This window comes from Paenibacillus sp. RC84 (assembly GCF_041260495.1).
Classification (GTDB): domain Bacteria; phylum Bacillota; class Bacilli; order Paenibacillales; family NBRC-103111; genus Paenibacillus_F.
In genome coordinates this window covers 167,543-224,810 of sequence record NZ_JBGBYL010000011.1, presented here as the reverse complement: position 1 = coordinate 224,810, position 57,268 = coordinate 167,543, and the positions used below count along the sequence as shown (strand labels likewise).

General features: G+C 58.1%; 52 protein-coding genes and 1 riboswitch (2 of these 53 cut by a window edge). Of the genes, 12 read left to right on the top strand and 40 right to left on the bottom strand.

All coding sequences use genetic code 11. The features are described from left to right. Positions 1–79, top strand: the final stretch of a protein-coding gene (locus ABH899_RS24220; RefSeq protein WP_218228160.1) for a hypothetical protein. Its footprint begins 386 nt before the window's first position; only the last 79 of its 465 coding nucleotides appear in the window; its start codon lies off the left edge, out of view; it ends in the stop codon at positions 77–79. A gap of 185 nt (positions 80–264) precedes the next feature. Here ABH899_RS24220 and ABH899_RS24215 read toward each other — a convergent pair whose 3' ends face one another. Next, entirely contained in the window at positions 265–1,497 is a 1,233-nt protein-coding gene (locus ABH899_RS24215) for a glycosyltransferase family 4 protein (protein WP_218228159.1), read from the bottom strand. Between the two features lie 255 nt (positions 1,498–1,752). Between ABH899_RS24215 and ABH899_RS24210 the strand changes: the two genes are divergently transcribed. Continuing rightward, positions 1,753–2,664: an NAD-dependent epimerase/dehydratase family protein gene (locus tag ABH899_RS24210; RefSeq protein WP_370001181.1), complete on the top strand. Its 912-nt coding sequence runs from the start codon at positions 1,753–1,755 to the stop codon at positions 2,662–2,664. A gap of 216 nt (positions 2,665–2,880) precedes the next feature. Here ABH899_RS24210 and ABH899_RS24205 read toward each other — a convergent pair whose 3' ends face one another. Genes ABH899_RS24205 through ABH899_RS24195 form a run of 3 tightly spaced genes read right to left on the bottom strand, consistent with a single transcriptional unit; the run spans position 2,881 to position 5,417 of the window. Further along, positions 2,881–3,921, bottom strand: coding sequence for a glycosyltransferase family 4 protein (locus ABH899_RS24205; RefSeq protein ID WP_218228157.1), 1,041 nt, complete (start codon positions 3,919–3,921; stop codon positions 2,881–2,883). Between the two features lie 55 nt (positions 3,922–3,976). Continuing rightward, positions 3,977–4,159, bottom strand: coding sequence for a hypothetical protein (locus tag ABH899_RS24200; protein WP_009676939.1), 183 nt, complete (start codon positions 4,157–4,159; stop codon positions 3,977–3,979). Between the two features lie 31 nt (positions 4,160–4,190). After that, positions 4,191–5,417, bottom strand: coding sequence for a glycosyltransferase family 4 protein (locus ABH899_RS24195; protein WP_218228156.1), 1,227 nt, complete (start codon positions 5,415–5,417; stop codon positions 4,191–4,193). A 199-nt stretch (positions 5,418–5,616) separates the two neighbouring features. Here ABH899_RS24195 and ABH899_RS24190 point away from each other — a divergent pair, with 199 nt between their 5' ends. Further along, complete coding sequence (locus ABH899_RS24190; RefSeq protein WP_218228155.1) at positions 5,617–5,970, top strand: hypothetical protein; 354 nt, start codon at positions 5,617–5,619, stop codon at positions 5,968–5,970. Positions 5,971–6,102: 132 nt separating this feature from the next. Here ABH899_RS24190 and ABH899_RS24185 read toward each other — a convergent pair whose 3' ends face one another. The 3 genes from ABH899_RS24185 to ABH899_RS24175 form a co-directional block, all read right to left on the bottom strand. Beyond that, on the bottom strand, positions 6,103–6,474 hold the full coding sequence (locus ABH899_RS24185; RefSeq protein WP_218228154.1) for a hypothetical protein: 372 nt from the start codon (positions 6,472–6,474) through the stop codon (positions 6,103–6,105). A gap of 146 nt (positions 6,475–6,620) precedes the next feature. Beyond that, on the bottom strand, positions 6,621–7,841 hold the full coding sequence (locus ABH899_RS24180) for a sialidase family protein (RefSeq protein ID WP_370001177.1): 1,221 nt from the start codon (positions 7,839–7,841) through the stop codon (positions 6,621–6,623). Between the two features lie 25 nt (positions 7,842–7,866). Beyond that, positions 7,867–9,093 (bottom strand): exo-alpha-sialidase, encoded by a 1,227-nt coding sequence (locus tag ABH899_RS24175; protein ID WP_370001175.1) that lies wholly within the window; start codon positions 9,091–9,093, stop codon positions 7,867–7,869. Between the two features lie 206 nt (positions 9,094–9,299). On the opposite strand from ABH899_RS24175, the gene ABH899_RS24170 reads away from it, so the two are divergent. After that, a complete protein-coding gene (locus ABH899_RS24170) occupies positions 9,300–10,496 on the top strand; it encodes a glycosyltransferase family 2 protein (RefSeq protein WP_218228151.1) in 1,197 nt (398 codons plus the stop codon). Between the two features lie 79 nt (positions 10,497–10,575). Here ABH899_RS24170 and ABH899_RS24165 read toward each other — a convergent pair whose 3' ends face one another. The 17 genes from ABH899_RS24165 to ABH899_RS24085 form a co-directional block, all read right to left on the bottom strand. Beyond that, positions 10,576–11,658 (bottom strand): glycosyltransferase family 4 protein, encoded by a 1,083-nt coding sequence (locus ABH899_RS24165; protein ID WP_370001173.1) that lies wholly within the window; start codon positions 11,656–11,658, stop codon positions 10,576–10,578. A 43-nt stretch (positions 11,659–11,701) separates the two neighbouring features. Further along, a complete protein-coding gene (locus ABH899_RS24160; protein WP_370001171.1) occupies positions 11,702–12,445 on the bottom strand; it encodes a glycosyltransferase in 744 nt (247 codons plus the stop codon). A 31-nt stretch (positions 12,446–12,476) separates the two neighbouring features. Then, positions 12,477–13,322 (bottom strand): glycosyltransferase, encoded by an 846-nt coding sequence (locus tag ABH899_RS24155; protein ID WP_370001169.1) that lies wholly within the window; start codon positions 13,320–13,322, stop codon positions 12,477–12,479. 37 nt (positions 13,323–13,359) lie between these two features. Beyond that, on the bottom strand, positions 13,360–14,367 hold the full coding sequence (locus ABH899_RS24150) for an NAD-dependent epimerase/dehydratase family protein (RefSeq protein WP_370001167.1): 1,008 nt from the start codon (positions 14,365–14,367) through the stop codon (positions 13,360–13,362). Then, positions 14,352–15,194, bottom strand: coding sequence for an SDR family oxidoreductase (locus ABH899_RS24145; RefSeq protein WP_370001165.1), 843 nt, complete (start codon positions 15,192–15,194; stop codon positions 14,352–14,354). Before ABH899_RS24145 ends, ABH899_RS24150 begins: the two co-directional genes overlap by 16 nt. Beyond that, positions 15,191–16,177, bottom strand: a complete 987-nt coding sequence (locus ABH899_RS24140; protein WP_370001163.1) for a polysaccharide biosynthesis protein — start codon at positions 16,175–16,177, stop codon at positions 15,191–15,193. The genes ABH899_RS24145 and ABH899_RS24140 overlap by 4 nt, the downstream gene beginning before the upstream one ends. Then, positions 16,167–17,261, bottom strand: coding sequence for a non-hydrolyzing UDP-N-acetylglucosamine 2-epimerase (wecB, locus tag ABH899_RS24135; RefSeq protein WP_370001161.1), 1,095 nt, complete (start codon positions 17,259–17,261; stop codon positions 16,167–16,169). Before wecB ends, ABH899_RS24140 begins: the two co-directional genes overlap by 11 nt. A gap of 73 nt (positions 17,262–17,334) precedes the next feature. Continuing rightward, positions 17,335–19,083 carry a glycosyltransferase gene (locus ABH899_RS24130; protein ID WP_370001159.1) on the bottom strand — a complete coding sequence of 583 codons (1,749 nt, stop codon included), beginning with the start codon at positions 19,081–19,083 and terminating at the stop codon, positions 17,335–17,337. A gap of 281 nt (positions 19,084–19,364) precedes the next feature. Next, positions 19,365–19,736: a hypothetical protein gene (locus ABH899_RS24125; RefSeq protein ID WP_370001157.1), complete on the bottom strand. Its 372-nt coding sequence runs from the start codon at positions 19,734–19,736 to the stop codon at positions 19,365–19,367. A 136-nt stretch (positions 19,737–19,872) separates the two neighbouring features. Next, positions 19,873–20,991 (bottom strand): CgeB family protein, encoded by a 1,119-nt coding sequence (locus ABH899_RS24120; protein ID WP_370001155.1) that lies wholly within the window; start codon positions 20,989–20,991, stop codon positions 19,873–19,875. A gap of 28 nt (positions 20,992–21,019) precedes the next feature. Next, positions 21,020–22,132 carry a CgeB family protein gene (locus ABH899_RS24115; protein WP_370001153.1) on the bottom strand — a complete coding sequence of 371 codons (1,113 nt, stop codon included), beginning with the start codon at positions 22,130–22,132 and terminating at the stop codon, positions 21,020–21,022. Continuing rightward, positions 22,125–22,994 (bottom strand): dTDP-4-dehydrorhamnose reductase, encoded by an 870-nt coding sequence (rfbD, locus tag ABH899_RS24110; RefSeq protein WP_370001151.1) that lies wholly within the window; start codon positions 22,992–22,994, stop codon positions 22,125–22,127. Before rfbD ends, ABH899_RS24115 begins: the two co-directional genes overlap by 8 nt. Further along, positions 22,991–24,007, bottom strand: coding sequence for a dTDP-glucose 4,6-dehydratase (gene rfbB / locus ABH899_RS24105; protein ID WP_370001149.1), 1,017 nt, complete (start codon positions 24,005–24,007; stop codon positions 22,991–22,993). Before rfbB ends, rfbD begins: the two co-directional genes overlap by 4 nt. After that, positions 24,007–24,729: a sugar phosphate nucleotidyltransferase gene (locus ABH899_RS24100; protein ID WP_370001147.1), complete on the bottom strand. Its 723-nt coding sequence runs from the start codon at positions 24,727–24,729 to the stop codon at positions 24,007–24,009. The genes rfbB and ABH899_RS24100 overlap by 1 nt, the downstream gene beginning before the upstream one ends. Positions 24,730–24,985: 256 nt before the next feature. After that, entirely contained in the window at positions 24,986–30,991 is a 6,006-nt protein-coding gene (locus ABH899_RS24095) for a WIAG-tail domain (RefSeq protein WP_370001145.1), read from the bottom strand. Between the two features lie 122 nt (positions 30,992–31,113). After that, complete coding sequence (locus tag ABH899_RS24090; RefSeq protein WP_370001143.1) at positions 31,114–32,265, bottom strand: glycosyltransferase family 4 protein; 1,152 nt, start codon at positions 32,263–32,265, stop codon at positions 31,114–31,116. A 13-nt stretch (positions 32,266–32,278) separates the two neighbouring features. Further along, the gene (locus ABH899_RS24085; protein ID WP_009676389.1) at positions 32,279–32,614 is read right to left on the bottom strand and encodes a L,D-transpeptidase; all 336 of its coding nucleotides are present in this window, start codon (positions 32,612–32,614) and stop codon (positions 32,279–32,281) included. Positions 32,615–32,780: 166 nt separating this feature from the next. On the opposite strand from ABH899_RS24085, the gene ABH899_RS24080 reads away from it, so the two are divergent. Then, a complete protein-coding gene (locus ABH899_RS24080; protein WP_370001140.1) occupies positions 32,781–32,942 on the top strand; it encodes a hypothetical protein in 162 nt (53 codons plus the stop codon). A gap of 108 nt (positions 32,943–33,050) precedes the next feature. Here ABH899_RS24080 and ABH899_RS24075 read toward each other — a convergent pair whose 3' ends face one another. The 5 genes from ABH899_RS24075 to ABH899_RS24055 all read right to left on the bottom strand — a co-directional run bounded on the left by ABH899_RS24075 (position 33,051) and on the right by ABH899_RS24055 (position 38,128). Next, complete coding sequence (locus ABH899_RS24075; RefSeq protein WP_170318717.1) at positions 33,051–33,827, bottom strand: carbohydrate ABC transporter permease; 777 nt, start codon at positions 33,825–33,827, stop codon at positions 33,051–33,053. 161 nt (positions 33,828–33,988) lie between these two features. Then, positions 33,989–34,879 (bottom strand): carbohydrate ABC transporter permease, encoded by an 891-nt coding sequence (locus tag ABH899_RS24070; RefSeq protein WP_016423545.1) that lies wholly within the window; start codon positions 34,877–34,879, stop codon positions 33,989–33,991. A 91-nt stretch (positions 34,880–34,970) separates the two neighbouring features. Continuing rightward, positions 34,971–36,293 carry an ABC transporter substrate-binding protein gene (locus ABH899_RS24065; protein ID WP_370001138.1) on the bottom strand — a complete coding sequence of 441 codons (1,323 nt, stop codon included), beginning with the start codon at positions 36,291–36,293 and terminating at the stop codon, positions 34,971–34,973. 93 nt (positions 36,294–36,386) lie between these two features. Continuing rightward, positions 36,387–37,214, bottom strand: coding sequence for an HAD-IIA family hydrolase (locus ABH899_RS24060; RefSeq protein WP_370001136.1), 828 nt, complete (start codon positions 37,212–37,214; stop codon positions 36,387–36,389). Positions 37,215–37,525: 311 nt separating this feature from the next. Beyond that, the gene (locus ABH899_RS24055; protein WP_009676393.1) at positions 37,526–38,128 is read right to left on the bottom strand and encodes a glycerol-3-phosphate responsive antiterminator; all 603 of its coding nucleotides are present in this window, start codon (positions 38,126–38,128) and stop codon (positions 37,526–37,528) included. Positions 38,129–38,331: 203 nt separating this feature from the next. After that, a riboswitch (Lysine riboswitch) is annotated at positions 38,332–38,521 on the top strand. A 123-nt stretch (positions 38,522–38,644) separates the two neighbouring features. On the opposite strand from ABH899_RS24055, the gene ABH899_RS24050 reads away from it, so the two are divergent. Next, positions 38,645–40,099, top strand: coding sequence for an amino acid permease (locus tag ABH899_RS24050; RefSeq protein ID WP_218228137.1), 1,455 nt, complete (start codon positions 38,645–38,647; stop codon positions 40,097–40,099). An 85-nt stretch (positions 40,100–40,184) separates the two neighbouring features. Here the strand turns inward: ABH899_RS24050 and ABH899_RS24045 are convergent, their stop codons facing one another. The 3 genes from ABH899_RS24045 to ABH899_RS24035 all read right to left on the bottom strand — a co-directional run bounded on the left by ABH899_RS24045 (position 40,185) and on the right by ABH899_RS24035 (position 42,484). Continuing rightward, positions 40,185–41,720, bottom strand: coding sequence for a solute symporter family protein (locus ABH899_RS24045; RefSeq protein WP_218228136.1), 1,536 nt, complete (start codon positions 41,718–41,720; stop codon positions 40,185–40,187). Positions 41,721–41,751: 31 nt separating this feature from the next. Beyond that, positions 41,752–42,063 (bottom strand): DUF485 domain-containing protein, encoded by a 312-nt coding sequence (locus tag ABH899_RS24040; protein WP_370001133.1) that lies wholly within the window; start codon positions 42,061–42,063, stop codon positions 41,752–41,754. Positions 42,064–42,181: 118 nt separating this feature from the next. Beyond that, positions 42,182–42,484, bottom strand: coding sequence for a hypothetical protein (locus ABH899_RS24035; RefSeq protein WP_370001131.1), 303 nt, complete (start codon positions 42,482–42,484; stop codon positions 42,182–42,184). Positions 42,485–42,696: 212 nt separating this feature from the next. Between ABH899_RS24035 and asd the strand changes: the two genes are divergently transcribed. Together asd and ABH899_RS24025 are read left to right on the top strand one after the other, a co-directional pair. Next, entirely contained in the window at positions 42,697–43,488 is a 792-nt protein-coding gene (gene asd / locus ABH899_RS24030; RefSeq protein WP_009676406.1) for an archaetidylserine decarboxylase, read from the top strand. Positions 43,489–43,512: 24 nt separating this feature from the next. Then, positions 43,513–44,766, top strand: a complete 1,254-nt coding sequence (locus ABH899_RS24025) for an MFS transporter (protein WP_009676412.1) — start codon at positions 43,513–43,515, stop codon at positions 44,764–44,766. A 101-nt stretch (positions 44,767–44,867) separates the two neighbouring features. On the opposite strand, the gene ABH899_RS24020 is transcribed toward ABH899_RS24025, so the two are convergent. The 3 genes from ABH899_RS24020 to ABH899_RS24010 are packed head-to-tail and all read right to left on the bottom strand — an operon-like array spanning position 44,868 to position 47,055. Further along, the gene (locus ABH899_RS24020; RefSeq protein WP_009676411.1) at positions 44,868–44,993 is read right to left on the bottom strand and encodes a hypothetical protein; all 126 of its coding nucleotides are present in this window, start codon (positions 44,991–44,993) and stop codon (positions 44,868–44,870) included. A gap of 38 nt (positions 44,994–45,031) precedes the next feature. After that, entirely contained in the window at positions 45,032–46,489 is a 1,458-nt protein-coding gene (locus ABH899_RS24015; protein WP_370001128.1) for a Tat pathway signal protein, read from the bottom strand. Continuing rightward, positions 46,486–47,055: a sigma-70 family RNA polymerase sigma factor gene (locus tag ABH899_RS24010; protein ID WP_009676414.1), complete on the bottom strand. Its 570-nt coding sequence runs from the start codon at positions 47,053–47,055 to the stop codon at positions 46,486–46,488. Before ABH899_RS24010 ends, ABH899_RS24015 begins: the two co-directional genes overlap by 4 nt. A gap of 241 nt (positions 47,056–47,296) precedes the next feature. Between ABH899_RS24010 and ABH899_RS24005 the strand changes: the two genes are divergently transcribed. Then, on the top strand, positions 47,297–48,112 hold the full coding sequence (locus ABH899_RS24005) for an alpha/beta fold hydrolase (protein ID WP_370001125.1): 816 nt from the start codon (positions 47,297–47,299) through the stop codon (positions 48,110–48,112). Between the two features lie 144 nt (positions 48,113–48,256). After that, the gene (locus ABH899_RS24000; protein ID WP_009676398.1) at positions 48,257–48,928 is read left to right on the top strand and encodes a hypothetical protein; all 672 of its coding nucleotides are present in this window, start codon (positions 48,257–48,259) and stop codon (positions 48,926–48,928) included. Between the two features lie 26 nt (positions 48,929–48,954). On the opposite strand, the gene ABH899_RS23995 is transcribed toward ABH899_RS24000, so the two are convergent. Then, positions 48,955–50,220 (bottom strand): enolase C-terminal domain-like protein, encoded by a 1,266-nt coding sequence (locus ABH899_RS23995; RefSeq protein ID WP_370001123.1) that lies wholly within the window; start codon positions 50,218–50,220, stop codon positions 48,955–48,957. Positions 50,221–50,407: 187 nt separating this feature from the next. Here ABH899_RS23995 and ABH899_RS23990 point away from each other — a divergent pair, with 187 nt between their 5' ends. After that, a complete protein-coding gene (locus tag ABH899_RS23990) occupies positions 50,408–50,674 on the top strand; it encodes a hypothetical protein (protein ID WP_370001121.1) in 267 nt (88 codons plus the stop codon). A 99-nt stretch (positions 50,675–50,773) separates the two neighbouring features. Here the strand turns inward: ABH899_RS23990 and ABH899_RS23985 are convergent, their stop codons facing one another. The 4 genes from ABH899_RS23985 to ABH899_RS23970 form a co-directional block, all read right to left on the bottom strand. After that, the gene (locus ABH899_RS23985) at positions 50,774–51,175 is read right to left on the bottom strand and encodes a hypothetical protein (protein WP_370001119.1); all 402 of its coding nucleotides are present in this window, start codon (positions 51,173–51,175) and stop codon (positions 50,774–50,776) included. 263 nt (positions 51,176–51,438) lie between these two features. Then, entirely contained in the window at positions 51,439–51,918 is a 480-nt protein-coding gene (locus tag ABH899_RS23980) for a GAF domain-containing protein (protein ID WP_370001117.1), read from the bottom strand. Positions 51,919–51,960: 42 nt separating this feature from the next. Further along, on the bottom strand, positions 51,961–53,421 hold the full coding sequence (locus ABH899_RS23975) for an NAD-dependent malic enzyme (RefSeq protein ID WP_370001115.1): 1,461 nt from the start codon (positions 53,419–53,421) through the stop codon (positions 51,961–51,963). 108 nt (positions 53,422–53,529) lie between these two features. After that, positions 53,530–55,635, bottom strand: a complete 2,106-nt coding sequence (locus ABH899_RS23970; RefSeq protein ID WP_370001113.1) for an aminotransferase class I/II-fold pyridoxal phosphate-dependent enzyme — start codon at positions 55,633–55,635, stop codon at positions 53,530–53,532. A 393-nt stretch (positions 55,636–56,028) separates the two neighbouring features. Here ABH899_RS23970 and ABH899_RS23965 point away from each other — a divergent pair, with 393 nt between their 5' ends. Further along, on the top strand, positions 56,029–57,268 hold the 5' portion of the coding sequence (locus ABH899_RS23965; RefSeq protein WP_370001111.1) for a PrsW family glutamic-type intramembrane protease. It continues 1,013 nt past the right edge of the window; the window shows 1,240 of its 2,253 coding nt (coding positions 1–1,240); the start codon lies at positions 56,029–56,031; its stop codon lies off the right edge, out of view.

The following is a 57,268-nucleotide window of genomic DNA, read 5'->3' as shown; positions in this document are numbered from 1 at the left end:
GACCGTTGCCGTTCGCGGACTGGGCAGCATATCGATTCGCGGACCCGTTCACTTCGGGGCATTCGTTATCGCTCCGTAACGGGATCTTTTGCGGCAAAGGCAGACGGGATGCTATCCTGTCTGCCTTTTTTTGTATCTAGCGCTGCGGCTCAAACAAAAAAACCTCACATCTAATGCGAGGTTTTTTTGGCGTTTACTGGAATTTTTCTTCGTTATCGGCGTTTATCGGCGTTGTCGGAGACAATGGGTGATTACCCGCTTCCGCTAAAATCGTCCCCGGCTGTGTCCGGCCGCCAGATAGGCCTTTACGAAATGCTCCGTCATCCGGTCCAGGGACCAGCGCTCACAGCCCGATAAACGGGCGGCTTCGCCCATCTTCAACCGGAGTTCGTCGTCCGCAAGCAGCAGCTCCAGGTGGTAGGCCAGCGTATCGGTGTCCCCTACCATAGAGACAAACCCCGTCTCGCCGTGCGCGACCATTTCCGGCAGCCCGCCCGCATTGGAGACGACGGCCGGCTTGCCTGCCGTCTGCGCTTCCATGACGGCAAAGGGCTGGTTATCCTGGACGCTCGGGTGCACAAAGATATCCGAGAGCGCCAGGATGGCCGGCACATCTTCCCGGTGCCCGAGGAACTGGACAACGCCCTCAAGCCCGGCAGTCCTCACCTGAGCGATCAGCTCATCGCGTTTGTCGCCGTCGCCGACCAGCCAGCAGTGCCAGTCGGAGCGTCTTTGTTTCAATTTGTCCAGGGCAGCGATCAGAAAGTGAATGCCCTTGATCGTTTCCAGACGCGCCGGGCACACAATCAGTTTTTTCCCTTCCGGACGGACCATAGGCGTACCGGCGGCGAGCTTGCGCGCGAACGGCTCCATATCGAATCCGTAGGGCGATACTTCGATATGCCCGGCGGGTACGCCGTATTCCCGGGAGAGGACGTTTTTCAGCCAGTTGGAGGCCGTTACCGCCTTATCCGCCGCCATAGCGCCGTGATATTCGAGCGTGCGGTAATAAAGGTGCGCAAGCGGCCGCAGCGTCTCGGAATCCAATCTGCCGTCCTCGTCCAGCAAGATTTTGATCTCCCTTGCCAGAGATCCGTGAAGGCTGGCCACCAGACCGGTGCTTGGGGGCCTTACCCGGTTTAATGCGAGCGAGGCAATCACGTCCTGGGCATGGATGACGTCGTACTGCTGAAGTCCGAACGAAGCTGCGGCCAATTCCATGCAGTAGCGGTCCATTTCCACCCGGCGCACGAGCGGATCCTGATGAAGGACCGGCAGCGTGTTCCGGTTTAATTTTGCCTGAAGCATGTGCATCAGATCGTCTTTCATCACCTTTTGGCCGGTTCCGTAGATGTAATATTTGGGTTCGTCGGGTCCGTTTCCCATCAGATCGACCTGATGCCCCCAGTTTTCCAGCCGGTTCTTGAGCTGAAGCATGAACGGCCATACCCCGCCGATATGGGGAATCGGCCAATAGGTCGCGAGCAATATTTTCAAGAGCCTTCCCCCCGTTTCGCCTCTGTTTCCTTCTTTACCGGCGTCCCTGCAGCCCGCACCGTTTGCGCGGAGAACAAGCATCTTCTTTTATCATATGGACGGGATAACGGGATTGACATGGAGAGCGGCCTCTATCCTATAAAAAAGGCGGCGAAAACGTGGCGGACCGGCCGATTCGTCCGCTTGCGCCCGGACCTTCGCCCCCCTGCTTTCATACCATATGGAGGATACAAGCATAGAGAAAAGAGGTGCGTTATGAAAGCCTTAGTCACCGGAGGGGCGGGCTTTATCGGCTCCCACTTGGCGCAAGCGCTCGCGGACGGGGGCCATGAAGTCCATGTGCTCGACAACTTGTCGAGCGGAAGGGCCGAATGGGTGCCCGGCCAAGCCGTTCTTCATGTCCTGGAACTAAACAGCCCGGAGCTTCACGAGCTTGTCGAACGTATCCGCCCCGAAGTCGTGTTCCATCTGGCCGCTCAAGCCGACGTTCAGAGATCCATAGCCGATCCGGCTTTTGATGCGCAGGTCAACATTACCGGAACGGTGTCGCTCCTTGATGCTTGCCGGAAGTCGGCTGTGCGGCGGTTCGTCTTCGCTTCGACGTCCGGGGTGTACGGCGACAGCGTGTACGAAAAATTAACGGAGGATATCCCGGCCGCGCCCATTTCGTACTACGGTCAGTCGAAGCTTGCGGCGGAAGGGTATATCCGGATTTTTCACAAGCTGTACGGACTGCCTTATACGATTCTCCGGTACGGAAACGTGTACGGCCCGAGGCAGACGCCCAAAGGGGAGGGCGGCGTAGTCGCCGTGTTCCTGCAGCAGCTGCGCCTGGGGCAGCCCATCACGATTCACGGAGACGGCGGGCAGACCCGGGACTTCGTCTATGTCCGGGACGTGGTGGAGGCCAATCTGGCGGTCGCCGCATCTACGGGCTGCGGGCTCTACCATGTCAGCACGGGCCGGAGTACGACCATCCGGCAGCTGGCCGAGCTCATCCGCGAGACCCGGTCAGCGCCTGTTCCGGTCCTGTTCGGCGAAGCCCGGCCCGGCGATATCCGGCACAGCTGTCTGGACAACCGCCGGGTACGGGAAGAGCTGGGCTGGAGCCCCCGGTACCGCATCGCCGACGGGCTGCGGGAAACCTGCGCCGCGTTCCTGCCTTAAGCCGGCTGCGGTTTGCAGGCACCGGACGGAAGCCGACGCCGTGCCTGCGCCATGCCGCGTCGTTCCCGTACCGGTTCCTGCCGTGTCTCGCGGGTCTACGTACCGGTGCCATGCCATGCCGTCTCGGTCCGGTGCCGATACCGCGTCGTTGCCCGAAAAAAAGCCCCTGTATTCCGGATAATCCGGAATACAGGGGCTTGCTTTTTTGCGAAACAGTCAGCGGCTGTTCCAGATATCGTGGATAGCTTGGGCGAACGCATCCACACTTCTGGCCCACGGCCATTGATAAGAATCATACTGGCCCTGGAGAGCCAGACGGGCCCGCAGCTCCTTATCGTGGATCAGCCGGACGATGTCTGCCGCCAGCCGGTTCTGGTACCGGTAGGAAAGGAGGCAGTTGCGCTCGTGCCGCGCATAATCCGCATTCCCGCCCGAATACGTCGTGACGAGCGCCGCCCCGCATCTCATGGACTCCAGACCGGGCAGCGAACCGGAATCGTAGAGCGAAGAACTGACGTAGATATCGGTTTTGTTGTAGAGGTAGCGCAGCTCCTCGTCGTTATTGGGCAGGCAGAATTGAAAACTGCCCGTATCGCGAAGGCGCTGCAGACTCGGTGCGGTATGAAATTCGTCGGGGGGGCAGATCAGATTGATTTCCGTATCGGGATAATGGTGTTTGACGAACGCGAGCTGGCTGACCAGATAATCCTGGTCGCGGTGCCAGGCAATTCCTCCTTCCGAATTGCGAACGACAGCGGAAATTTTGACAGCGGGCGGGGTGGATTCCCGGAGGTTCAGATTTTGCATGAACGGTCCGAGTCCGATCGGAACGATATGTCCGCGGATGCCGTGATTGAGCTCGATCAGCTTCTGCTGCCACTCGGACAGTACGATAAGATGCGGCGTCGTATGATAGGTGGGGAACGTAATATGATCGTCCGGCAGAAAAGTCGGTTCGTAGCAAAGACTGAACCGGGCATGAACGCTCCGGTCTCGCGCGCTCGCTTCCACGCATGCGGGCACGGTCGTGTAGAAGTTGGAGATCACCACGTCTCCGGGCGGGATATCATCCGCGTCCAGCGTAATACTGTGACGGCCTCGGACAATCCGGGCCCGGATATCGAACTTGACTTCGGCATGAGCGGGCATCACGATGGTGACGTCATAACCGCGGTCCGCCAATCCGTTCGTAATTTCCGCCAGCATCCGCTGGGCCCCGCCGAAATTCAAGGTGAGGATAGGAAACACCAGCCTCATGCTTTTCCTCCTTTCATGGACACGCCAGCTGCACCGGTTCTCTACGAACCGGCGCCTACCCGTTCGGGTGGCTGTTCAAAATATGCTGGATAACCGGGTCCGGCATCCGGTAGTTGTCCGGGAGCCCGGCTCTGATCTGGTTCCACAGCTTGTAATCGACGAGATACTCGGGGTTAGACACTTGCACGGAAAAAAGCGAATTGTACAGGTCGCCCATCACATACACTTTCTCGCTCATGTTCCTTCTCCTTTCTGCCCCGCAGGGAAAATCAGGCTTGAGCGGCTTTGGCGATCGCCCTGCCGTATACATCGAGAAGCCGCTGAACCATCAGATCCATGGACCAGTGGACGGCCCCCCACTGCCCGGCTTCCCTGCCCATCGCTTCCCGCATAGCCGTGTTCTCCAGCAGCGTGTACAAGTGGGTGAACAGCTGCTGGCTGTTGCCCGACGGGAAGATAAGCCCCGTACGGCCGTGCTCGACCATCTCGGGTACGCCCGTGGCGTCGCTGACGACCGACGGCTTCCCTGCGAGCTGCGCTTCTATCAGCGACAGCGGCTGATTGTCTACATAGCTCGGCTGCACGAAGATGTCGGACTGGGCAAGCAGATAAGGCACGTCACTCCGCCTGCCCAGAAACTGGACCGTGTCCAGCAGCCCCAGCTCCGTACACTGCCGGTTCAGCTCCGCCTCCAGGTCGCCTTCTCCCACGATCCAGCAGACGAAATCGTCCCGCACCGTCCGGAGCAGGCCGACCGCTTCGATAAGCAGCGACACGCCCTTGATCGGGATGAGGCGGCCGGTGAAAATAATGGCTTTTTTCCCCGGCGGCTTATAGATCGGGGTAGCGGAGCTTTCCATCTGCGCATAGAAATCGCCCGTAGCGTACCCGTACTGGAACACCTCGACCTGATGCTCGGGAACGGAGTATTCCGTGGTCAGCAGGCGTTTCAGCCACTGGGAGGAGGCGATCGTAATATCGCTGCTCGTGGCGCCGAGATGCTCGATAGCCGACTGGAACCGCCAGATGAGCGACTCCCCCAGGTTGACGTTATTTTCCATCAGATGCAGCTTGATCTCGTGGGCCACCGAGCCGTGCAGGCTGGCGACGAGTCCCGTCCGGGGTGATTTGACCCGCCGGAAAGAACGCGTGGCCAGGACGTCCTGCGTATGAATCACGTCATATTGCTCCAGCCCGAAATAGGCGGCGGCCAGCTCCATGCACAAGGTGTTCATTTCAAAATGCGAAAGCCAGGAGCTGGAGTGAAGGACCGGATACAGCTCGGGGCTTATTTTCTTTTCCAGAAAAGGCCTTACCGCCTCTTTATGAAAAACACGGCCGCTGAACGGCATATGAAACACACTCTCATCTTCACTGTTGCCGAATACATCGACCTCGTGGCCGAGCGCCTCCAGCTTTTCTTTCATTTTGACCATAAGCGGCCATACTCCGCCCAAATGCGGTAACCGCCAGTAGGTAGCAAGCAGTATCTTCAAGAATGTCCCCTCTTTTCTGCGCGAGACTCACAAAGCTGCGTTCAGCACCGGCATGCCTTTATCCCTACACTATATGCGGCTATTCTCCTCCTTCACGGGTCGTTTGCCTCACCGGGCTCAAAATGTGTACGTGTCCATACGTCTGCGCGGCAATTTCATATACTGAACTATGCCGGATTGAACGGAAGGGAAGGTGACCATGTCCATTTACCTTTTTGACGCCTATGAGTTCGGACCTTACGACTCGCGTTATATCCAGTGTTTCGATCTTGTCTTTCAAAACATCGCCCAGCGGCATTTCGACGTTCTTATACAGGGCTATCAAGGCCAGAACCGTTTTCTCCTGGGGCTCTATCATCTCGATCCCGCTCCGCTGCCCGGTTCGATTGCCCATCTGCCGACGGTATATAATCACAACCAGCCCTTTACGCTTCACATTCACACGAATCTGACCAATCCTTATCCCCTGGCGATGACTATGTACGCTAAAAACGAAGGGGTTCTTGTCGCGACCTTCACGACGAATGAATTGACGGTCATCGATCCGCTCTGACTGGGAGTGCCGGGATTTGCCCGTAAAAAAAGGCCCTTCTTTCGGAAGCGGCCTTTTAGGGTTGTTTTCTTTAGCGGCTTGCAGTTGCCGATACGTCTGTTTCAAGCGTTCGAGTCACTTCCCGAACCGACTTCATCCCAACGCCGGAATAGGGGTCAGCTCCGATTGAAGAACACGATGCGCAGGCACGATATTGTTGAAAGTGTCCAAACCGAATACGGAAGCTACGACGAGACCCGGCTGAGGCGCGACGACGGCTATCTGGACTTCATAAGCCAGAACACCGGAGATAAAAAACGTGCGGATATCCACAAATTTCGGCGGTACCGTGTACGTCTGTAAAAAGAGCGGCGTCTTGGCAACCCCCGTGCTCAGCGTATAAAAGATTTCAACGACAATTTGAGCTGCGTTGACCGCGTCTTCATTGCTGATTGTAACGGCCGCATTAGCGGAGGCTGTCCCGAAATCTCTCGTATTAATAAGCATTCCTGTTGTAAAAGGCATTCTCTTCACCCCCTCTCTGTCAATCTCTCAAGCAGTATATTCTTCTTTGATATAAAAAGATTGGACGACCACGAGGCCGTCCGAATTTTTGCATATACGCCTGCTTCCGGATTCTGCATGTATCTCCCTCCCGGTTTGCATACCGGTTAATTGCCCGAAAAAATCGCCTGCGTCCCCGTTCTCGTATCCGTCCAGACGCCGATAAACCCGAAAGGAGGGATGGTGCTGATGTCCGTGTAATTCCCGATGGACGGCACCGGTGTGGCGCTGCCCGCATTCGGGTTGCTGGAGGCGGTGGATTCCCTCCGGTTAAAAAACGAGGCTCCCCCGTCCGCCGATATGGCCACATACATATCCAAATCGAACCCGTCAATCTGATTGGAATAGTACAGAATGGTGACCAGTCCGCTTTTTGGGGAGACATCTATAGAAGGAAAAAAGTTCTGAGTCCCGGCCGGAGCCGACGTAACAGAGACGGGAGCCGTCCAGGTCAGTCCCTGATCGAAGGACCGGGAAAGGAATACGTCCGCGTAACCCTGCCGGTTATCCTGCCACACCGCGTAAAGAGTCCCGCTTGTGGACAGCGCCGAATTATCGACGGCGATATTGGCGCCGGTCGGCACTTCGAAGCCGTACCCCGTAACCGGCAAGACGCTGGGCACCAGCGTGACGGGCGAAACGATTACCGGTGTCTGGAAAGTGGCCCCGCCATCCAGCGAACGGCTTACCTCGAAGCGTGTAAACGGAGTTAACGAGATGTAAGCCACATAGACAATTCCCGTCAGTCCCGCAACCACGTCCCCACGCGTCACAAAATCGGCGTCCGGAGACACAAGCGCGGGCCGGAGCCAGGTCTGCCCGTTGTCCAACGAACGTTGAAAGAAGATCACGGACCCGCCCACAAAGTCCGTATTGAATTGGTGGACATAGACCAGGTAAACGCTGCCCTGATACGTGCTGACCTGGGAATTGTCAAAGACCGCGTTCACCTGCACATTGTTGATGAACGTCGTAAACCCTTGAGCCGCAATGACCGGCGCTCCGAAAGTGATTCCGTTGTCCGTCGACGTGTAGACGGCAATCGAGCCGTTGCCCGCCGCATCGAAAACATGGGACGCCACGATGAATACGTTCGGAAACCCGTAAGCCACGACGTTGGACTCGCCGCCGATATATCCTGCCGGAAGCGGCAGAATAAGAGGTCCCCATGAGATGCCCTGATCAACCGAGCGATAGACGGCAATCCGGGCCGCCCCTGTCGTAAAATCCGTCGCAGACGCCACGATATTGAGCGCAGTCAGGTAATTGGCCGCCACGCTGGGTGTCTGGGCAAGCGTTCCGGCGGGGGATACCTGTGAATTTGCCATTTGTGTCCGCCTCCTTTTGTGAATGTCAAAATCCGCCCCACGTTACTTGCGAGCCGGTCCTTGTATCGGTCCAGACGCCATAGAAATTATCCGGCGGAACCGTACCGACATCGATATAATCTCCGATCAGCGGTACCGGAACCGGACTGTCTCCGTTCGGATTAAAGGAAGTCGTCGTCACGCGAATATTCGTGAAGGTGCTGCCTCCATCCCTGGACTGGGCCGCATAAACGTCGAGGTCAAAGCCGTTCAGCCGGTTCGTGTAGTAAATCACGGTAATGGTGCCTGTTTTGGGCGATACCGTTATAGCCGGGAAAAAATTTTGCGCCCCTGCCGGGCTGTCCGTAATGGGTATGGGCGTATTCCAGGTCAGCCCCTGATCGGCGGATCGGGACAAATACACATCCGCATACCCCTGCCGGTTATCCTGCCAGACCGCATAAATGTTGCCCCTCCCGGGGGACACAAGCGCGGTATCCGCCATGACGTTGGAGAAGTTCAGGACCCGGAACCCGTAACCGGGAACAGGGAGGACGTCCGGCACAAGCGTCACATCCGAAACCAGGATCGGGGAACCGAAGGTCGCCCCGCCATCCAGGGAACGCCTCACAAAAAACGCGGGCGGGTCAGACGAAGTATCGATCCAGCCGAAATGAAGGCCGCCTTGTAAATCGATGCCGATATCTGCGCGTTCCGTGTCTCTCCGGACATTCGAGAGAACCAGCGGAGCCTCCCACGTGACTCCTCCGTCAAGGGAGCGCTGGAAAGCGGCCACCGAGAATCCGCCCGCGTCGACATTGTACTGGCGGTTATAAGTGACATAAGCATTACCGAGAAACGGACTGGATTGGGAATTGTCGAAGAACACTTTGGTCCAATCGTTGTTAATGAACGTGCCGTATCCCGGATTCACGATAATCGGCGCCGAGAAGCTGAGCCCGTTGTCCGTGGACCTGTAAGCCGCAATCGTACCGCTGGAGTTGCCGGGGAAAACATGGGCCACGATCAGGAACAGATTCGGAAACCCGTAAGCCGCAAAAGCGGCCTCCGCTCCCGTAAAACCCGGCGGCAGGGGAAGAAAGGAATTCGTCCAGTTCACTCCCGCATCCTGCGACCGGTATACGCCGGTAAGCGGCGGCCCCAGCGTAAAATCGGTCGCCGTTGCGATCATGATATTGGCATCCAGCAAATTGACGGCGATAGACGGTTCCTGCTTCGGATTGCCCGAAGCATTGATTTGAAAATTAGGCATAGGGGCCTCCTGACGAATACCAATAATCTTGTACTCCAATGTATGCCGGAGATTGGTCTCGGCAATGGACAATTCGGAAATTATCCGTCTCCCCTGCCAATGTCCACACCCGTCAAATGCGGCGGAATAAACTGAAGTAAACATCCGGCGCGACGGCGGTGAGTTTGTCTGTCCGAGCAATCAGCCAGGAAAGAAGGGAGCTTTACATGAGTGATGTCGGCATTGTTATGCCGGTGTATTTGCAGAGGCCGTCTTATTTGCAAGAAGCGATCGAAACCATCCTTAACCAGACGTATGCGGATTTCCGCTTTATCATCGTCATCGACGGAGTATCCGAACAAATGGGACTGCAAATCAGGCAATTGACCGCTCACGACACGCGTGTGGAGATTGTGGAGAACGAACGGAATCTGGGCGTATCCGCTTCATTGAACCGGGGATTCCGGCGGCTTTTTGAAGATCCCGACATCCGCTATGTGACCTGGGTGTCGAGCGACAACCGCACCCACCCCTACTTTATCGAGCTTCTGCGGCATGAGCTTGCGCATGCGCCCGAGGAAGTCGGGCTCGTCTACAGCTGTTTCCGTGAGATAGACGCGGACGGACTGCCGCTTCGCGACGAGGCCTTTCAGGAGGAATTCCGCCGGTATCAGAATAAGCCGAAAGAGGAACTTCTCGACGTATGCATTGTCGGCGTATCTTTTATGTACAAATCGTGCTACGCCCGGAAAATCGGCGGGTACCACATGGAACCCGTCGAAGACTACGAATATTGGCTGAGATTATCTCATCTGTGCGAGCTGCGCTATATTCCCGTAGAACTCGTGGAATACCGGGTCGACTCGGATTTCAGCATTTCCGCCAAGCTCAAAGGGTCTGTCGAGCAGCACCGCCGCTGGCGTCACGCATTCCGTTTGACCAAAAAGCAAGCCAGGGAAAGACAAAGCATTCCTCTGGAAACGACCGTTTACTTACCGGTGACCGATGCGTCCGGGAGTCTCCCCGACCGGCTCGACCACCTTTTGGACCAATACTACAGCAACTTTCAGGTGGTCGTGGTCGACGTCACGCCGGAGCGAGCGTCAACCGGCCTTCTTCACGGGATCCGGGACCCTCTGCTTAGCACCCGCTTCTTTCCCGGCATGCCGCCTATCGAAGCCGTTCATACCTGCCTGAAAAAGCTTGCGACCCCGTTCGCCACGATCGCATACCGGGAGCGGGATTTTGAATACATGGATCTGCAAGTCCTAACGGCCGCCCTGCGCAGCGCTCCCGAAGGCGCTTATTCCGTTTGCTACAACGGCGACCGGAGCGATCTCGCGTACCGCTTCGATCCTCGTGCGGGCATGCCCTCAACCGAGCTGTTTCGTTCAGCGAAGCTGAAGGAGCTTTTGCTCCGGTAGACGGCCGCAGTCTCCATCCGCCTCTGTCTCTATCGTGCGCGTACGCGAAAAAACGCTTGGCGGAGTCCGCCAAGCGTTTTTAACCATGCTGCTTCACGAGCCCGATTCCAAGCGCGCCCAGCATGCAGGAAAACTGCCGGGCGTACAGGCCCGGAGAAAACTGTTCCGCCGCATGCCGGCTCGCTCTGAAGCGGATTTCCTCCCGCAGCGGGACGTTATCCATGAGCTCCGAAATTTGGCGGAACGCCTCTTCATGGTCGTCGTGGGGATAGAACCTTCCCGTTACGCGGTCCGCGATAAAGCTCCTGACTCCGTCCGAATCCGTCGAGACGACGGGACACCGGCAGCACATGGCTTCCAGCACCGCATAGCCGAATCCTTCCACGCGCGAGGTCGAGAGCAGTACGCCGCCGGAATCGCCGATGACGGAATACTGCCGCGCCATTTCTTTGTGCCGAAGGTTCGCCAGCACCGTCAAGCGGGAACCCAGTTCGTAATCCGCAGCCAGCTTACGGAACTCCCCCTCTTCCGATCCGAGCGTATTATCCACATACATGCGGATTTCGACCGGACGGCCCCGCGTTTTGAACAAGCGTCCGACCTCCAGAAGACTCCGCCAGTTCTTGTTCGGCTCGATCCTTCCTACCCACCCGATGATGGGAGCCGGAGCGACGGGATGCCTTTCAAAGTGGAAGCTTTCCATATCGATACAATTATGAAAGCTGAACCTTTTCATCCGGGCGTAGTACGTCTCGAAAATCCGGATCAGGTGCGGGGTGCGGGGATACAGCACGGCATCGGCGTGCAGGGTGAGCAGCGGGATAATCCGTTTCAGAATAAACTCCGCCTCCTCCACGCTCCCCAGTCCCTGCGCCTCGTAAATGATTTTGCCCGTGTAGCCGCTTGACCGCAGGGGTAGAATCAGTTCGGCCACCGTAGAGATGATAACCGCCTCGAATCGTTCCCGGTTGACAAGCTCCGTAATCTCTTTCTCGTCTTTCGTCACGTAAACGGGCACCCCGTCCAGGTTCTGCATCCCCGTTCCTTCATGCAAATACAGCAGGCTGCACGAGATGCCGATCTTCTTCAGCGCGATAACCCGCTGGCGGTTCAGAGTCTCCATCCCTCCGCTCGGGATATAGAACACGAATAAAAGCTTCATGGCACACCTTCTTTCAAGCTGATGCAAGAGACGGGACGGGCCCCTATCCCCCCGCTCCCAAGGAAGCGATGCGGGCGACCAGCAGCGGGTTGTAACGGGCACGCAGCATATCCACCTCCTGCTGGATTGCCGGCTGGTGATTCCGGCTGCCCATCTTCCGGTGGAGCCGGTACTGGGTCAGTTTCTCGTTCACGAACTCGATCCGGACCCCGGCTGCGGCAAGGCGGAGCCACATCTCCAGGTCCTGCGTATACTTGCACGTCTCGTCGAAAAACCCGTAGCGACGAAACAGATTTTTGTGCATTAGGACGGTGCAGCCGTTGATCGGGTTGTACTGGAGCATGTAGGTGTACAGCTTCGTGGACGTATTGAAATACTGCGTATTTCCCGGATCGGTAGGAAAATTAGGCGCGTACAGGACGCGCCCGTGCTCGTCGACAATCTCGTAGTTCGTAAAGCTGATGTCCGCATTCGCCGAAGCCAGCCCGTTAAGCTGAACCGCCAGTTTATGCGGGTGAAAACGGTCGTCCGAACTGAGCCAGGCGATATAATCGCCCGAAGCGTGGCGGATTCCGTGGTTGAGCGCCGAGGCCGTTCCTCCGTTTGCTTTCCCCAAATAGTGGATCCACGGCAAGTACGGCGTTATTTTATCCTGATGCAGGGTGGAACCGTCGTCCACCACGATGATTTCTCGGTCGGGATACGTCTGGCTTAGCGCGCTGACGATCGCCTGATCCACATAGGCGCAATTGTAAAAAGGGATTATAATGCTCACCCGGGGCGGCATTTCCCACCTCCTTCCCGCAGTCGCCTGCCCGTTATCTGCGCTTTTTAACCCCTTTGCCGGCCCTCCCCTTGCGGGATTTGAGCGTGTTAGCCGGACGCTTGCGAGGCCGTGCAGCCGGGCGTTTGCGAGGCCGCAATGCCGGATGCCTTCTTCCGGACAGAAGCCGCCTCTGGCTTCGCGAATACCGCAGCAAATACGGCCGGTAACGGCTGCGGACGCTTAATACTTCCTCCCAGATGGCAGGCTGGTAGAGCATGGTTCCCATGCCGCCGTGAAGGCGGTACAGCGTAAGCGGGGCATCCAGGAAATCCAGCGGGAAACCGGTCAGCAGCACGCGGATCCAGAACTCGTAATCCTGGGTATACCGGAGTGTCTCGTCAAAATATCCGACCGTCCCGAACAGATCCCGGCGCATCATGACCGTGCAGCCGTTGACGGGGCAGATCGACAGGAAGGCGCGCGTAAATTCATGGGGATACCGGTATCTGGATGCCACATTCGCCTGCGTGACGGCTCCCGCCTCGTCGATCTGGTCGAAGGCCGTATGGCTGAAGATCGAGTTCCGTTCCAGCATGAACTGCACCTGACGCCCGATTTTATCCGGGTAAAAAAGATCGTCGGAGCTCAGCCAGGCTACATAGTCCCCCGTGGCGAGAGCGAAACCCATATTCAGAGCGGATGCGGCTCCCCCGTTTTCTTTTCCGATATAAATCAGCCGGTCCATATAGGGCTCCAGTTTTTCTTTGTGCAGCGTGGAGCCGTCATCCACTACAATCAGCTCGATGTTGGTATAGGTCTGGTTCAGCACGCTGGAAACCGCCTGATCCACGTACGGACAGTTGTAGAAGGGAATCACGACCGTTACTTTCGGCAGCATGCATTCACCTCTTTTCCTTCAAAGGTGGGAGCGGTCGTCAGTTCCGCCTGTAATAATCCAGCGCATCCGACAGGGACGTTTCGAACGGAATCCGCGCCGACCAGCCCAGCGCCTTCAGGGCCGAGACATCCATCGGCCTGGCAGGCTCCGGACGCGGCTTGTTCTCGTCCTCCAGAGGCAGCGCCGCCGGAGTCAGCGAGCGGAAGACCGAGACGATCTCGCCGAGCGGACGCAGCCGCTCCGATCCGATGCGGTAGACCGCCCCCGGCTCTCCGTGGCCGAGAATGGTTTCGTAGGCCGAGACCGCGTCCCGCACATCGAGATAATCGCGCTCCTCGCCGAGGGACGAGAGCCGGAACGGTTCCGGCGGACCGCCCTCCTCCAGGGCCGCGATTTTGCGGGCGAGCAGCCCGCAGATGCCGCCGGAAGGACCCGGGCCGATCAGGTTGGACGGCAGCGCCACCATGATCTGCTGCGAGAACCACCGGTGCCAGGAGCGGGCGGCGTACAGCAGCAGCATTTTGCTGAAGCCGTACGGATGCGGGAGCGGCTCGCCGGGTTCGGCCGCGCCGAGCATGGAGCCCGCGACGAGAACCCGCGTGCCGGGCCGCGTACGCAGCGCTTCCAGCAGATACACGGAAGCCATCACGTTCGCCTGCAGGAACGCAGCCGGGTCCTTCCACGATTCGGCGACGGAATTGCGCCCGGCCAGGTGGAGCACCCAGTCCGGGCCGGTTTCCGCGACCAGCGTCTTCACGTCCTCCTGCCGGGTCAAATCGCAGGAATAGAGCTTTCCGGCAGGCATGCCGGTGCCGGGCTTAGCGGACTCGGACTCTTGCGCCGCACTTGGCCCGTTTGACCCGGGCGGGACGCCCCAAGCATCCACGCGATCCGGCACGACCGGCGCCTCCCCGTTTCCGGGCTTGACGTGCGCCAGTCCCGCGTTCCGGACCACGGCGGCGACCTCGTAGCCCTTGGAGACAAAATAATCACAGGCGGTGCGGCCCGTAAAGCCGCCCGCCCCGGTGATCAGGATTCGAGGCATAACGCACACATCCATTCATCCAGTTCCTTCAGCATCGTTTCATACCCCGGAATGGCGTAGTTCAGATCGCTGCGCGTATTTTTAAGCGTCCGGTTCAAGCGGACGGAAGCGTTCTTGCGCACCTCTATATCCGTGCGCCCGAACTGCTTGCGGAACAGATTCAGCAGCTCGTATTTGCTCACCTTGACGGGTGCCGTCAAATGTACGAGGCCCGTTAGCTCCGGACGCCGCAGCGCGTGCTCGATAAACTTGGCAAGCTCCAGCGTGGTGACGCCGTTCCAGTAAGCTCTCGTGTAGCCGCCCACTTCCCCCTCCCGACTCAGGAACCAATGGAGAAGCCCGATGCCCGATTCTCGGATTTCAGGGCCGATGATCGACGTGCGGACCGTCAGGTGCGGGGCCTCCCGGACCTCTCCAAGCGCCTTGGACCGCCCGTATACACTGGTGCCGTCCGGCACGTCATCCTCCGTATGGTCCCCGTGGCGGCCCGAGAAGACACAGTCCGTGCTGATATGAATAAGCCGGCCTCCGGCCCCGAGGGCCGCTTCCGCCAGATCGTGCGGGAAAATCCCGTTGACGCGATAGGCGTTAACGGGGTCCGCTTCGGCAAACTGGTTTAGCACACCGATACAGTTAATGACGGCATCGGGACGGAACGTTTCGATAATGCCCCGGATCCGGGCCGTATCCCTGGCATCGGCAAGCAGCCCTTCCCGGTCGCACCCGTCCCGTGTTGTATAAGCGACCTGAAATCCGGGCAGACGGCGCAGATACCGGACCATCACATGTCCCGCCATCCCCTGCCCGCCGGTGACGAGCAGCTTCATGCAAGAAAACCTCCTTTAACGAGCAGGGCGCGGATCGCCTCTTTTTCCATCACATTGTCTTTGGACGAAAAGCTGCTGATTTCCGCCTTGGGATACGGAGCGTAGTGATCCTTAAGCCCGGGAATTTCCAGAGTCGGCAGAATGACCAGATATACCTCGTCGTACAGCACCGTCGTCTGGCTTTCGAATTCCGTAAGCAAAATCTCGTGGATCTTCTCGCCGGGTCTCGTTCCGGTTTCCACGATTGCCACTCCCGTCTTACCGGAAGCTTCGATAAGCACATCGGCCAGATCGAGAATTTTGCAGGTCGGCATCGTCATGACGAATATCTCGCCGCCCACACTTTCTTCCGAGGCTTTGAAAAGCAGAGAAATCGCCTCTTCGAGCGTCAGGAAAAAGCGGGTCATGGCCATATCCGTAATCGAAATCTGACTTTTCTCGTGGATCTGCTTGTGGAACAAGTGAATCACGCTGCCGTTGGTTCCCAGCACGTTGCCGCCCCGGACACAGACAAACTTCGTATCCGTCCGCAAAAGGTTAGCTTGCACGATCAGCTTCTCTCCGATCGCTTTGGTCATGCCGTAGAAGTTGGAAGGATTCGCCGCTTTGTCCGTCGAGATGTAGATGACTTTCTTGACCTTGTTCTCGATAGCCGCCTCGATAACATACTGGGTGCCGACTACGTTGGTTTTGAGCGCTTCGTAGGGCTGTTCCTCGCAAACGGGGACGTGCTTGAGGGCGGCCAGATGGAACACATAGTCCACCTCCTCCGTCGCGCGGATCAAAGCTTCGCGGTCGCGGATATCCCCGATGCAGAAACTGAGGCGGTTATCTTCAAAAGAGCGCTGCATCGCCACCTGAGTCGATTCGTTCCGGGAAAACACAATGATTTCCTTGGGCTCTTGAGGAAGAAGCTGCCGGATCAACTCATAGCCCCAAGAACCGGTTCCTCCGGTTACCAATATCCTCGTATTACGAAACATGAAGATTCCCTCCCAGTACATATTTCACGACTTTTGCCGATACGTCCGTGTCCAGATAGCCTTCCGGGCATTCCCAGTCCCGTGGCATACGCGTCATCAGACCGGCGGCGGATACAATCCGTTTCGCATCCAGTCCCGACACCACATTGCTGCCGCAGTCAATCGTCTCAGGCCGTTCGGTCGTCCGGCGCACGGTAACGGTAGGCACGTGGAAAATGCAGCATTCTTCCTGAACCGTCCCGCTGTCCGTCAGGACGCAGTCCGCATTCTTCTCCAGCTTCACGAAATCGAAAAATCCGAAAGGCTCGTGAAACTCGACCAGCGGATGAATGCTCAAGCTGTCTTCCGCCTCCAGGCGGGACTTGGTGCGGGGATGCAGACTGCACAGGATGCGTTTGCCGAAGCGTTCCGCCACCCCGCTCAGGCCGTTCATGATTTCGCGCAGATGAACGGGATGATCCACATTCTCCGCCCGGTGGATGGTTGCCGCGAAATACCCGCCCGGCGTCAGATTCAGACGCTCCAGCACGTCGCTTTGCTCGATTTGGCCGCTGTAGTGCCGCAGCACCTCGTAGATCGGATTGCCGGTACGGACGATGCGCTGGCTCGGCACGCCCTCCCTGACAAGATGTTCTTTGCTCTGTTTCGTGTACGGCATGTTTATCGTGGACACCGCATCGATAATGCGGCGGTTTTTCTCCTCGGGTACGGTCAGATCATAGCAGCGGTTGCCCGCCTCCATATGAATGACGGGAATGCCCATTCTCTCGGCCAGTACCGCGCCCAGGGCGCTGTTCGTATCGCCCAGCAGCAGGACACGGTCGGGCCGCTCCGTGTTCAGGATCGTCTCCAGCTCGCCGAACATCGTCGCAAGCTGCGCACCCAGAGACTGCTGCCGGTCCTGGAGCACATGATCAGGCTGCCGCAATCCGAGTTCACGGAAGAACACGTCGCTGAGCGTATACGTAAAGTTCTGGCCCGTGTGCACCACGACATGTTTCTCCGCCAATTCGTCAAGCTTGCGCATAATCAGGCTCAGCCGGATAATTTCCGGCCGTGTGCCGAGCAACGTCACGATTTTCAACGGTGCCACCTTCCTTCCGTGATAGGCTGATTGCCTTCAGTCCTTGAACCGCAGACCCGCTGCAGTCGGGCTGTCAGGCCGCCGCACGCACGCTCTTGCTGCGGGCAGGCTTGGCGCCGGAGCGCCTCTTGCGCCCCGCACGCACGCCCTTGCGGCGGGCAGGCTTGGCGCCGGAGCGCCTCTTGCGCCCCGCACGCACGCCCTTGCGGCGGGCCGGCTTGGCGCCGGAGCGCCTCTTGCGCCCCGCACGCACGCCCTTGCGGCGGGCAGGCTTGGCGCCGGGGCGCCTCTTGCGCGCCGCACGCACGCCCTTGCGGCGGGCCGGCTTGGCGCCGGAGCGCCTCTTGCGCGCCGCGCGCACGCCCTTGCGGCGGGCCGGCTTGGCGCCGGTCCAAGGCGGCGGTGCAGCTTCGTCCGGGAAGCTCAGGACCGTGCCGACAGGCCGGGAAGCCAAGAGCCCCTCCGGAACCTGCACCACGCCCGCCCCGAGCCGCAGCCGCTGCGCTTCGGTCACCGGGTAACGGATGCCGTCCCGCAGCAGATAGAAGTCCGGCCGCACGCCCCTGACGATAACCAGGGGCCCGGGCACGCCGCCAAGGACGGGCGGGACCTGCGGCTGCGGATTGTTTTGGCGGACCGCCAGCTTGTTTTCCAGCCTTGCCAGAAGCTGCTCTTGTCTGGACCGGTAAGCCTCGATGCCGAAGACGCTCCGGACTGCGGAGAGGTTCGCTTCCCCGGTCTGCATCCGCAGAAGCGGGTCCTCGACCAGCTCTCTCATCCGTGCCGCGAGAGTCCGGGTATCTCCTCTCGGCACAAGAAAACGGGCATTCCCGGTATGCCCAAGAATTTCCCGCAGTCCGCCGGAATCGAAAGCGATCACCGGCTTGCCGAACATCATGCCTTCCAGTGCGGTCATGCCGAAGCCCTCTTCCGTCAAGCTCGGAACGACAACGAAATCCATGGCCGTATAGAGCGAGGCCACTTCTTTTTCAAAAGCGGTCCAATGAAATCTTCCGCCGTATCCCGATTGGACCGTCAAATTACGGCACTGCCGGTAAAAAGCGGAGTCCGTCGGTTTGCCCGCAATCAGGTAATGAACGTGAGGGTAAGCGGGACAAAGCTCCAGCGCGGCCCCGATAAAGTGATCCAATCCCTTGAGCGGATAAATGTCCGAAGCGATATAGCCCGCCAGCACTTCGCCGCTGCCGATGCCGGACCCGGCTCTGCGCCGCTCGCGCAGCACACTCCAGTCACCGCTCTCCATTGTTTCCTCATGCCAGGACGGATACATCACGATCTGCGATTCCGCTTCCCGGACGCCGAAGGGGACTAAAGTCGCTTCCGAGATGCCCGCTACCAGATCCGCATGCCGGTGGATAAACTCCGTCGAAACCGGCGTGAAGGCTGTGTCCGTCATTTTTTCCGTAATCATCCAGAGCACCGGAATCCCGAGAGCCTTGGCCGCCACAGGGGGCAGCACGTTGACACATGTATTAGAGATGACCAGATCAGGCCGATATTGACCGAGCACGCGCAGCAATTCCACCAAAGCTCCCGGCTCCGTGACCGGCAGCCCATCCAGCTGTCCCGTAAGACCGGCATCCGGGGTGTACACCTCCCACACGAGCGGGAACGGTACAACCAGGGTATAAATGCCGGCCGCCCGCGCCTCCCGGGAAAGAACACCTTCGCCGGGTACGACCAGGATGCAGTCATGCCGTTCTTTCAGTTCCCGGACCATGAAAAGCAGCAGCTTCTCGGCTCCGGTTATATGCTGTCTGGAGCACAAATGCGAGAACAGCATGATCCTTCGTGCATTCATCGGATACATACCTGCGGATCAGATATGGTGTTCACCTCCTTATCTGTGTGGGTAGTACAATATATTAGCGGGACATTCTACACGGCACGACAGTTGAACCCCTAGCATTCGTACAATTTGGAAAAACACAGGACGTTTTCACGAAAAACCGGCCTTCCTCATCCCGAATGCCCCGGCGTACATCCCGTGCCTGCGCGGAAACGGAGCGGTTTGGCGAAATCCGGCCGCAAAAAAAGGGACTTCCCCTAAGGAAGTCCCCGGCGGGTATCCGCACCGGAACGCTACCCGGCCGCCGCCTCTGTCGGAATATGCTCTCCGTCCGCGACGCCCTGAGAGAAGCCGGCCTGGAAGCCCGAATCGTACCCTTCGTTAAATGCCTGATTATAGGCGGCATCGACCGCGGTTCTGCGTCTCCCGGAAGCGGACAGGGGACGTTTTTTCCTCAGCCTTTTCCCCCGGCCGGCTTTCGCGCTTTTCTTCCTGCCGCCGGTCCCCTTCCGGGAAACAGCTCCCGCTCTCCTGCTTTTCACGGCTCCCGACCCGGACGCTTTCTTTAGCCCGGCCTTCCTTTTTACCGGCGGTTCCGATGAAGCCGTTCCGGCCGTCCGCCTTTTTTTTACCGATGCCGATTTGGCTCCTGTCTTCTTGTTCATGGTAGTTCTCGTCCCTTCCCCGTAAGTGATACGGGCAGGCGGCTGCCGCGCCTACGCGCTTCCTTCACTATATGCCGCTGCCGTCCCCGCCGCTTTCCGCTCGCGCCCCTATTGACGCCGGGAATCCCGGGAAAAATCAACCGAATACGACCCGGAACAAGTCCGTCAGCCGGTTCGTAAATGTATGCTCCCTCATCGTCCTGCTCAGTCCGCGCAGTGCAATTTCCCTGCCTTCTTCCTCATGGGTCAGGTAATACTCCAGCTTATCGCGGAGCTCTTCCGCCGATCCGTAGGTCACGATTTCCGTGCCGGGCTCGTAAAAACGGGACAGATCGTTCCGGATATCCGTCAGTTGAAGCACACCGCAGGCCGAAATTTCGAACGTGCGCGGGTTAGGAGAGACGGCTTGGATTCCGCGGCTGTTGTTGTTGAACTGTTCATCATCGTAGGCCCGATGCAGATTGATAACGATTTTCGATCCGTTGTAGTAATCGGCCGTTTCCTCGGGACCCATCCATTTGTTGAGATTGATTCTCCCGGACAGTTTGGAATAAGCGGCGAGCCGGTCCCACCATAAACCCGTAAAGTGAACGTCGTGTCTGAGCAGCGTGGGCGTTAAGGAATTGAAAATCTGGACCCGGTTCCAATACCCCGATCCTACGAAACAGGCTCCCCTGTTGTTCCCTGCCGCAACGGCTTTGGGACGGTACACGGAAGAATCCACGGCAAGGGGCAGATAGTAAACGTTCGGACACCCGCTTTCGGTATAAAAGCTGACGCAGTTCAGCTCTATCGTGAACACGTAGTCGAAAGACAGAGCCAGTTTCAGCGTCACGTCCGTATAATACGGATCGTCCAGCAGCCAGACGGCCGTTTTGATTCCCCAACTGCGGATCAGCTCCAGCTGGTCCAGGGGCAGCATCATCGCATCGAGCACCAGTACAAAGTCGGGCATTTCCCGGGCCGCCGTCAAAGCCAAGTCATGAGTTGGCTGGGCAAAGACAAGTTCCCGCACCATCGGCCGGATGGTTTCGATAATCCCCGTATCCAGAGGGGAATAAGGAAGTCCCTTCCCGGACGTTACATAGAGCACTTTTTTATCCCAAAAAGCCGTGGGCGCAAGAGAAATCCGGTGCATAATCGATTCGCACCGGCCCAGCCGGTAACCGGCCTGGGCGCCCAGGGTGTACCCGTTCTGCCAACCTTCCGCTTGTTTTACCGCGAGAGAACGGCCTCTTTTGGACAGAGCAGCCATCTGCTCCACCTCCTTCTGCAAATTCCGTCTAGCCGAAAACGATTTGAAGCAGTTGGCTAAGCCTTGCCTCGAAGCTGTGGCTTGCGCGCGTCTTCATCATCCCCCGGACGGCTATCTCTCTTCTTCGTTCCTCATTCCGAAGATAATACAGCAGCTTGCCTGCGCAGTCTTCCGGCGACTGGAACGTCTCTATTTCCGCACCCGGAGCATAAAATTCCGCGAGATCCCCCCGCAGGTCCGTTAATTGAAACGCTCCGCAGGCCGAAATTTCATAGGTGCGAGGGTTGATCGAACCCGCGGGCAGCCCGATTTTATTTTTACTGTACACGGGATCGAGGGGAGCCCGGTGCAGGTTTAATACGATTCTGGCGCCGTTATAATACTTCGCCGCCTCGTCCATCGGCTTCCATCCCAGGTGAATGCCCCCGCGCAGCTGCTTGTAATGCTTCAGCCGATCCCACAGCGCCCCGATCAGCACCACTTTTCTCCCCGCCAGCGCGGGAGCCAGCGCGTCGATAAAATCAATGCGGTTCGGAAAGGCGTTCCCGATAAAGCACACATCGCTGAGATAGGACGGTTCCGCCGGCTGCGGGTAATAAATATGCCCGGCCGCGGCCAGAGGCAGATGGAACACACGCTCGCACCCCAGGGACCGGTAGTACGCGACCGCGTTGCGCTCATGGGTAAAAATGTAGTCGTAATGAGGCACAATCGCCGGCGTGAGATCCATAAAATACGGATCGTCCGCGAACCAGATAGCCGTCTGGATCCCGAGCCTCCGGACTCCGTCCGCCTGGGCCAGATGATCCTCCGGGAACACATGGAGTCCGTTCAGCACCAGCATCATATCCGGCCTGGAGGCGGCGGCCGTCTGGAGCATATGCTCCGGCTTACATACGATAAGCTCCCGCGTCAAGCTTGCCAGCCCCTGCTGGATTCCCGCATCGATCGCTTCGAAACCCTGCAGGACAAACAGAACCCGCTTCTCGATAAAGCCGAAGGCCGGAGCGGGAAGCCGGTTCAGAACCGCCTGGCAGCTGCCGTAGCGGCAGCCTTGTTCCCAGCCTTGTTCCCAGCCTCGGCTCCGGGCTTTCTCCGGCGTTTTCACGGGTTGCCGGCCGCGTTTAACCCGTTCACGCATGACTGGCTTCTCTCCCGTCCGCCAGGTCCGTCAGGAGAAAGTGACGGAGCGCTTCCTTCCACGGCCGGAGCGGCTTGACGCCGATCGCCCCGGAAGCTGTATCGGCCAGCGCCGAGTGTGCCGGTCTTGCCGCCGGGAGAGGAAACATGTCGGCCTTGGCCCGGCGCAGCTTCACGCCTTCCATACCGAGAACCCGGATGATCTCGCGGGCGAATTCGTACCGGGTGCAGACGCCTCCGTTCGAGCCGTGATAAGTCCCGTATTCCTCCGTTTCAATGAGCGAGCCGATAAAGACGGCCAGATCGTGGCTGTAGGTCGGCGATCCGAATACATCGTCCACCAGGCTCAGTTCGGCTCCCCTCCTCGCCTTCTCCACGATTTTGGCGACGAAATTGTTGCCTCCGCGGCCGTACAGCCAAGAAGTCCGGACGATAAAATGACGCTCGCACAGCATCGACGCGAATTTTTCCCCGTGCAGCTTGGAGGTCCCGTAAACACTGAGCGGATTCGGTTTATCCCGCTCAATATAAGGAGCGCCTTTACAGCCGTCGAACACGTAATCCGTGCTGACGTAGACGAACTTCGCTCCGATGCGTTCAGCCGCCTCCGCCATATGCCAGGTGCCTGCGGAATTTACACGGTAGGCCCGGTCGATCTCGCGTTCCGCCCCGTCCACGTCCGTATAAGCCGCCGCATGGATAATAATCTCGGGCTGTTCCCGGAATACGGCCGCGTCCACGGCCGCTCCGTCTCCAACATCCAGCTCGTGCCGGGTCAATGCGGCAAGCTTATGCCGCGGGGACAGTACCCGGACAAGATCGCTCCCGAGTTGTCCCCCCGCACCGGTAATCAGTATTTTCATGCGGGACCGCCTCCTTTCAAGAGATGATGGCCCCGGTATTCTCCGCTTAAAATCCGCTCCCACCAGGTCCGGTTCCGGACGTACCAGTCCACTGTAGAGCGCAGTCCCTCCTCAAACGTATAAGCAGGCTTCCAACCCAGCTCCCCGGTCAGCTTGGAAGCATCGATCGCGTATCTTCTGTCATGACCCGGCCGGTCCGGAGCAAAGGAGATCAGGGTGTCTGGCTTGCCAAGCGCCTTCAGGACGGTCCGGGCGACTTCCAGGTTCGTGCGCTCGCTGCCTCCCCCGACGTTGTAAACTTCACCCGGCCTGCCGGATTCGAGCACGGCGGCGATGGCCGCGCAATGATCTCCGACATGAAGCCAGTCGCGCACATGCTCCCCGTCTCCATAGAGCGGCAGCGGCAAATCCCGCAGCGCCCGGATGATGAGAGTGGGGATCAGTTTTTCCGGAAACTGCATCGGCCCGTAATTGTTGGAGCAGCGTGTGACGGCAACCGGGTATCCGTAAGTTTCATGGTAAGCCCGCGCCAGCAGATCCGAGCCCGCTTTGGAAGCCGAATAGGGACTGTTGGGCGCAAGGGGAGTCTCTTCGGTAAAAACGCCGGAGGTCCCGAGCGTCCCGTATACCTCGTCCGTGGAGACATGGACAAATTTCGGGACGCCCTCCCGGCGCGCGGCTTCCAGCAGTTGCTGGGTCCCCAGCACATTCGTCCGCACGAAAGCGGCGGGTTCCCGGATGCTCCGGTCCACGTGAGATTCGGCGGCGAAATGAACGACAGCGTCTATGGAGGTTCCGCCCATCAGCCGCTCAAGAAACGGGGCATCCGCGATATCTCCGCGAATAAACCGGTAACGGGGCGAATCCTGAAGATCCGTCAGGTTATACGGGTTGCCCGCATACGTAAGCAGGTCCAGATTAATCAGCGAGTCCTGCGGATGACGGTTGTGCCAGAACCGGATAAAATGACTGCCGATAAACCCCATACCGCCTGTTACAAGGAGAACGGCCATTATCCTTCCTCCTCCTTCCACATGTGGCGGATCGCTTCATACAGGGATTCGTGAGTTCCCGCATCCACCCACCAATTGCTCAATATCCTGTAGGCAAGCCGTCCTTTGAGGGCATACGCATTGTTTACGTCCGTAATTTCCAGCTCTCCCCGCTTGGAGGGACGGCACGTTTTCAGAACACGGAACACCTCGGCGTCATAGAAATAAATCCCCGTCACACTGTAAGAGGATTTCGGCCTTGCCGGTTTTTCATCAATATGGACAATCCTTCCGTCCGTCAAAACAGGCACGCCGTACCGTTCGGGGTCGGGTACTTCTTTCAGCAGCACCATGGCTCCTTCAGACTGGCTTTCGAAATCGCGAAGAAAAGGCTCCAGAGAATCCTGAAAGAGATTATCCCCGAGCAGCATCACGAATTTCTTATCCCGCCCGATAAAACGCTCCGCGAGGCCAAGCGCTTCGGCAATCCCCCCGGCCTGTTCCTGGACCGCGTACGTAATGGAAACGCCCCACTGCGAGCCGCTCCCCAAATATTCCGTATACAGACCGGCGGATTGCTTGCCCGTGACCAGCAAAATTTCTTTCACGCCCGCTTCCTTCAGCTTCATCACGGAATAATGAATCATCGGATATTTCCCGACAGGCAGAAGATGCTTATTCATCAGGTTCGTCAAGGGACGCAGTCTGCTTCCCGTTCCACCCGCCAGTATAACTCCTTTCACCAGGCACACCCCTTTCCCGCATGCTTTCCGGAAATAAGAAAGCCGCTGCCAAACTTCACGATTTAATTTCCAGTTCACACCTGAAGATCACATGGTAAATCATATGCTTTTCCCCATTCCGCGAATAAGGACTCCCAACCACTCTGCTCAAAATTGGCTTTTGTACGGCGCTATTTAGCCCGGTGGAAAAAGAAAAAACCTTCCCGTTAAAGGAAGGTTTTCAATGAACGCTATTTAAAAACTCCGTCTGCCGCAATCAGCCCTTGGAGCCGACCGCAATCCAGTTTAGAACAACATCGAACGCAAGTCCCGGCTGTGTCCGGACAATCGAGAGGACGGCCGTCTTCACCGTTTTCTGTTTGCATACCGCATAGCAGGCCGGATGGCTGCCTGTCGCCACAAGCACGTAAGAGGCATTCGCAAAAGGTTCCTCGAAGGAGATGCCGATTTCCAGTACGTCGTCCTGCTCCTGGAAACGGAAGTCCGTCAGACCGAACTGCTGAAGCACGGCCTTTTTGCCCGAAGGAGCCTGCACCGGCCGGAAGGCCAGTTTGCTCTCTTCTACGGCCCCTGCCGCCAGATGCTCGGCATGCACCGATTCCGGGGCCAGCTTCGCTTCCGTTACGGAAGCTTCCGCCAGATGGATCGGCTGGACCGCGCCTGCGGAAATTTTGTTGAAAGTAACGCTGCCCTCGGCCAAATGGCCGTTCTCGACGGATTGGCTCCGGAGATGCCCCGCCCCGATCGAACCCGAAGCGATTTTGTCTTCCGTGACAGAACCGTTTGCGAGATGATTCGTATCCACGGCATCGGCTTGCAAATGCTCGCTTCCCACGGCCGATGGCGCCAGTTTAGCGGAAGATACCGCTTCGTCCGCAAGCTTTTCACCGGTCACCGCCCTGTTCGCGATAAGGAGAGACAGAACCGAGGAAGCCTGCAAATGCCCGCTCGCCACAGATCCCATCGCCAGGTGATCTTCCGTGACGCTCTTCGGAGCCAAGTGGGCGCCGCGATGATCGGCAAGCTCCCGGATCGAAAGCGCGTCCGGATGAAGGTGCGCCAGCGTGATAGTTCCCGGTTGGACGTGATCGCCGGTTACGGCTCCTTTGGCCAGCGCTTCGCCGGTCACGGCTCCTTCCGCCAGCGTTTCGCTCCTCACCGATCCATGCGCCAGCGCTTCGCCCGTTACCGCTCCGTTTGCCAGCGCCTCGCTCGTCACCGATCCGTATGCCAGCGCTCCGCTCGTTACGGCTCCTGCCGCTAGCGCTTTGCTTCTCACGGCTCCTTCAGCAAGCCCTTCACTCGTCACCGCGCCTGCCGCTAACGCCTCGCTCGTCACCGCGCCTGCCGCCAGCGCTTCGCTTGTTACCGCGCCCGCCGCCAGCGCCTCGCTCGTCACCGATCCGCTCGTCAGCGCCTCGCTCGTCACCGATCCGCTCGCCAGCGCTTTACTCGTCACCGATCCGTACGCCAGCGCTTTGCTCGTCACCGATCCGCTCCCCAGCGCTTTGCTCGTCACCGATCCGTACGCCAGCGCTTTACTTGTCACCGATCCGTACGCCAGCGCTTCATTCGTCACCGATCCGTTCGCCAGCGCTTCGCTCGTCACGGCTCCTTTCGCCAGCGCCTCACTCGTCACCGCGCCTGCCGCTAACGCTTCGCTCGTCACGGCACCTTCCGCCAGCGCTTCGCTTGTCACGGCGCCGCTCGCCAGCGCCTCGCTCGTCACCGCGCCTGCCGCCAGCACTTCGCTCGTCACCGACCCGTTCGCCAGCGCTTCGCTTGTCACCGATCCTTCGGCCAGCGCCTCACTCGTCACCGCGCCTACCGCCAGCGTTTCACTGATCACCGACCCGTTCGCCAGCGCTTCGCTGGTCACCGATCCTGCCGCCAGCGCCTCACTCGTCACCGCACCTGCCGCCAGCGCTTCGCTCGTCACCGACCCGTTCGCCAGCGCTTCGCTCGTCACCGCGCCTGCCGCCAGCGCCTCACTCGTCACCGCGCCTGCCGCTAACGCTTCGCTCATCACCGCCCCGTTCGCCAGCGCTTCGTTCGTCACCGATCCTTCGGCCAGCGCCTCACTCGTCACCGCGCCAACCGCCAGCGCTTCACTGGTCACTGACCCGTTCGCCAGTGCCTCACTTGTCACGGCTCCACTCGCCAGCGCTTCGCTCGTCACCGATCTTTCGGCCAGCGCCTCACTCGTCACCGCGCCTGGTGCCAGCGCTTCACCGGTCACCGATCCGTTTGCCAGCGCCTCACTTGTCACGGCTCCACTCGCCAGTACTCCGCTCGTCACGGCACCTGCCGCCAACGCTTCGCTCGTCACGGCTCCATCCGCCAGGGCTTCACTGGTCACCGACCCGTTCGCCAGCGCTTCGCTCGTCACCGCGCCTGCCGCCAGCGCTCCGCTCGTCACCGCGCCTGCCGCCAGCGCTTCGCTCGTCACGGCTCCATCCGCCAGCGCTTCGCTGGTCACCGATCCGTTCGCCAACGCTTCGCTCGTCACGGCTCCATCCGCCAGCGCTTCGCTTGTCACCGCTCCGTTCGCCAACGCTTCGCTCGTCACCGCGCCTGCCGCCAGCGCTTCGCTCGTCACGGCTCCATCCGCCAGCGCTTCGCTCGTCACCGATCCGTTCGCCAACGCTTCGCTTGTCACCGCGCCTGCCGCCAACGCTTCGCTCGTCACCGTGCCTTCCGCCAGCGCCTCGCTCGTCACCGAGCCGCTCGCCAGCGCTTCGCTCGTCACCGAGCCGCTCGCCAGCGCTTTACTCGTCACCGATCCGCTCGCCAGCCCTTTGCTCGTCACCGATCCGTACGCCAGCGCTTTACTCGTCACCGAGCCATACGCCAGCGCTTCACTCGTCACGGCTCCGCTCGCCAGTGCTTCGCTGGTCACCGATCCGTCCGCCAGCGCTTCGCTGGTCACCGCTCCGTCCGCCAGCGCTTTGCTTGTCACCGCTCCGTCGGCCAGCGCTTCGTTTGTCACCGCTCCGTCCGCCAGCACTTCGCTGGTCACCGATCCGTCCGCCAGCGCTTCGCTGGTCACCGCGCCTGCCGCCAGCGCTTTGCTCGTCACCGCGCCTGCCGTCAGCGCTTCGCTCGTCACGGCACCTGCCGCTAGCGCTTCGCTCGTCACCGCGCCTGCCGCCAGCGCTTCGCTCGTCACCGACCCTTCCGCGAGCGCTTCGCTTGTCACGGCACCTTCTGCCAGCGCTTCGCTCGTCACCGCTCTGTACGCCAGCGCTTCGCTTGTCACCGATCCGTACGCCAACGCTTCGCTTGTCACGGCGCCTCCCGCCAGCGCTTCGCTCGTCACCGCACCTTCTGCCAGCGCTTCGCTCGTCACCGCTCCTGCCGCTAGCGCTTCGCTCGTCACGGCACCTTCCGCCAGCGCCTCGCTTGTCACCGCGCCCTCAGCCAACGCTTCGCTCGTTACGGCCCCTTCCGCGAGCGCTTCGCTCGTCACCGCGCCTTCTGCCAGCGCTTCGCTCGTTACCGCTCCGTACGCCAGCTCCTCACTCGTTACCGCGCCCGCCGCCAGCGCTTCGCTTGTCACCGCGCCTTCCGCCAGCGCTTCGCTCGTCACCGCTCCGTACGCCAGCTCCTCACTCGTCACCGCGCCCGCCGCCAGCGCTTCGCTCGTCACGGCACCTTCCGCCAGCGCCTCGCTCGTCACCGCTCCGTACGCCAGCGCTTCCCTCGTCACGGCTCCTTTCCCTAGCGCTCCACTCGTTACGGCGCCTGCCGCCAGGGCCTTACTCGTCACGGCTCCGCTTGCCAGCGCTTCGCTCGTTACGGCGTCTTCCGCGAGCGCTTCGCTCGTCACCGATCCATTCGCCAGCGCATCCCTCGTCACGGCTCCGCTCGCCAGAACATCCCTCGTCACGGCACCTTCCGCCAGCGCATCCCTCGTTACGGCGCCTGCCGTCAGCGCTTCGCTCGTCACCGAACCTGCCGCCAGCGCCTCACTCGTCACCGAGCCCGCCGCCAGCGCTTTGTTGGTTACGGCGCCTGCGGCCAGCGCTTTACTTGTCACCGAGTCTACCGCCAGCTTCTCGTTCGTCACCGAGCCGGCCGCCAGCGCTTCCCTCGTTACCGCCCCACTCGCAAGCGCTTCACTCGTCACTGAGCCGCTCGCCAGCGCCTTGCTCGTCACGGCTCCGCTCGCCAATGCTTCGGTCGTCACGGCGCCTTCCGCCAGCGTTTCCCTGGTCACAGCCCCCTCCGACAATGCATCGCCCGTCACGGCTCCGCTCGCCAGTGTCTCGCTCGTCACCACGCCTTTCGCCAAATGCTGCTGCTTAACGGAACCCGCCGCCAGATGGCGTCCTTCCACAGCGCTTGAGGCGAGATGAACGCCGCTAACCGCGCCTTCCTTCAAGTGGCTTCCGTTAACGCTCTGCTCGGCTATTTTAGCCGCCGTAATCGCGTTGTTCGCAATATGAACGGACTGTATGCTGAACGGCTGGATATGCTCGCTTTCTACGGCTCCGCGGGCCAGCTTTTTGCTCGTTACGCTGCTGTCGTTCAGTTTGGCTGTACTGACCGCATAATCCGTCAGTTTATCCGTCGAGACCGATTCCGTCGCAAGTTTGGATGTGGTGACGGCCTGATTCGCCAAGTGAGAAGTCAAAACCGCACCTTCGTCGATATGACGGCTTTCGACAGCTCTCCGGCCGATTTTCAATGATTTTATAGCTCCGTTCTCAATCAGCTCCTCCGTAATTTGAGCCGAACCGATATGGCCGGAACGAATTTCTCCCTCCGCGATATGAACCGATAGAACAGAACCGTCCGCCAAGTGTTCGGGACGAACCGATTTTTTCGCAAGCTCTCGGAAGCCCACCGCTTCTTCCGCCAGCTGAGCGGAATCGACGGCGCCGGGAGCCAGCTTTTCCCGTGTCACGGAACCCGGCTTCAAATGCTCGCTCCCGATCACTCCGCCTCCGATATGTTGGTCCCCCACCGAACCTTTCGCCAAGTGGACGGCATTCACCGCTCCGGCGGAAAGTTTGTCGCCCGATACCGTTCCCGACACCAAATGGGATGCCGAAATGCTGGCCGGCGCTATTTTTTCCCCGGTCACCGCTTCATGCCGGAGCTTCTCGGTAGTTATCGCATCTTCGGCAAGCTTCGCCGAATTAATGACATAGTTGCCCAGATGGCGGGATTGGACGGCACCGCTTTTGATTTTATCCGAAGTCACGGCCTGATCTTCAAGCAGTTCAGGGGTTATGCTGGCTTCGGCCAAATGATGAGACTGGATCGAGTAGGGGGCGAACTTGGCCGCATCGATCGTCCCGTCGGCAAGCTTTTCGACCGTGATGCTTTTATCCGCGATCTTATCGCTGGTGATCGAACGGATCTGGATATGATCGCCGTTCACGATGCCATAAGCCAGATGCTCGCGGAGTACGGCACCGGGAGCGAGTTTCTCGCTGGTTACACTGCCGTCGGCCAGTTTCGAGCGCTCAACCGAAAAGTCTTGAAGGGAGCGTGTGCCGATACTGTTCGGCTTCATTTTCGACTCGTCGATGGCGCGGCTGGCGATTTTCTCACCCGTAACGGCGGCTTCCACAATATCGTCGGTATACACGACACCTTCGCTGCCGCGTTCTTCTTTACGCTCCGACAAAAGCAGCAGCGGCGAACCGTTTTTGCCGGTTTTGAAGATATCCGGCTGGGCTTGACGGTTTGAATTACCGCCATCTTCCGGAGCTTCCGGAGCTTTTTGTGCTTCTGAAGCTTTCGGTACTTCCGGAGCCTTTCGGGCTTCCGGGACTGCCGGAGCTTCTAAAGCTTCCGGAACATCGGAAGCCACGACTGCTTCATCGTCGTCCTCTTCACTTATCGAGTGGTCTTCGGCCGCATCGTGCACTAGCAAAGATTCTTCGAAATCCTCCGGCATTTCTTCGCCGGCATAAATATCCTCGTCTTGCACAAGCTCAGCGGCAACCGACTTGATCGCGCTTTTTTCCTGAGCGGCGGATGCGGATGCCTTCGCAAAACCTTTTCCGTCCGATTCCGTCTGCTTTCCTCCGCCGGCAGCTCCTTCGGCTTTCGCCCTGAGGAGACCCTGAGGCTTTGGCCGCTCGGCTTTACGGAGCGCTTCGGCTTCCGCTTTGGATATGACGGCATCTTCACGCTCTTTCTTCTTCTTCGGATCCTCATCCAGCCAGCGCAACTCATTCATGCTCGCATTGTATTTACTGGAGGCCGGACGCTGCGCGCCTCCCGCCGGGTTTTTCTTTTTTTTCATTCCCATCTCCCTTTCCGGTTCTTCTCCCTCCTGTATCCTATGCAGCGTTCCGCTCCGGTGTTTATGCCTATTTATGAAAAAAAAAGGCGCGGACACGGTCCGGCCCCGATCACCTATTTTTTTCAGGGCAGCAGATCGTAAAAAGCCCGCTGTCTCTCCGCCATCTTCTCCCACGTGTACAGCTCCCCCACCCGCTCCAGGCAGCGCTGGCCCATCTGCCGCCTCAGCTCGTCGTCGGCCAGAAGCCGGGAGATGGCCTGCGCCAGTTCCGCTTCCACCGACTGGAGGGGCACCAGTAGCCCCGTCGTTTCGTGGAGAACAATCTCGGGAATCCCTCCGACACGCGTGGCGACAACCGGCACACCCGAGGACATCGCCTCCACGTTGACGAGGCCGAACGCTTCGATCCGCATCGAAGGAACGGCGACGACATCGGCGAGACGGAACCAGGCCGGGATCGCATCGTGCGACACGTAAGGAATGAAGCGGATGTGGTCCGGATACGGGGCCGCCAGCCTTTTCAGCTTCCTAACGTAAGCGGTCTGTCTCGTGCTGCCGTAGCCCGCCCCGCCGATGACGAGCAGCGCCGCATCCGGATGAGCGGCAAACACGGCGGGCATCGCGCGCAGAAGCTGCTCGACGCCCTTCATCGGCATAAGCCGTCCGGCGTAGACAATCACTTTGCGTCCCGACAGCCCCAGGGACGCCAGCATTTCCTGCCGGGCTTCCTCGTGAAACATCCGGGGAGCGAAAATAGACGGGTCCGCTCCCAACGGATTCACCACAACCTTATTGGCAACAGAAGGCGCGCGCCGGATAACCTCCTGGCGCAAATACTCGCTGTTGACGAAAATAAGGTCGGCGCAGCGGAGGCATTCGGCGACCTCTTTGCGCCCGATGTGAGGCTTCGATATGAACGTGATCGATTGCAGCCCGAGGCAAATGGTCGCCCGCTTCATCCGCTTCCGTAAATAACGGACGAACCGGGGACGATTCTCCACCTGAATAAGATCGGGCTTCATCGGTTTCAGCTTCCGGTAAACGGCCTCTATATACGGAAGGCCGCTCTTGTAGCTCGGCCGCACATATGTGACCCCTCCGATCTGCTCTCTTGCCGGTCTGCGTCTCGTTCTTCTGCCCAATACGGTGACCTGCGCCGCCTCACTGAGCCGGTCCGCCAGCCGCTCCACCACATGCTCGACCGAACTGCTGGTACCGGAAGGAACGGCGAACGATCCCGGCGACACAATAGCAATGGATGAGATGTTCATCATTCATCTTCCTCTCTTAGGGGTGAATCCGCACGACAGTACCTATCGGAACGACGCGGGACAGCGCCAGCACATCCTTGTTTTGCATCCTTATACAACCGTGGGAAGAACGCTTGCCGATGGAAGAGGGATCGTTGGTTCCATGGATGCCGTAATGCTTCTTCGACAAGCCCATCCAGAGAACCCCGAAGGGTCCGCCGGGATTCGGCTCCTTGTTGACGATGGTGAACGTTCCTTCCGGAGTACTCGTTCCCACCTTCCCCACACCGACCGGATAAGTATTCACGGTATTGCCGTCATCGGATAACGTCAGGACGAATGTCGAGGTATTGATATCGATGCGATATGCCATCTTGTGACCTCCTTAGGTACGGCATCCAGACCTTCAAACCTGCTGTAAAACGCTCCTTCTACAGGATATGACGGCCGGACTCGCCTTGGTTGGGTAAATTGCCAATAGAAAAACACCCGCAGCCGGGTCCGCCTGCAAACGATAGGCCGTACGAACCGGGGGAAGGGTGTCTTTTAAACCGTTCAGGAGGTCAGAAATCGAAGCCGAGCTCGTCCGGCTGGGCGCCAAAATCGTTCGTCCTCTGTCCGCAACGGACGACACCAACCGCGAGCCGGTCTTCGAAGATATCGACGGACGCTGGATTGCGGCCGGCCAAAAACTGAAATAAAACAGGGCCGCTATTGAGTTAGCGGCCCTGTTTTATCGTAAGATCCTACCGGCATGCCGGTGAAACGGACGTGTTCCTTGCTGACATACCGGTTCCTCGCACGTGAGGTTACTTGATGCCCGACTGCATAAAGCTGTTCATAAACTGGCGCTGGAACAGCAGGAATCCGGCCAGAAGAGGCGCAATCACGATCAGCGTCGCCGCGCTCACCTCAGCCCACTGCGCTCCGGTCTCGAACGATTGGGCGAAAATAGCCAGACCGACCGTCAGAGGACGGTTTTCTACCGAGTTCGTCACGATAAGCGGCCAGAGGAAGTTGTTCCAGTGATAGCTGACCGATACGAGGGCAAAGGCGACGTAAGACGGCCGGGCAAGGGGCACATAGATGCGCCAGAGGATCTGCCACTTCGTGCATCCCTCCATCACGGCTGCTTCATCCAGCTCGGGGGGAATCGTCTTGAACATCTGCCTCAGCAGAAAAATACCGAAAGCCGAGGCGAAATACGGCAGCATGATCCCCAGCTTCGTATCGAGCAGGCTCAGCTCCTTGAGCACGTTATAGTTCGGGAAAACGAGCACATCGGCCGGAATCATGATCTGCACGAGAAACAGCATGAATACGAATTCTTTGCCTTTGAAATTCAACCGGGCGAACGCGAAGGCCGCCATCGTAACGGTGAGCAGCTGAACGACCAGAATGCCTCCGGTAATGAGCAGCGTGTTGCCGTAGTACAGCCCGAACGGAGCGGCCGACCAGACATGCCGGAAATGCTCCAGCGTAAAATCCCACGATAATGTGGGATTGATCACGGAATCTTTGGGCCGGAATGCGGTCCACAGCATCCAGACCAGTGGTACGATCCAGACGAGCGCGACGAGAAACATCAGCGCATTCAGCCAGAAATCGAGGGTCAGCGGTCCGCGTGCAAACAGCCTGCGTCTGGCGGATGCGGGCTTTGCCGTCCCGCCCCGGCGCGAAGCTTCGGGTGCCGCAGTCCCGGCGGTTGTGGAAGTCATGAGTTCCACCCTCCTTTTTTAGCGCGAAATTAACGGTAATGAATGTTCTTGTCCAGTCCGAAATACTGGAGCGCCGCAAGCGCCATCAGCAGAACGATCATCACCATCGTCAAAGCCGAGGCCAGCCCCTGATCCCAGAAGCTGAAAGCCGTATCGTAAATATAGAAAAGAAGAAGGTTGCTTGCGTTGTCGGGTCCGCCCTTGGTCATGATGAACAGGTGATCGACCAGCTTGAACGAATTCGTCAAAGCCACGATCATGACAAACAGTGTCGTCGGCATAAGGAGCGGAAACGTAATTTTACGAAAAACGGTCCAGCGTCCGACCCCGTCCATTTCGGCGGATTCGTACAAGTCCTTCGGAATATTCTGCAGGCCGGCGAGATAGAAAATCATCAGATATCCCGCTTCTTTCCAGACGATCATCGCAATCATCGCCCACATGACCGTGTCCTGGCTTCCCAGAATATTGACCGCCTGGGATTGCCCCAGCCAGCCCATCGCTCTGCTGAGCAGCCCGTACTGCGGCGTATAAATGAACAGCCACACGTTGGCGATGGCGATCATCGGAATCATGTTCGGGTAAAAGAAAGCCGTGCGGACGAAACCTTTCGCCCGGAGCGCTTTATTGGCGAACGCCGCCATGACCAGCGCGAGCGCAATGGCCGTCGGCACCGTGCCCAGCGCAAACCAGACGTTGTTGCGGAGTACTTTCCAGAAGACGGCATCTTCCGCCATGTGCTTGTAATTGTCGAGACCCGCGAAAATCGGCTGCGGCGTAGCCAGATCAGCCTGATAGAAGCTTAAGATCAGCGTCTTGAGCATCGGATAAAACGTAAAAAGAATAAGAAACACCAGCGACGGCAGCAGAAGCAGCCACGCAAACCCGTTTTCTTTCCAAACCGCGACTTTCCCGGTCATTGTCTTCCCTCCCTGCGGTTTCCGGCCGGTTGAATAAAGAATCGGCAGAGCCAAAGGAGACCCTGCCGACCGCATTTACGCTCCGGCCCGCTTACTTGTTGAACGGCGCCAGCGCCTTGTCCGCTTCTTCCTGAGCTTTTTTCAGCGCAGCCGCCGGTTCCGCCGCACTGGTAAGCACCGCCTGAAGCTGATCGCTCAGCGCCTTGGACACTTTACCGTTGTTGTGCGTGGACAGCTCGGCTGCCGCATACTGGAGCTGATCGCGGGCGACAAGCGCCGGCGGGAACTCCGCTACGTACTTTTTCATTACGTCGGTTTCATAAGCGGACTTGCGAACGCCCACGTAGCCGGTTTCGATGCTCCATTTGGCCGCACGCTCAGGCTCCGTCATAAACTTGACGAACTTCCAAGCCGCTTCCTGCTTTTTCTTGTCGATGTCTTTGAAAATGTAGAAGTTGCCGCCGCCCGTCGGGCTGCCGTACGATTTCTTCTGCGGAAGGAACGTCACGCCGAAATCGAACTTCGCGTTTTTCTTCACATTCGTCAGGTTGCCTGTCGTGTGATACATCATCGCGGTTTTACCGGCGATAAAGTCGGACGGCACCGTTGCCCACTCCGTTACGCCTTCCGGCATAATTTTGTCCTTGCGGGCCATGTCGGCCCAGAATTGAAGCCCTTCGGCGTTTTCTTTTGTATCGAAAAAGACTTTCTTTCCGTCTTCGCTCATCAGGTTCTTGCCGTTTTGCAGGGAGAACGTCTGCATCATCCAGTAAGCGAAACCGGATACCGGAATTTCAAGCCCCCAGCGGCCTTCCTTCTTCAGCTTCTTGCCGTATTCGGCCATCTCTTCCCATGTGGTCGGTGGCTTGTTCGGATCGAGACCCGCTTCCTTGAACATGTCCTTGTTGTAGTAAAGCACGATCGTGCTGCGCTGGAACGGGATGCTGTACGTTTTGCCGCCCGTCTGGGAGTTGGCCAGGAAAGCCGGGTAGAAATCCGACAGCCAGCTCTTGTCTTCTTTGGCGATAAATTCGTCCAGCGGAATGATCGCATTCATATCCAGCAGGCTGTAAAGTTCCGTCGACAGGTTAACCGCTACGTCCGGAGGCGTTTTACCCTGTACGCCCGCCTGTGTTTTCACGGTCGTATCCGCGTAGCTTCCGGTGTACACCGGTTTCACGGTGATATCCGGGTTTTCTTTTGTAAAATCGGCCGCCATCGCTTCGATCGTTGCCGTCAGAGGGCCGCCTACGGCGATCGGGTAGTAGAACGTCAGCTCGGTTTTCTCTTTGGGCTTATCCGTTCCCGCCCCCGGGGTGGTGCTTGCGCTCGTTTCCGCTTGAGGCTTGGCGCAGCCCGCCATCAAACTTGCCGTAAGCAGTGTCAACACACTCATTTTCGCGATTGTCCGCATTGGATAGTCTCCCCCAAATAAAATGATTTCGGTTTTTGCAGTTCGCCGTGCTTGTCCCCAATGTAACACTCCATTTCCACCGCTGCGTTAACGTTATGTAATGGGGATGTTAAATATTTCTTCGTCGGAAGGCTTCGTGAACGCCTCCAGTGTCGGTACGATCCAGTCCGGCATGACCGTCCCCGCTCTCACCTCCTCCAAAGTCGCCGCGCCCGTCAGCACGAGCGCGGTGCGCATGCCGCTGGCATGGCCCAGCCGGATGTCCGTCTCCAGACGGTCGCCGACCATGACGCACCGGTCCGCGGTCTTGCCGGCCCTGCGGAGAGCGACCTGCGCGTAGTGCAGCGACGGCTTGCCCGCGACGACCGACGCGCGGACGCCCGAGGCCGCTTCAATCGCGGCCGTCATGGCCCCGGTGTCGGGCAGCTCGTCGCCTTCCACCGGACAGAACGTGTCCGGGTTGCAGGCGATGAGCTCCGCCCCGGACCGCAGCGCCCTGGACGCGGCGTGAAGCTTCGCATAGTCGAAGCGCCGGTCCATGCCGACGACCACGTGCGTCGCCTCCAGCGGCGTCCGCACGACGCGGATGTTCCGCGCGTCCAGCTCCGCGATCAGCGCTTCCTCGCCGACGGCGAGCACCCGGGCCTGCGGGGCTTGTTCCGCCAGGTAGGCGGCGGCAGCCGCCGCTGCCGTCACGACCTGCTCGTCGCGGACGGCAAGACCCAGCCCCCGCAGGCGGCGGCCGCAGTCCGCGGCCGTCTGCGTCGTGGTGTTGGTCAGGAAGCCGACCGTCTTGCCGGCTTCCTCCAGAGAGCGGAGCAGCTCCGCCGCTCCGGGAAGCAGGCGTCCTCCGAGGAAGATCGTCCCGTCGAGATCAAAAAAATAAGCTTCTGCATCGTTCCATTCTGTCAGGCCCCGCAAGCGTTTTTCCTCCTTGAACACCTCACCGGCCGGGAAGAAGACAACCCAAAAAACCCTTCATCCAATACGCACCCGGAACAGGAAACGACCGCACAACCGGAGCCCGTCAGTTAACGGAACTTCCGTCGTGCCATGCCCTGCGGCGAATATTGCATAAAGGGTTTTCTCCTCATCTCAACCCTTACCGATTCAGTTGGTTCTCTCTTTACTTCTACTTTATCCGCGAAGTGTTTGCTCTGTATGAACGCGATTTTAAAGATTTGTAAAGATAACGGACGCCGGCCGCAAGACTTGCAGAACCTCCTGCGAAATTACCGGACAACCGCCTCATCCTTACGCGGCCGCTTCGTTTCCTTCACCCACAGAGCCCGGCTGCCCATGGAAACCGCCGCAGCCCCCGCCTGTAAAGCCGTTTCAATCTCTTCATGGTGGTGGATCAACCCTCCCGCTATGACCGGCACGCTCAGCCTTTCGCTGACCTCCGTAATAACGCGCGGTATCAGCCCCGGCATAATCTCCACGGCGTCGGGTCCGCTCTGCTGGACGTTGGCGATGCCGTTCTCCAGAGCCGCCGAATCGATCAGGAACAAACGCTGAACGGCCGCCAGGCCATTCTTTTTAGCATGCTTGATCAGATGCGTTTTCGTGGAAATAATACCGGTCGGCCTGACTTTCTCGGCCAAATATTTAATAATGATGGGATCGCTTCCGAGCCCGGCTATAAAATCGACGTGCAAAAACACCTTTTTGCCGCTGTCGATCACCTGCTTCACATAATCCTGAACGGTGAACAAATCACCGACCAGCAGAAAAACAACCGGCAGGTCGCTTGCGCACGCCAGTTTCAAATCCTCCGAATGCCGGACGGCCGCGATGATGCGTCTCGGTCCCAGATTGCCGATTCCTTTATCCATAGTCACCCTTCTTTCTTCCGTCCCCTTAATCGTAGCCGCACCCTGTTTCCCCAGTATTAACGCCGTGTTTTTCCCCTGTAAAATCAGCCGGAATTTTTTTGTATCCGTTTCCAGTTTCTCCTATTGCTACTATTCCTCTTTTTCTCTATACTGAACGATGTAGCATTTTTACAAGAACTTAATAGTACGTTCCTCATCATTTTCGATGAGGTAGAGGTTGCGGATGCTAGGAGTATTCCGGGGGAGACGGTAGAGACGTCAGAGAATCCGGGAGAAAGGAGCAGCCGCCGAAATTCAGGCCGTTTCTCTTGCGTCCGGATTGGGTCCGTTCCCGAACAGGGGCGGAACTGTCACTGCTGCCCTTCCAAGCAGCGGTGTTGCGCTATCTTCATGGAAAAGGCGAGATAGAAGCAGCAGCCGCGAAAACTCCTTTTCGGGGCTCTTTGTGTTTTCCTCTTAATTAACCGGCGGTTAGCGCAGCGGTAAGAAACTAATTTATTCACAGAGGTGTTCCTTATGAAACAACCGAACTCCGGTTCCGAGACAACGGAACTTAAGCGCGGCCTTAAAGCCAGACATTTAACCATGATTTCGCTGGGCGGTTCCATCGGAACCGGACTTTTCCTGGCCAGCGGCGGAGCCATTCATTCCGCAGGTCCCGGCGGCGCTTTAATCGCTTACGCGGCCATCGGCATCATGGTTTACTTTCTCATGACCAGTCTCGGGGAGCTGTCGGCCTACATGCCGGTATCCGGCTCCTTCTCCACTTACGCTTCCCGGTTCGTCGATCCGGCGCTGGGATTCGCGCTCGGCTGGAACTACTGGTTCAACTGGGCCATTACGATTGCCGCCGAACTTTCCGCGGCCACGCTTATTATGAAATTCTGGCTGCCCGACAGTCCCTCCATTCTATGGAGTCTGCTGTTCCTGGTGCTGATGTTCTCCCTGAATTACATGTCTGTCCGCGGCTACGGGGAGTCCGAATACTGGTTTGCCCTTATTAAAATCGTGACCGTCATCGTATTCATCATCGTGGGGGTTCTGATGATTTTCGGCATTATCGGCGGCGAGTCCGTCGGGTTCAGCAACTTTACGCTGGGAGACGCTCCTGTCAGCGGCGGATTTATGGCCGTGCTCGGCGTGTTCATGGCCGCGGGTTTCTCCTTCCAGGGGACAGAGCTTGTCGGCGTAGCGGCCGGGGAAAGCGAAAACCCGCGGGAGAACGTGCCCAAAGCGATCCGCACCATTTTCTGGCGCATCCTGCTGTTCTACATTTTCGCCATCTTCATCATCGGCCTGCTCATTCCTTACACGAGCGATAACCTGATCAGCGGCGACGTCGAAAATATCGCGATCAGCCCGTTCACGCTCGTGTTCGAGAAAGCCGGCCTGGCGTTCGCCGCCTCCGTCATGAACGCCGTCATCCTGACGTCCGTCCTGTCCGCCGGCAACTCCGGCATGTACGCGTCCACGCGGATGATCTGGACGCTTGCCCGCGAAGGCAAAGCGCCGCGCTTCCTCGGGAGGCTCGACAAGCGCGGCGTGCCGGTGGTCGCGCTGATCGCGACGGCGGCCGTGGGCATGTTCGCTTTCCTCGCCTCCATGTTCGGCGACGGAGTCGTGTACATCTGGCTGCTCAACGCCTCCGGCATGTGCGGGTTCATCGCCTGGCTCGGCATCGCCGTCAGCCACTACCGCTTCCGGCGCGCCTATAAAGCGCAAGGCCGCGACCTGCGCGATCTGCCGTACCTGGCGAAATGGTTCCCGTTCGGCCCCATCTTCGCCCTGGTCGTCTGTATCGTCGTGATCCTCGGCCAAAACTACTCGGCGATCTCGGAAAGCGGCGTGGATTGGGCCGGCCTGATCGCCTCCTATATCGGAATTCCGCTTTTCCTGATCGTCTGGATCGCTTATAAAGTCAAGAAGAAAACGAAAGTTCTGCGCCTCGAAGAATGCCGTTTCGACGATTAAGCGCGGCGGCGCGCATAAACAAAGAACCTCCCGGTCCGTCAAGGACCGGGAGGTTCTTTGTTGTGTCAAGCATTTCGCCGCCCGCTTACATGTTGATATTGCCGACGTTGGCTTTAACGACAATCTCGTCGAATTTGGCGTCGGACGATTTTTTCTTCGACAGGACCGTTCCGAGAATTGCACCCAGGAATCCGAGGGGAATGGAGATGATGCCCGGGTTGGTCAGCGGGAACAACGGCGTGCCCACGAAGATGGCTTTGCCCGCTTCCGGACTCCATACGCTCGGGCTCAGGGCCACAAGCACCAGGGAAGAGATCAGGCCGACGAGCATGCCCGTTACCGCACCCGCCGTGTTGAAGCGCCGCCAGAAGACGGTGAACAGAATGACCGGCAGGTTGGAGCTGGCCGCGATCGCGAAGGCGACGGACACGAGGAACGCGACGTTCAGCTTGGATGCGGCCAGCGACAAGATGATCGACAGGATGGAGACGCCGACGGACGCCCAGCGGGCTACCTTCATCTGCTCGGACTCCGTGGCTTTTCCCTTGCGTACGATATGGCTGTAGAAGTCATGCGCGAACGCGGAAGCGGCGGAGAGAACCAGACCGGTGACCACGGCCAGAATCGTCGCGAACGCGACGGCCGCGATAAAGGCGAAGAAGAAATCGCCGCCGAGCGCCCGGGCCAGTAGAGGCGCCGCCATGTTGCCGCCCTTGTCTTCCGCGATGATGTTATCGTATCCGACAAACGCGGCCGCACCGAAGCCCAGGAACAGCGTCAGCACGTAGAAAATGCCGATGATCCAGGTTGCGTACACGACGGAGCTGCGCGCGGTCGGAGCGTCCTTCACCGTGAAGAAGCGGATCAGAATGTGCGGCAGACCGGCCGTACCCAGCACAAGCGCCAGGTTAAGCGAGAGCGTGTCGAGCGGAATTTTATATTTGTTGCCGGGGTCCAGAAACTTCTCTTTGAGAGGAGTAACGGCTTTCAGTTGATCGAACATTTCGGTGACGCTGAAGTTAAACTTCGAGAACACGACAATCGAAAGAATAAAAGTTCCGCCCATCAGCAGCACGGCTTTGACGATCTGCACCCACGAAGTGGCGGTCATCCCGCCGAATACGACGTAAACGGTCATCAGCAGGCCCACAATCAGCACGGACGTCGTGAAATCGAGTCCCAGCAGCAGCTTGATGAGCGCCCCCGCGCCCACGAGCTGCGCGATCATATAGAAGGTGGAGATCGTGATCGTATTCAAGGCCGCCACACCGCGGATTTTCTTTTCGTTGAAACGGGCGGCAATCATATCCGCCACCGTATATTTCCCGAGATTGCGGAGAGGTTCCGCTACGAGGTAGAGAACGACCAGATACGCAACCAGAAACCCGATGCTGTAAAAGAACCCGTCAAAGCCGGCCAGCGCGATCGTACCCGCGATTCCCAGGAAGGAAGCGGCAGACATGTAATCACCGGCGATAGCCAGACCGTTCTGCCAGCCCGTCAGTCCTCCGCCCGCCGTATAGAACTCATCGGTGGAGTTGGTTTTTTTGGCCGCAAAATAGGTAATCAGAAGCGTGATCGCCACGATGCCCAGAAATAACCAGAATGCCGTCAAATTCACTTGACTTCCCTCCAAATTATGAGAAATGAGATCAGCCTTTCATTTGCTGCCGGATTTGCTGTACCATCACATCGAATTTAGCGGCCCGGCGCGAGTAAAGAATGCACAGCACCCAGGTCATGATAAACTGCGCAAAGGCGAATACCCACGCCCAGGAGACGGAACCGAATGCAGGGGTATTAAGCACGGTGGTGTAAGAGGTGAGAATCGGGAGCGTAAAATAAAAGGCAAAGAAGAACAGGGAAAGCGGTAAAATGAATTGTCTTTTTCGTTTCAATAACGTTTGGAACTGACTGGACTGCGCAATTTCCGTGTAATTGAGCTCCTTAGCTCGCTTTTTCATTAGCTTCCTCCTCCTAATTTTGTTTTCTTTATGTCGGTAAGCGCTTTCATTAAATCCAACCTTATTATATATAACCTTTACATTTTGTACCAGTTATTTTTTCGCTAGCTCCCCCGCTTCAGCGCTTCTTTATTCTCCCTGAAAAAATTCCTTCTACTATAAGCAGTTGAAGCGCATACAGGCCGAGCCACCCGCCGCTGCCCAGAAAGAGGGGATTCAGGAACACCTTATGCACGCTTGTCATAAAAACCGTGTTGTTTACGAGAATCTCCGCCACGGTTACCCCCGCAATCCCTGAAAAAAGCACAAGTGCCGCGTAAGCCAAGGCATCTATAATAAATTTGGCCCCGGCCACTTTATTTTGAAGCCAAACGAGCAGCCACGGAACGACAACAACCGTTCCCCACACCAAACCGGACATAGGTTTTCCTCCTTTTTTAATCAGCTTGCGCAGCCTTGATGAGAATCATACCTGTCTGCCCGAGGATAATGGCACGGTCCCGGCGAAAAGCCGCGTTTGGGGCTGTTGAGCGCCCGAAAACGCCGGGTCGCGGCAATTGTCAAAACGTTCATTCTATGGCAAGATAAAACGAAGACTATAGTCAACGTACAGATAGGAGCATTGAACTAAGCATGAAACCATTGTTTCGACTTATGACGGAACTCTCATCCCGCAAATGGATTTCCCGGATGACCGGTTCGTTTTCCAAATCTCCGCTCAGCCGCTCCCTTATTCCTTGGTTTGCCAAGTCTTACGGCATTCCGGTAGAAGAAGCGGAGAAGGCAATCGGGGAATACGCCACACTCAACGAGTTCTTCACCCGCCGCCTGAAGCCCGGACTCCGTCCGGTCGATACGGACCCGGCCGCGCTTGTCAGCCCGGTGGACGCCGTTATTACCGGCTACGGTCCCGTAGAGGCGGGCCGCATGCTCAGCGTCAAGGGGCAGGATTACACCGTTGAGGAGCTGCTCAACCGCTCCCCGCGTACGATCAATTACGAGAAGGGCTTTTTTATGGTGCTTTATTTAAGCCCGACGGACTATCACCGTATCCACTCTCCGGTTACCGGCGAGATATTGGAGAAAGAACATGTTCCGGGCAAGGTGTATCCCGTGAACGAATTCGGCCTGCGCCACATGACACGCGTGCTCAGCCGCAACGAGCGTCTCATCACCGTGATGGAGCATGAAGCCGGGGAGATTGCCGTCGTCAAAGTCGGCGCGCTCAACGTCAGTTCCATTCAGTATGTGGAAGGCCTTCCGTCTCACCTGCAGGCGGGCGACGACCTCGCTTATTTCGAATTCGGCTCGACCGTTGTGCTCGTCACTGAGAACGGCATCCTGACGCCGCGCTCCGATCTCCAGGTGGGCAGCAAAGTCCGCATGGGCGAACGGATCGGTACGCTTAAGCAATCTACACACTAGCTTCACGAAAGGAGTGCGTGCCCTATGGCGTCGCAGGCGACAGTCAATGCCGGCACAGCACGACCCTCAGCAGGAATCCCTACGTCGAAACCGACGGTCTATAAGGTACTCCTTGCCATCAGTCTCGTGCATCTGTTCAATGACTCGATTCAGTCGGTTATCCCGGCTATCTATCCGATTTTAAAAGACAGCATGACGCTTTCGTACGCCCAGATCGGATGGATCTCGTTCTACTTCAATCTGACCGCTTCCATCATGCAGCCGGTCATCGGCATGTATACCGACCGGAAGCCCAAACCCTACATGCTGCCGCTCGGCATGGCCTCCACCTTCCTCGGCATGCTCCTGCTCGCGTTCGCGCCTTCGTACGCGTTCGTGCTGCTGGCCGTATCGCTGGTGGGCCTGGGATCGGCGGCCTTCCATCCGCAGGGCTCGAAGGTCGCCCACCTGGCCGCAGGCTCCCGCAAGGGACTCGCCCAGTCGATCTTCCAGGTCGGCGGCAACGCGGGTCAATCGCTGGCTCCGCTGCTGACGAAATGGATCTTCATCCCGCTGGGCCAGTTCGGCTCGATCTGGTTCACCCTCGTGGCGGGCGCTGCCATGCTCGTGCAAACCTTTATCGCCCGCTGGTATAAGGGTGTGATCGAGGCCGGAGCCGTGACGGCGAAGAAGACCGTGCAGCGCGCGATGGACCCCACCAAGCGGAATAAGATCGCCACCGCGATCGTCGTGCTGGTGTTCCTGGTCTTTATCCGCTCGTGGTACTCGGCGGCCATGACGAGCTATTACGCTTTCTATTTGCGCGATGTCGTCGGCACGACCATCGACCAGGCGCAAATCTATATTTTCCTGTTCCTGGCCGCAGGCGCGCTCGGAACGTTCTTCGGCGGACCTCTCGCCGACCGGTTCGGACAGAGAACCGTCATCTTCGTCTCGATGTGCGGCGCGGCTCCGCTGGCCGCCCTCATCCCCTACGTCGGTCTGGGATGGGCAACCGTGCTGCTCGTGCTGACCGGATTCATCGTGTTCTCCAGCTTCTCCGTCACCGTCGTGTATGCGCAGACGCTGATTCCGGGGAAAGTCGGCATGGTATCCGGCCTGATTACAGGCTTCGCGTTCGGCATGGGCGGGATAGGAGCGCTCGTTCTGGGTAACCTGATCGACGCGCACGGAATCAGCCTCATCATGAAGCTGTCCAGCCTTCTGCCGATTCTCGGCATCTTGACGCTCTTTCTTCCGTCAGACCGCAAGCTGCGTGAATGGTCCGCAGAAGTATAAGCATAAACCAAACCGGTATTCCCCGCGGGGAATACCGGTTTTTTTAGGTCTTGTCCGTAACTGTTTTATGAGCGGTCATTTCTCAGCCGACGTTTCACCCTTCAACCCGTCCATTCGTTTAAAGCCAAGATCACGAAAGCCGCCAGCGTCAAAAGATAATAAGCTCCTATCGCAATGGCTGCGACAGTTCCCGCTATTTTGGCTATACGCAGCAGCACCTTTTTCATTCTCTACCTCCTTCAACAGGCTGCAGTGACAGCCTCGATTAAGGTTGATCCACCGAAAATTCCCACGGACCTCTTACCTGCGAATTAAGGGATGACACTTTCAACTCGTACTCCTTCTGGCCGGGCTGAACCGACAGAAGCATCCATTCCATCCTGTCGGTTTGCTCGTTACGGTGCCAGACCGCGCCGCCATTTAACAGACTGGGGGGAAATTCGTACAAGGTCTCGGCCGCCTGCTCATCCCCATGAAGCTCGAACCAGATGCGGATACTGTCTTCCCCGGCTTCGCCATCTCCGTCAATTTTCGCTCCCTTGAGGATTCTCTCCACCTGGCTTACCTTGACCGGAAAGCCGAACAGGTCGAACGTCCGGTTAACTTCCACACTGCCCCTCTCGGGAACAGGGAGACGGATGACAGCCGGCTGGTCATAGCTTCTCGTCAGAACAAGCGCAGGAATGACCAGCTTGGCTCCCCCCTCCGACTCCTTGCCTCGCTCCCAGTAAATTTCACTCGGATTAGGGAACGTCTCGTCCTGCGTGAAGGGAATTTCTTCACCCGTGCCGGGATTAAAGAACTTAGCGGACGGAATCTCCTTATAAAAAGAATTAAACCCGTACGAATTGATTTTCACTTCACCCGGCAGTTGAGGAAGAATCGTCAGTTTCATCTTCCTATCATCCACCGCTGCGCTCACCGCGGTCAACCGGGTCCCGCTATGTTCGGCCGTAGGACCGAGATCCGTCACTTGCTCCACTTCCCGGGGAGCGACAAGCTTCAAGGGGAGTTCCCTCCCCTCCGCAATCAGGGTCGTATTGCCGGTAACCTCGATCCGGCCTTCGTAGCCGTAAAGCCCGGTCCATCCTCCTTCCGCCCCCGTCATCGTAGCCCGGCGGAAAACGTACTTCTCTCCCAAGCCATTCCTCAGGGTCACCTCCGAGGCCCGGGGCAAGCCGGTGCCGACCAGCGTAACGGTCGAGTTTTTCTCACCGATGGACAATCCTCTGATTTCAAGCTGCCCTTTTCCGATTTTATGAGTAGTCGGCAGAGGCTGCACGTACTCCACCCGCTGCTCCGTTTTCTCCGAATCGGCAACTCCGGCAAAGCCAGGCAGGTATTGAAGCACACGCCGCATTTGGGCGGCCACTTCCGGCTGAGCGCCCGCAAGCACCCCGCCGGTGAGCAGCAAAGCCGCTAACGCGGCCAGGAGAGCATATCTGCGCAGGAGCTTCGGTCGACTTGTTCCCGTTCGCCTAACCGGAGAAACAGACGGTGCAAGCTCACCGCCGGATGAAGGGCAATTCGCGGTCTTTGTCTTTGTGCCGGGGGATATCACGGCTATTTTCTCAAAAGTCCGCTGCTTAATTGCTGTCAGCCTGTCGGGGTCTTTCTCCAATGGAAATTCCGCTGTATCCAAGTCAGGGATGTGATTTTCCGCCAAGTCGGCCGTTATTTCATCCAGAAGCCCAAACCATTCCCGTTCTTCGCGTTTTTTCATGAGATCCCCTCCTTACGAACTGTTTTCATCTGCTCCTTGAGCTTTTTCCTGGCTCTGTACAACCGATTTTCAACCGCCTTGGCCGTCAACCCCATAGCAGCCGCAATCTCCTCCACAGACTCGTAATAGTAATATCGCCGATAAAAAATAATCCGGTCTTTGTCTTCCAGCCTGTCGATCAAAGCTAAAAATTCTTCCTGCATTTCCCGGTCAAGAACGATCTGCTCGGTATCCGTTTCGGCCGTAAGTTCCGTCTCCGCGAGCATTTTACCCAATCGGTTTTCCGGTCTCAACCGCCGGCGGTAATCCAGCGCTTTGTATTTGGCGAGAATAAGCAGCCAAGTTTTATAAGTCCCCCGTCGCGGCTCATATTCTGAGGTCCTGTTCCAGGCGGCGGCAAAGACATCGCTGACACATTCCTCGATATCCTCACGCGATACCGCTCCTTGAAGGATACGATGCACCAGACCGTATATATTCGAAGCGTATAAATCCATAAGCGCTTCCAGTGCGGCAGGATCCTGTTCGGACATCCCGCGTGCCAGCCACTCCTCCGACTTTCCCATATAGCGCCCCCCGTATGTCCCATCCCTAAATCCGCTTTATTCTGTCACTATGTACTACGTCCGTTCCCTTCACAATCACTCAAGCTGGTAGAAATATCGTCCAAACCGTCCCACATACACTAGAAAAAGCGGATATTCTTCAATACCGACCGGTGTTTGGTTCATAGGAATTGCGATCTTTTCATGCAATCAATCCCCGGTCACCGCCCTTATTTATTTTTTCATCCAAAGGAGGCGCAGCATGGGCATCTACATCCCCGTAGAGCAGGGAGTTAACCTTTATGTCGAGGATTTGAACCCCGGGGGCGGCGGCAAAACGATTCTGTTCATTCACGGCTGGCCGCTTAACCACACGATGTTCGAGTACCAGTTCGATCAGCTTCCCAAAGCCGGATACCGCTGTATCGGCGTCGATTTGAGAGGATTCGGCAAATCCGACCGCCCTTGGGGAGGCTATTCCTACGACCGGATGGCGGACGATATCCGCCGTGTGATCGAGACGCTTAGGCTCGAAGGCATTATACTGGCCGGATTTTCCATGGGAGGAGCCGTTGCGATCCGGTATATGGCCAGACACGGCGGGTTTGGCGTTTCCAAGCTGGCTCTGTTCGCTCCGGCGGCTCCCCTATTTACCAAACGTCCGGACTTCCCCTACGGCAATTCAATCGAAGAGCTGAACCATCTCATAGAAGGAACCTATACCGACCGCCCTAAAATGCTCGAAGATCTCGGCGGCCGTTTTTTTGCCCGGTATGTGTCGGCCCCTCTTCAAAACTGGTTTCACGGGATCGCCCTGTCATCCTCCGGGCACGCGACCGCCATGGGAGCGGCTCTTTTGAGAGACGAGGATCTGCGTCCCGATCTGCCCAAAATCTCGGTGCCCACCGTGATTTTCCAGGGGGCGCAGGACCTGATCTGTCCCTATCCGCTAGCCCAGGCGACACAGGCGGGCATCAAGGGCTCGGAGCTTGTGCCGTTCGCGTACAGCGGACACGGCTTGTTTTACTGTGAAATGGGCAAATTCAACCGGGAGCTGATGCGGTTCGCCGGTTCCTAGTCATCCGGTTCGTTATTCGGTTCAGCCGACTCCCGGCGCAAGGTGAGAAGACATTTTTTTACCCGCTCGGCCCCGTGTTCCCATTGCCAAATATTGTTAACCTTGCTATACTTCATAGAAAACTTCGGACGGGGTGTCTATCGAATGAAAAGAAAACTTGGCTGCTATCATGCCCACTACTCCAATATCGAACATATCGAGAAAGCCCTCGGCTCTTATGACATCGAGCTGGTGCATTTCGTCGATCCCGGTCTGGACCGGATTAAGAACGACAGCGATTTTACGGAGGAACTGGCCCTGAACAAAATAAAATCCACACTCGACTGGTTAGCCAGCTGTCATGTGGATGCCATTTTGATTACCTGTACGTATTTTACGGCTCATCTGCCTGAAAATTTCTCCTGCCCGGTGCCGATTATTAAAATCGACGATCCTTTGTTTCATAAAATCCTGCAGCTGAACCGGCCTTCGGTTCTCGTTTTCACCAATCCTTCGACTGTCGAAGGCACGATGGAACAGCTCCATAAGTTTGCGGCCGCAGCCGGCCAGGAGATTCAGGTGGAGCCGGTCCTTCTTGAAAATACGTTCCAGCTCGTCATGCAGGGCAAGAAGAACGATTATATCGAAGCGGTTTCCAGAGGACTGTTCCATGCCATCGAAGACCATCCCCGCAAAACGGTGTTCGCGGCCCAGCTTTCCATGGTACCCGCCGCCCAGCGGGTCGGCAGGGAAAGCGACGCGTTCCTCGGCAACCACCTCGATGCCCTTCCGGGCTATCTGAAAGATATTCTCAGCCTTGAAGCCGTAGGGCGCTGAGGCGGGTATACAGCCCGCGGCAATACCTAGCGGTTCTCGTAGTAAGAACTCGGCCGGAATACGCCGCCGCTTTCCGCATAGAAAGCCTCGTCCAGCTCGAACAACCCGCCGCGCGTGCGGGTCCAGCCCGCTCCCGCCGCCGGATGATAGCTTACGAGACGGTCCCAGCCGCGGTAATTTTGCCCCCCGTTGGACTCGATCAGGCCGTAAGCCATCCCCGGCAGAGGACGGAGGTGAGCGGCCAGCACGCGAGTCCACTCCACCAGCAGCGGATTGGCCGTAAGGTCGGCGCAGAAGCACGGTACTCCCCGCTCGGCGGCCAGAGCGGCCACTTTCAGGCTCAGGCTCATCGACTTCGCCGCCGGTTTAAGGGCAAGGGCTCCATAGCCGAGATCCATATAGTAGCGGGCATCGCTTTCGGACTGAATGCTCTCATCCCCGGCAATACGGGCCGGTACATCCTCGACGGAGATTTCACGCCCGTCCAGGAACGGCTCTTCCACCAGAATGACATGAGGCAGCGATCCGCTGCGGTCGGCATCCTCCAGCAGCCGCAGGAGGTCGTCTTTTGCCGCGTAACGGCCGTTCAGGTCGAGATAGTAAGACACCTCTGCCGGGGCCGGACGGGTCTGCAAATAAGCTTGGGTCAGCTCATGAATATGCCGCAGGCGCCTGCTGTCCCAGTCGATCATATCGTCGCCGCCCGACCCCAGCTTGATTTTGAGCACGGTACAGCCCTGCTCCAGCAAGCCGGTAATTTCCCCGTCGTCCGTCCCGTACGCGATAGCAGGAACGGCTGCAACCGCTTCCGTCTTCTGCTCGCCTAGGCTGCGGTATTCGCCCGGCAGCAGATCCGAGAAGCGGTAAATCTCCCGCTCCCGCGCGTAGAGGACCCAGGCCGCGAAATCGACCGCCGCCAACGCGTTCAGAACATAAGTCGGCCGGACATCCGGATGCCCCTGACGGGCGAACCAGGACTGCGAAGACCGCGCATACAATTCTTCGAACAGCTCCATCGGATGCCCGAAGGAGGCTCCAGACAGGGACTTTACGGTCTCCTCCGCAAATTTGTACATGAGCTCGTTAGCTCCCTGTTCCCCGAGAGACGCCATCAGATTCGCATCCGACCACAAGGGACTCTGGACGCCCACTCCCGTACCCTTGTGACCGCTTTCACTAGTTAGCGTAACAATCGGCTGCCACAGCTCCGTTAATTGACCTCCTTTAAATCCGAAAGGATGAAGCAGCGGTTCCCGGTCGGCTCGCAAGTTGCTTTCCGTAATTGTCAGCATGCGTTTTCTCGCCCTCTTTCTCCCCGTTCGCCGGGGCTTTCTTTGTCGGGCAGCTTAACTTCATACCCGCATAAGCACATTTCATTGTACCCATATCTTAGGAGTCACGGCAGAGCCTGTCAATGAATCGGCCATTTATCGCAACTTTATAGACACGGAAACCGTAAAATGGAAGGAAGGGAAAGGGGTGAAAAACATACGTACAAGACCGATTTATTTGTTCTATGGAGGTATGTCCCTGCTAATGACGGTCATATACACCGTCCAATTTATCAGCGGGATGCCGGAAGTTTACAAGCAGCGGACCGGGCCTCTGGGAAACGCGGAGCACTTTGAGAACTTGTTTTCGAAAGGCTTGCCCTGCGCCGTTTTGGCTCTGGTCATGACGTTTTTTTATCTGATTCTATATTTGGCCGACAGGCCGAAAAAAGAGCCGGATCAAGAGCCCGGATAAGGCCCGATTCGGCTTTTCCCTCCTATATCGGAATCGGAACTCCTCGGAACGCAGTCCCTGCTTCCGGCGATGTTTATCGCTTGCGGGAAGTCCGCCCGGTTAGCCGGACAAGACCTCCAAGGTCAGCAGCTGACCGGTTCTTTTCGTCACGGTAGCCTTCACCTGATTTCCCGGTTCCAGAAGCTCTTCGCTTTCCCCCGGCGGTATTTCCCTGGACGGCAGCTTGTAGCGCTTTACCTTGCCCTCCCGCGTCTTCAGCGACAGCCTGCCGTTGTTATAATCCGTTACCCGGCCTTCAAATTCAACGTGACGGGATTCGATCAGATCGAACAGGACATATCCGGCGGTAAAAAGCGCAAAAAGCAGGCCGAGAACCGTCAGCGGCTTAAGATAGGCGGGCTGTTCCCAGCTTTGTATCATCAGCGTGGCAAACATAAAAGCGCTGAATACCGACCCGGCCAGCAGAGGCAGCAGCGGATTTCGTATTTCAATCGTCTTCATAAGCTTTCCTCCTCGGCAATGAGCGTTTCTTTTTACAAGCAAGCTTTATTCTCCATATTTCGTCCTCCGGCCTAAAGCGCCAATGTGTTCTCTTCTTCTACTCTAACGAATCTATCTTGGAAAATAAATACAAAATTACAAAATGTTTTGCGAGCTTGCTAAAAAAGCCCCCGCACCGGCTGGTACGAGGGCTTCTCAAAGCTAAGAACCGTTCATTACATTAAACAAACTCACGTCATGCATAGGGTACCCCGATCGGGAGTTTACAGCTGAGCCGCCAGCTCCGTCACGAAACGCTCCAGCATAACGCGGTCGGTTTCGTCAAAACGGGCCAGGTTCGGACTGTCGATATCCAGGACGCCCAGCAGCTCGCCGTCTTTAACAAGCGGTACGACGATCTCCGAGCGGGAGGCCGCGTCGCAGGCAATATGCCCGGGAAACCGCTCCACATCCTCAACAACCAGCGTCTCGCGCTTCTGCGCAGCGGTACCGCATACTCCGCGTCCGAGCGGGATGCGCACGCAAGCCGGAAGCCCCTGGAAAGGTCCGAGCACCAGCTGCTCTCCTTCGAGCAAGTAAAAACCGACCCAATTTATATCCCGAAGAAACTGGCCGAGCAGAGCCGAAGCGTTCGCCAGATTGGCAATCCGGCTTGTCTCCCCTTCAATCAGCGCCTTCAACTGGGCAATGACGAGGGTGTACTGCTCTTCACGGGTTCCTCCGTAAGTTTCCGTATGAAACATGTTATCGCCTGCTTTCCCAGTAAAACTGTAACCAGGAGTTTATTATAGCATACCCGCGCCGTCTGCGGACTGGGCGGCTTCGTCACTGCGGATATCCGCACTTTTCCGTCTGGCTACGCCGGTTTCGTAAGCGGCCGCAATTACGGCCTCGCGGACCTTCTTCACGACCTGCTTGTTGAACACGCTCGGTATAATGTAAAGCTCGTTGAGCTCTTCTTCCGACACGACGGACGCGATAGCTTTGGCGGCTGCCAGCTTCATTTGCTCGTTGACCCGCGTAGCGCGGCAGTCCAGAAGACCGCGGAACAGACCCGGGAAGCACAGGACGTTGTTGATCTGGTTCGGATAGTCGGAGCGGCCCGTCGCCATCACGCGCACGTAAGGCTCCGCTTCTTCCGGGGCGATTTCCGGTGTCGGATTCGCCATGGCGAATACGATCGGATCAGCCGCCATTTTCTTGACGTCCTCCACTTTAAGCACACCCGGTCCCGACAGACCGACAAAAATATCGGCTCCCTCGATCACGTCGGAGAGATGTCCCTTTTCCTCATTCGGATTCGTATTCTCCGCATACCACTGCCACGATTCGTACGGATACGATTCGCCGCGAACCAGAGCACCCTGACGGTCGACTCCAATTACGTTCTTAACGCCTGCCGCGAGCAGAATCTTGGTGCATGCGATACCGGCAGCTCCGATGCCGCAGACGATAACCTTGCAGTCTTCGAGCTTCTTGCCCGCAACCTTGACCGCGTTCAGCATGCCGGCAAGCAGAACGACCGCCGTGCCGTGCTGGTCATCGTGGAAAACGGGAATATCCAGCTCTTCGATAAGCCGGTTCTCGATTTCAAAACAGCGCGGGGACGAAATATCTTCCAAGTTGATTCCGCCGAAAGCCGGGGAAATCGCTTTTACGATCGATATGATTTCTTCAGGGTCCTGTGTATTGAGGCAGATCGGGAAAGCATCTACGCCGGCAAACTGCTTGAACAGCATCGCCTTACCTTCCATAACCGGCATGGCCGCTTCCGGGCCGATATTGCCCAGCCCCAGAACTGCCGTACCATCCGATACAACGGCAACGGTGTTGCGTTTAATCGTCAATGAGAACGCTTTCGAAGGATCTTCATGAATGGCCATGCAAACGTTTGCCACCCCAGGTGTGTACACGCGGGACAGATCATCACGGTTCTTGATCGGTATTTTCGGCGTCGTTTCGATTTTACCGCCCAAGTGAAGCAGGAACGTCTGGTCAGACACGTTGATGACTTTTACGCCATCCAGCTCGTTTAGAGCCTTCACGATGGCATCCGTCTGATTCTGGTCGCTGACTTTGACGGTAATATCCCGGACGGTAACGGTTTTCGTTGAACGGTTGACGTCAATTGCCACGACATCGCCGCCGGCGTCGCCGATCGTAGTCGCGATCTGTCCGAAATTCGTGCGTTCTTTCATCATCTCAAGCCGCAAAATAATACTTGTACCTCCGGTAAATCCGGCCATATCCAATCACTCCTACGGTATTTCTAGTACGGAAAAGCCTCGGCGAGTCAAACCGGGCTCGTCCTTCATTCACATCATAGCACAAACCTTTTGGAGATTCCTGTATGCTTACAAAAAAGTTTCCCTCAGGACTTCCGTCATCACGGCGATACCGCGGCCGATCTCCTCCCGGGACAGATGTCCGAAGCCGAAACATGCCGCGGGTCTTCCTCCGCAGCGGACATGCTGCCCGGCGTCCCGCCAGAAGACACCCCGCTCGGCGCATTCGGCGGCAAATCGCCTATACGCTTCCGCGCCGCCTTTCCACCAGCCGAAAATGTGGAGTCCCGCTTCGCTCGGCATCCATTCAAAAGCGGGATCCAGCGCGGTCAGCCCCGAACGCAGCAAGGCGGCTTTTTCCCCGTACACCCGCTGCATCCTGCGCAGATGACGCTCGTAAGCGCCGCTGTTCATAAAGGCCGCCAGGGCCCGCTGCTCCATCATCCCCGTCGTCAGAGGCTCGTAATGCTGCTTGGCGCGCCGGAAAGGTTCGACGAGAGACGGCGGCAGCACCGCATAGCCGAGGCGCAGACCCGCGTACATCGTCCGCGAGAACGTGCCGACGAACAGGACGCGACCTTCGCGGTCCAGCGCCTTAAGCGGCTCCAGGGGCCGGCCCGCGTAGCGGAACTCGGTGTCGTAATCGTCCTCGATGATGACGGCGCCGCGTTCCTTCGCCCAGCGGAGCAGCTCCTGCCTCCGCTTCAGCGGAAGAACCGCCCCGGTCGGAAACTGCCGGCCGGGGGTGACGAACAGCAGCCGCGCATTCCATGGCTGCGGGATGATGCCCTGCCCGTCGACGGGCGCATCGACGGGCACGCCGCCTGCGGCGGCCGCAGCGCGCACGGCGCCGCTGTAACCGGGCGACTCGACGACTACCTCGTCGCCCGGGCCTACCAGCAGCTGCATCGTCAGCGCGATAGCCTGCATCGACCCGTTCACGATTGCGACGCAATCGGGGTCCGCGTCGATGCTTCGCGAGCGCCGCAGATGCAGCGCGATAGCCGAGCGCAGCGAATAATCGCCTTGAGGGTCGCGCAGCGGACTCTCAAGGAAGGCGGCGCTGCGCACCTGCTCGTGCAGGCAGCGGTTCCAGGCCTGCCGCGGGAAGGCCACGCTGTCGGTGCCGGACAGCTCGAAGACGACGGAACCCGGACCCGCGGGTGTATGCGGGTCCGCGCTCCAGGAAGCCGCACTGCGGCTGCGCGTTTCGTCCGCCCGCGCGGGCGGACTTGCATGGGCCGCGGTTCGCCCGGCATTGCCGGCCTGCTTCATGCCCCCTGCCTGCCCTTGCCCGGCAGTCCCTGCATCCGCAGCTTTTACCCCGCTCGCCTCTGCCGGCCCTGCACCACTCGCTTCGGCATAACCTCCGGTACCTGCTCCGGCCTGCTTCATGCCCCCTGCCTGCCCTTGCCCCGCAGTCCCTGCATCCGCGGCTTTTACCCCGCTCGCCTCTGCCGGCCCTGCACCACTCGCTTCGACACAACCCGCCTTACCTGCTCCGGCCTGCATCATGCCCCCTGTCTGCCCTTGCCCCGCAGTCCCTGCATCCGCGGCTTTTACCCCGCTCGCCTCTGCCGGCTCTGCGCCTCTCGCTTCGGCATAACCCACCTTACCTGCTCCGGCCTGCTTCATGCCGCCTGTCTGCCCTTGCCCCGCAGTCTCTGCATTCGCGACTTTTACCCCGCTCGCCTCTTCTTGCCCTGCACCGCTCGCTTCGGCATAACCTGCGGGTACGCCGCCCGGCCTCCGCTCTGCTCCGCCGTACTCCTGCTCCCGGCTATCCTCCTTATTTCCTACCGAGGCGCCGCTCCCTTCTTCCCGTCTGCCTGCGCCGCCGCCCCCCGGTTCCATCAAAAGGCGTCCCCATGCCGACAAAAGGAGGGGGTCATCCGAAGAGGAATCGGTTCCCGCCGCCTGATCACTCCGGTAGGCAACGAACGTTCCTTTTCCCGGTTTGCCTTCTATGTATCCTTCGGACATCAGCATCTCGTACACTTGCATAACGAGTCCCCGGGAGATTCCGTATACCTCCGCCAGCTCCCGGCTTGAAGGGAGTTTAGAGCCCGATTCCAGTCTTCCTTCTACTATACTTTCCCGCAGCGCTCGGTAGAGGGCGGTATTTTTATGGGGAAACAGTTGTGCATAGTGATTAAAAGGGATTAAAATCTTCACATAAACCTCCGCCGAATTCCGGTGAAAATAAAAAGCCGCCTGATCGTTTCTATCTTCTTACCATCTCACAGAGACGTGTTCAAAATCAACAGCGCTGCAGCCGGCTCCGGCTCCGGCTCCGGCCCCGTTCACCTGAGTCCCATTTCAGGCGGTCTCTACGAACTTTTATGAGGGGGGGAAGCAAGCTTGAGGAACTTCATGATCCCCTATCAAGGAAGCTCTATAAGCCGTTTCACCTGTTCCGTTTAGGCATATTTGAAGCCGCCGCCCCGTTTAAGGGGGCTGTTTCCGGCAGCGCAGCGAAGCACGGGTTCTTTGCCCGTCTCCACCCGCAACTCCGGTAACAGGACAGACGCTTGTTGTCTGCCTTCGGCGCACAGAAAGGAAAATGATATGATTTTGCCTGGTTTGCGTTTAACCGTCCGGACCGCTCTCGACCGGTTTCGTACCCATTGGAAAAAAAGAGCCTTGCAGGCTCCACGTTTGTTCGCCTTCTATTCGATTTTATCTTGGCTCGGCCTGGCCTTCTTATGCCTGTCCCTGCCTTTTATGAAAGACAGCCGCACTTTGCTGGTGCAGGCTTTGGCCTCTTTTTACGTACTCTGGCAATTGTGGATCGTCTGCCGTTCCAAAACCGTCGGCTGGTCCGCGTACGCCGCTTTTTTTATCATCGGCACCTGGATCGTAGCTCCGCTCAATACGCTGTTCATTCAGCTGGTCTTCCTGCCGTTCGATCCGGCGGTTTACGCCGTCTGGAATGCGTCGCTCGTTTCTCCGCTGACGGAGGAACTGATGAAGCTGGCCCCCCTGCTCCTGTTTTTGTGGGGCTCGCGCAAAGCGACCTCGCTTAGTCTGGCCGACTTCGCCCTGATCGGCGGCGCTACCGGAGCCGGGCTCCAGTTTCTGGAGGAATACTGGATGCGGCTGCATGCCAGTCTGGAGCCGGCCGGTTCCACGGCGGTTTCGCCGGATAGTGCGATGAGCTGGAACCTGTTTCACTTCCTGCCGTCCCTTGAGCAGGGTCTCGCCTCGCCCTGGGCCGGACACACGGCGGCCACCGCCCTCTGCGCCCTCGGCCTCGGAATCGCCATCCGCCTGCGCCGGGTCATCGGGAAAGCCGCTTACGCGCTGCCCGTCTTTCTGCTTGTCTGGGTCGCCGCGGATCACGCGGTGCATAACGGGACACAGGCGACCTGGCTGAACGGGTTTCATATGACGCTGGGCGGCGGCGCTTATACCAAGGCGTTGTTTATCGTTCTGCTGATCGGTGCGGTCGCATACGACTACGCCGACTTGAACCGCATGCGGAAGGGGCTGACATTGTTCCGCTCCGAAAACGTGATCGAACCGTTCCGCGAGCTCTACCGTTCTTTGAGCATGCTGCCGGAAGGCGCCAAACGCTACGTCAGCCTTCTTCGTTTCTACAGAATCCGGCGCCGCCTGGCCTTCACCCTGCTGTACGGCAAAAAAGACGCCAAGCGCAGCCTCGGAAATCTCCAGGATGAAATGAAGACGCTGAACAAGGCGGCTGTCCCCGTCCTGCTTGCGGCGGGGTTCCTTCTGCTGAGCGCGGCTGCCTGGACCGGGGGGCTTGCAGCCGCCGCAGGATCAAGCCCTGGCGGCAACGCCTGCG

What these genes read in the sequence shown, in the direction of transcription:
- ABH899_RS23975 (WP_370001115.1), bottom strand. Translation starts at nt 53,421, where the DNA reads ATGGCCGGATTTACCGGAGGTACAAGTATTATTTTGCGGCTTGAGATG.
- ABH899_RS24125 (WP_370001157.1), bottom strand. Translation starts at nt 19,736, where the DNA reads ATGAACAAGAAGACAGGAGCCAAATCGGCATCGGTAAAAAAAAGGCGG.
- ABH899_RS24070 (WP_016423545.1), bottom strand. Translation starts at nt 34,879, where the DNA reads ATGACCGGGAAAGTCGCGGTTTGGAAAGAAAACGGGTTTGCGTGGCTG.
- ABH899_RS24205 (WP_218228157.1), bottom strand. Translation starts at nt 3,921, where the DNA reads ATGAGGCTGGTGTTTCCTATCCTCACCTTGAATTTCGGCGGGGCCCAG.
- rfbB (WP_370001149.1), bottom strand. Translation starts at nt 24,007, where the DNA reads ATGGCCGTTCTCCTTGTAACAGGCGGTATGGGGTTTATCGGCAGTCAT.
- asd (WP_009676406.1), top strand. Translation starts at nt 42,697, where the DNA reads ATGAAACCATTGTTTCGACTTATGACGGAACTCTCATCCCGCAAATGG.
- ABH899_RS23995 (WP_370001123.1), bottom strand. Translation starts at nt 50,220, where the DNA reads ATGCTGACAATTACGGAAAGCAACTTGCGAGCCGACCGGGAACCGCTG.
- rfbD (WP_370001151.1), bottom strand. Translation starts at nt 22,994, where the DNA reads ATGAAAATACTGATTACCGGTGCGGGGGGACAACTCGGGAGCGATCTT.
- ABH899_RS24185 (WP_218228154.1), bottom strand. Translation starts at nt 6,474, where the DNA reads ATGCCTTTTACAACAGGAATGCTTATTAATACGAGAGATTTCGGGACA.
- ABH899_RS24055 (WP_009676393.1), bottom strand. Translation starts at nt 38,128, where the DNA reads ATGGATAAAGGAATCGGCAATCTGGGACCGAGACGCATCATCGCGGCC.
- ABH899_RS24065 (WP_370001138.1), bottom strand. Translation starts at nt 36,293, where the DNA reads ATGCGGACAATCGCGAAAATGAGTGTGTTGACACTGCTTACGGCAAGT.
- ABH899_RS24005 (WP_370001125.1), top strand. Translation starts at nt 47,297, where the DNA reads ATGGGCATCTACATCCCCGTAGAGCAGGGAGTTAACCTTTATGTCGAG.
- ABH899_RS24000 (WP_009676398.1), top strand. Translation starts at nt 48,257, where the DNA reads ATGAAAAGAAAACTTGGCTGCTATCATGCCCACTACTCCAATATCGAA.
- ABH899_RS24095 (WP_370001145.1), bottom strand. Translation starts at nt 30,991, where the DNA reads ATGAAAAAAAAGAAAAACCCGGCGGGAGGCGCGCAGCGTCCGGCCTCC.
- ABH899_RS24160 (WP_370001171.1), bottom strand. Translation starts at nt 12,445, where the DNA reads ATGCCGCCCCGGGTGAGCATTATAATCCCTTTTTACAATTGCGCCTAT.
- ABH899_RS24120 (WP_370001155.1), bottom strand. Translation starts at nt 20,991, where the DNA reads ATGGCTGCTCTGTCCAAAAGAGGCCGTTCTCTCGCGGTAAAACAAGCG.
- ABH899_RS24035 (WP_370001131.1), bottom strand. Translation starts at nt 42,484, where the DNA reads ATGTCCGGTTTGGTGTGGGGAACGGTTGTTGTCGTTCCGTGGCTGCTC.
- ABH899_RS24020 (WP_009676411.1), bottom strand. Translation starts at nt 44,993, where the DNA reads ATGAAAAAGGTGCTGCTGCGTATAGCCAAAATAGCGGGAACTGTCGCA.
- ABH899_RS23980 (WP_370001117.1), bottom strand. Translation starts at nt 51,918, where the DNA reads ATGTTTCATACGGAAACTTACGGAGGAACCCGTGAAGAGCAGTACACC.
- ABH899_RS24150 (WP_370001167.1), bottom strand. Translation starts at nt 14,367, where the DNA reads ATGCCTCGAATCCTGATCACCGGGGCGGGCGGCTTTACGGGCCGCACC.
- ABH899_RS24115 (WP_370001153.1), bottom strand. Translation starts at nt 22,132, where the DNA reads ATGCGTGAACGGGTTAAACGCGGCCGGCAACCCGTGAAAACGCCGGAG.
- ABH899_RS24180 (WP_370001177.1), bottom strand. Translation starts at nt 7,841, where the DNA reads ATGGCAAATTCACAGGTATCCCCCGCCGGAACGCTTGCCCAGACACCC.
- ABH899_RS24175 (WP_370001175.1), bottom strand. Translation starts at nt 9,093, where the DNA reads ATGCCTAATTTTCAAATCAATGCTTCGGGCAATCCGAAGCAGGAACCG.
- ABH899_RS24075 (WP_170318717.1), bottom strand. Translation starts at nt 33,827, where the DNA reads ATGTTTCTCGTCGCGCTCGTCTGGATCGTACCACTGGTCTGGATGCTG.
- ABH899_RS24170 (WP_218228151.1), top strand. Translation starts at nt 9,300, where the DNA reads ATGAGTGATGTCGGCATTGTTATGCCGGTGTATTTGCAGAGGCCGTCT.
- ABH899_RS24210 (WP_370001181.1), top strand. Translation starts at nt 1,753, where the DNA reads ATGAAAGCCTTAGTCACCGGAGGGGCGGGCTTTATCGGCTCCCACTTG.
- ABH899_RS24155 (WP_370001169.1), bottom strand. Translation starts at nt 13,322, where the DNA reads ATGCTGCCGAAAGTAACGGTCGTGATTCCCTTCTACAACTGTCCGTAC.
- ABH899_RS24130 (WP_370001159.1), bottom strand. Translation starts at nt 19,083, where the DNA reads ATGAATGCACGAAGGATCATGCTGTTCTCGCATTTGTGCTCCAGACAG.
- ABH899_RS24025 (WP_009676412.1), top strand. Translation starts at nt 43,513, where the DNA reads ATGGCGTCGCAGGCGACAGTCAATGCCGGCACAGCACGACCCTCAGCA.
- ABH899_RS24085 (WP_009676389.1), bottom strand. Translation starts at nt 32,614, where the DNA reads ATGGCATATCGCATCGATATCAATACCTCGACATTCGTCCTGACGTTA.
- ABH899_RS24200 (WP_009676939.1), bottom strand. Translation starts at nt 4,159, where the DNA reads ATGAGCGAGAAAGTGTATGTGATGGGCGACCTGTACAATTCGCTTTTT.
- ABH899_RS24190 (WP_218228155.1), top strand. Translation starts at nt 5,617, where the DNA reads ATGTCCATTTACCTTTTTGACGCCTATGAGTTCGGACCTTACGACTCG.
- ABH899_RS24015 (WP_370001128.1), bottom strand. Translation starts at nt 46,489, where the DNA reads ATGAAAAAACGCGAAGAACGGGAATGGTTTGGGCTTCTGGATGAAATA.
- ABH899_RS24090 (WP_370001143.1), bottom strand. Translation starts at nt 32,265, where the DNA reads ATGATGAACATCTCATCCATTGCTATTGTGTCGCCGGGATCGTTCGCC.
- ABH899_RS24165 (WP_370001173.1), bottom strand. Translation starts at nt 11,658, where the DNA reads ATGAAGCTTTTATTCGTGTTCTATATCCCGAGCGGAGGGATGGAGACT.
- ABH899_RS24010 (WP_009676414.1), bottom strand. Translation starts at nt 47,055, where the DNA reads ATGGGAAAGTCGGAGGAGTGGCTGGCACGCGGGATGTCCGAACAGGAT.
- ABH899_RS24140 (WP_370001163.1), bottom strand. Translation starts at nt 16,177, where the DNA reads ATGTTTCGTAATACGAGGATATTGGTAACCGGAGGAACCGGTTCTTGG.
- ABH899_RS24040 (WP_370001133.1), bottom strand. Translation starts at nt 42,063, where the DNA reads ATGAAAAAGCGAGCTAAGGAGCTCAATTACACGGAAATTGCGCAGTCC.
- ABH899_RS24050 (WP_218228137.1), top strand. Translation starts at nt 38,645, where the DNA reads ATGAAACAACCGAACTCCGGTTCCGAGACAACGGAACTTAAGCGCGGC.
- ABH899_RS24145 (WP_370001165.1), bottom strand. Translation starts at nt 15,194, where the DNA reads ATGAAGCTGCTCGTCACCGGCGGGCAGGGGATGGCGGGACATGTGATG.
- ABH899_RS23985 (WP_370001119.1), bottom strand. Translation starts at nt 51,175, where the DNA reads ATGAAGACGATTGAAATACGAAATCCGCTGCTGCCTCTGCTGGCCGGG.